This is a genomic window from Pseudomonas frigoris (assembly GCF_047758635.1).
Classification (GTDB): Bacteria; Pseudomonadota; Gammaproteobacteria; order Pseudomonadales; family Pseudomonadaceae; genus Aquipseudomonas; species Aquipseudomonas frigoris.
This window is the reverse complement of record NZ_CP180479.1, coordinates 6,283,116-6,337,182: the sequence shown is the minus strand read 5'-3', so window position 1 is coordinate 6,337,182 and position 54,067 is coordinate 6,283,116. Positions and strand designations below refer to the sequence as shown.

General features: G+C 58.1%; 62 protein-coding genes and 1 pseudogene (2 of these 63 only partly in view). 46 read left to right on the top strand and 17 right to left on the bottom strand.

Annotated features, from left to right (window positions below):
• The 35 genes from rpoC to bfr form a co-directional block, all read left to right on the top strand.
• On the top strand, window positions 1-403 hold the final stretch of the coding sequence (rpoC, locus tag ACMXYH_RS29295; protein ID WP_007896632.1) for a DNA-directed RNA polymerase subunit beta'. It extends 3,797 nt beyond the left edge of the window; the window shows 403 of its 4,200 coding nt (coding positions 3,798-4,200); the start codon falls outside the window, past its left edge; it ends in the stop codon at window positions 401-403.
• Between the two features lie 216 nt (window positions 404-619).
• Window positions 620-991: a 30S ribosomal protein S12 gene (rpsL, locus tag ACMXYH_RS29290; protein ID WP_002555494.1), complete on the top strand. Its 372-nt coding sequence runs from the start codon at window positions 620-622 to the stop codon at window positions 989-991.
• A gap of 118 nt (window positions 992-1,109) precedes the next feature.
• Window positions 1,110-1,580 (top strand): 30S ribosomal protein S7, encoded by a 471-nt coding sequence (gene rpsG, locus ACMXYH_RS29285; RefSeq protein ID WP_002555493.1) that lies wholly within the window; start codon window positions 1,110-1,112, stop codon window positions 1,578-1,580.
• A 30-nt stretch (window positions 1,581-1,610) separates the two neighbouring features.
• Window positions 1,611-3,716, top strand: a complete 2,106-nt coding sequence (gene fusA, locus ACMXYH_RS29280) for an elongation factor G (protein WP_129440758.1) — start codon at window positions 1,611-1,613, stop codon at window positions 3,714-3,716.
• A gap of 30 nt (window positions 3,717-3,746) precedes the next feature.
• Entirely contained in the window at window positions 3,747-4,940 is a 1,194-nt protein-coding gene (gene tuf / locus ACMXYH_RS29275; RefSeq protein WP_134423355.1) for an elongation factor Tu, read from the top strand.
• Window positions 4,941-5,081: 141 nt separating this feature from the next.
• A complete protein-coding gene (rpsJ, locus tag ACMXYH_RS29270) occupies window positions 5,082-5,393 on the top strand; it encodes a 30S ribosomal protein S10 (protein WP_003186070.1) in 312 nt (103 codons plus the stop codon).
• A gap of 80 nt (window positions 5,394-5,473) precedes the next feature.
• The gene (gene rplC, locus ACMXYH_RS29265) at window positions 5,474-6,109 is read left to right on the top strand and encodes a 50S ribosomal protein L3 (RefSeq protein ID WP_003186059.1); all 636 of its coding nucleotides are present in this window, start codon (window positions 5,474-5,476) and stop codon (window positions 6,107-6,109) included.
• Window positions 6,110-6,121: 12 nt separating this feature from the next.
• The gene (gene rplD / locus ACMXYH_RS29260; protein ID WP_007896707.1) at window positions 6,122-6,724 is read left to right on the top strand and encodes a 50S ribosomal protein L4; all 603 of its coding nucleotides are present in this window, start codon (window positions 6,122-6,124) and stop codon (window positions 6,722-6,724) included.
• The gene (gene rplW / locus ACMXYH_RS29255; RefSeq protein ID WP_002555488.1) at window positions 6,721-7,020 is read left to right on the top strand and encodes a 50S ribosomal protein L23; all 300 of its coding nucleotides are present in this window, start codon (window positions 6,721-6,723) and stop codon (window positions 7,018-7,020) included. The genes rplD and rplW overlap by 4 nt, the downstream gene beginning before the upstream one ends.
• A 14-nt stretch (window positions 7,021-7,034) precedes the next feature.
• Complete coding sequence (gene rplB, locus ACMXYH_RS29250; protein WP_129440762.1) at window positions 7,035-7,859, top strand: 50S ribosomal protein L2; 825 nt, start codon at window positions 7,035-7,037, stop codon at window positions 7,857-7,859.
• Between the two features lie 16 nt (window positions 7,860-7,875).
• Window positions 7,876-8,151: a 30S ribosomal protein S19 gene (rpsS, locus tag ACMXYH_RS29245; protein ID WP_002555486.1), complete on the top strand. Its 276-nt coding sequence runs from the start codon at window positions 7,876-7,878 to the stop codon at window positions 8,149-8,151.
• 13 nt (window positions 8,152-8,164) lie between these two features.
• The gene (gene rplV / locus ACMXYH_RS29240) at window positions 8,165-8,497 is read left to right on the top strand and encodes a 50S ribosomal protein L22 (RefSeq protein WP_003103908.1); all 333 of its coding nucleotides are present in this window, start codon (window positions 8,165-8,167) and stop codon (window positions 8,495-8,497) included.
• A gap of 13 nt (window positions 8,498-8,510) precedes the next feature.
• A complete protein-coding gene (gene rpsC / locus ACMXYH_RS29235) occupies window positions 8,511-9,197 on the top strand; it encodes a 30S ribosomal protein S3 (protein ID WP_003176422.1) in 687 nt (228 codons plus the stop codon).
• 12 nt (window positions 9,198-9,209) lie between these two features.
• Window positions 9,210-9,623 (top strand): 50S ribosomal protein L16, encoded by a 414-nt coding sequence (gene rplP, locus ACMXYH_RS29230; RefSeq protein ID WP_008145497.1) that lies wholly within the window; start codon window positions 9,210-9,212, stop codon window positions 9,621-9,623.
• A complete protein-coding gene (gene rpmC, locus ACMXYH_RS29225; protein WP_008030901.1) occupies window positions 9,623-9,814 on the top strand; it encodes a 50S ribosomal protein L29 in 192 nt (63 codons plus the stop codon). Before rplP ends, rpmC begins: the two co-directional genes overlap by 1 nt.
• A gap of 2 nt (window positions 9,815-9,816) precedes the next feature.
• A complete protein-coding gene (gene rpsQ, locus ACMXYH_RS29220; protein WP_003176419.1) occupies window positions 9,817-10,083 on the top strand; it encodes a 30S ribosomal protein S17 in 267 nt (88 codons plus the stop codon).
• A 23-nt stretch (window positions 10,084-10,106) separates the two neighbouring features.
• On the top strand, window positions 10,107-10,475 hold the full coding sequence (gene rplN, locus ACMXYH_RS29215) for a 50S ribosomal protein L14 (RefSeq protein WP_002555479.1): 369 nt from the start codon (window positions 10,107-10,109) through the stop codon (window positions 10,473-10,475).
• A gap of 11 nt (window positions 10,476-10,486) precedes the next feature.
• The gene (gene rplX / locus ACMXYH_RS29210) at window positions 10,487-10,801 is read left to right on the top strand and encodes a 50S ribosomal protein L24 (protein WP_008145498.1); all 315 of its coding nucleotides are present in this window, start codon (window positions 10,487-10,489) and stop codon (window positions 10,799-10,801) included.
• Between the two features lie 20 nt (window positions 10,802-10,821).
• Window positions 10,822-11,361 (top strand): 50S ribosomal protein L5, encoded by a 540-nt coding sequence (gene rplE / locus ACMXYH_RS29205; RefSeq protein WP_003176415.1) that lies wholly within the window; start codon window positions 10,822-10,824, stop codon window positions 11,359-11,361.
• Window positions 11,362-11,374: 13 nt separating this feature from the next.
• Entirely contained in the window at window positions 11,375-11,680 is a 306-nt protein-coding gene (rpsN, locus tag ACMXYH_RS29200) for a 30S ribosomal protein S14 (RefSeq protein WP_003176414.1), read from the top strand.
• Window positions 11,681-11,889: 209 nt separating this feature from the next.
• Window positions 11,890-12,282, top strand: a complete 393-nt coding sequence (gene rpsH, locus ACMXYH_RS29195) for a 30S ribosomal protein S8 (RefSeq protein WP_003186040.1) — start codon at window positions 11,890-11,892, stop codon at window positions 12,280-12,282.
• 12 nt (window positions 12,283-12,294) lie between these two features.
• Window positions 12,295-12,828: a 50S ribosomal protein L6 gene (gene rplF, locus ACMXYH_RS29190; protein ID WP_007896774.1), complete on the top strand. Its 534-nt coding sequence runs from the start codon at window positions 12,295-12,297 to the stop codon at window positions 12,826-12,828.
• 10 nt (window positions 12,829-12,838) lie between these two features.
• Window positions 12,839-13,189 (top strand): 50S ribosomal protein L18, encoded by a 351-nt coding sequence (rplR, locus tag ACMXYH_RS29185; RefSeq protein ID WP_003186037.1) that lies wholly within the window; start codon window positions 12,839-12,841, stop codon window positions 13,187-13,189.
• Between the two features lie 3 nt (window positions 13,190-13,192).
• Window positions 13,193-13,693 (top strand): 30S ribosomal protein S5, encoded by a 501-nt coding sequence (gene rpsE, locus ACMXYH_RS29180; RefSeq protein ID WP_007943782.1) that lies wholly within the window; start codon window positions 13,193-13,195, stop codon window positions 13,691-13,693.
• Window positions 13,694-13,695: 2 nt separating this feature from the next.
• Window positions 13,696-13,872 carry a 50S ribosomal protein L30 gene (gene rpmD / locus ACMXYH_RS29175; RefSeq protein WP_003186033.1) on the top strand — a complete coding sequence of 59 codons (177 nt, stop codon included), beginning with the start codon at window positions 13,696-13,698 and terminating at the stop codon, window positions 13,870-13,872.
• Between the two features lie 3 nt (window positions 13,873-13,875).
• A complete protein-coding gene (gene rplO, locus ACMXYH_RS29170; protein WP_007896782.1) occupies window positions 13,876-14,313 on the top strand; it encodes a 50S ribosomal protein L15 in 438 nt (145 codons plus the stop codon).
• A complete protein-coding gene (gene secY, locus ACMXYH_RS29165) occupies window positions 14,314-15,642 on the top strand; it encodes a preprotein translocase subunit SecY (RefSeq protein WP_003228718.1) in 1,329 nt (442 codons plus the stop codon).
• A gap of 27 nt (window positions 15,643-15,669) precedes the next feature.
• On the top strand, window positions 15,670-15,786 hold the full coding sequence (gene rpmJ, locus ACMXYH_RS29160) for a 50S ribosomal protein L36 (protein ID WP_002555468.1): 117 nt from the start codon (window positions 15,670-15,672) through the stop codon (window positions 15,784-15,786).
• A gap of 130 nt (window positions 15,787-15,916) precedes the next feature.
• The gene (gene rpsM, locus ACMXYH_RS29155; protein ID WP_003186020.1) at window positions 15,917-16,273 is read left to right on the top strand and encodes a 30S ribosomal protein S13; all 357 of its coding nucleotides are present in this window, start codon (window positions 15,917-15,919) and stop codon (window positions 16,271-16,273) included.
• A gap of 30 nt (window positions 16,274-16,303) precedes the next feature.
• Window positions 16,304-16,693 carry a 30S ribosomal protein S11 gene (gene rpsK / locus ACMXYH_RS29150; RefSeq protein ID WP_002555466.1) on the top strand — a complete coding sequence of 130 codons (390 nt, stop codon included), beginning with the start codon at window positions 16,304-16,306 and terminating at the stop codon, window positions 16,691-16,693.
• Between the two features lie 18 nt (window positions 16,694-16,711).
• Window positions 16,712-17,332 (top strand): 30S ribosomal protein S4, encoded by a 621-nt coding sequence (gene rpsD / locus ACMXYH_RS29145; protein ID WP_003210056.1) that lies wholly within the window; start codon window positions 16,712-16,714, stop codon window positions 17,330-17,332.
• Window positions 17,333-17,354: 22 nt separating this feature from the next.
• Window positions 17,355-18,356, top strand: coding sequence for a DNA-directed RNA polymerase subunit alpha (locus tag ACMXYH_RS29140; protein ID WP_003186012.1), 1,002 nt, complete (start codon window positions 17,355-17,357; stop codon window positions 18,354-18,356).
• Window positions 18,357-18,398: 42 nt separating this feature from the next.
• A complete protein-coding gene (gene rplQ / locus ACMXYH_RS29135; RefSeq protein WP_008145500.1) occupies window positions 18,399-18,785 on the top strand; it encodes a 50S ribosomal protein L17 in 387 nt (128 codons plus the stop codon).
• 217 nt (window positions 18,786-19,002) lie between these two features.
• Window positions 19,003-20,457 carry a catalase gene (locus tag ACMXYH_RS29130; protein ID WP_415765719.1) on the top strand — a complete coding sequence of 485 codons (1,455 nt, stop codon included), beginning with the start codon at window positions 19,003-19,005 and terminating at the stop codon, window positions 20,455-20,457.
• Between the two features lie 149 nt (window positions 20,458-20,606).
• A complete protein-coding gene (gene bfr / locus ACMXYH_RS29125) occupies window positions 20,607-21,071 on the top strand; it encodes a bacterioferritin (protein WP_415765718.1) in 465 nt (154 codons plus the stop codon).
• Window positions 21,072-21,136: 65 nt separating this feature from the next.
• Here the strand turns inward: bfr and uvrA are convergent, their stop codons facing one another.
• Window positions 21,137-23,971, bottom strand: coding sequence for an excinuclease ABC subunit UvrA (uvrA, locus tag ACMXYH_RS29120; RefSeq protein ID WP_123365586.1), 2,835 nt, complete (start codon window positions 23,969-23,971; stop codon window positions 21,137-21,139).
• Window positions 23,972-24,162: 191 nt separating this feature from the next.
• Between uvrA and ACMXYH_RS29115 the strand changes: the two genes are divergently transcribed.
• Complete coding sequence (locus ACMXYH_RS29115) at window positions 24,163-25,560, top strand: MFS transporter (RefSeq protein WP_129440770.1); 1,398 nt, start codon at window positions 24,163-24,165, stop codon at window positions 25,558-25,560.
• Window positions 25,561-25,569: 9 nt separating this feature from the next.
• Window positions 25,570-26,100 carry a single-stranded DNA-binding protein gene (locus ACMXYH_RS29110; protein WP_008145505.1) on the top strand — a complete coding sequence of 177 codons (531 nt, stop codon included), beginning with the start codon at window positions 25,570-25,572 and terminating at the stop codon, window positions 26,098-26,100.
• Between the two features lie 65 nt (window positions 26,101-26,165).
• Here the strand turns inward: ACMXYH_RS29110 and ACMXYH_RS29105 are convergent, their stop codons facing one another.
• Together ACMXYH_RS29105 and ACMXYH_RS29100 are read right to left on the bottom strand one after the other, a co-directional pair.
• On the bottom strand, window positions 26,166-28,370 hold the full coding sequence (locus tag ACMXYH_RS29105) for an OsmC domain/YcaO domain-containing protein (RefSeq protein ID WP_415765717.1): 2,205 nt from the start codon (window positions 28,368-28,370) through the stop codon (window positions 26,166-26,168).
• Window positions 28,371-28,524: 154 nt separating this feature from the next.
• Window positions 28,525-29,079, bottom strand: coding sequence for a cysteine hydrolase family protein (locus tag ACMXYH_RS29100; protein ID WP_415765716.1), 555 nt, complete (start codon window positions 29,077-29,079; stop codon window positions 28,525-28,527).
• Window positions 29,080-29,180: 101 nt separating this feature from the next.
• On the opposite strand from ACMXYH_RS29100, the gene ACMXYH_RS29095 reads away from it, so the two are divergent.
• The 3 genes from ACMXYH_RS29095 to ACMXYH_RS29085 all read left to right on the top strand — a co-directional run bounded on the left by ACMXYH_RS29095 (window position 29,181) and on the right by ACMXYH_RS29085 (window position 32,334).
• A complete protein-coding gene (locus tag ACMXYH_RS29095; RefSeq protein WP_415765715.1) occupies window positions 29,181-30,173 on the top strand; it encodes a GlxA family transcriptional regulator in 993 nt (330 codons plus the stop codon).
• 303 nt (window positions 30,174-30,476) lie between these two features.
• The gene (locus ACMXYH_RS29090; protein WP_134423329.1) at window positions 30,477-31,586 is read left to right on the top strand and encodes a DUF3182 family protein; all 1,110 of its coding nucleotides are present in this window, start codon (window positions 30,477-30,479) and stop codon (window positions 31,584-31,586) included.
• Window positions 31,576-32,334 carry an alpha/beta hydrolase family protein gene (locus ACMXYH_RS29085; RefSeq protein WP_415765714.1) on the top strand — a complete coding sequence of 253 codons (759 nt, stop codon included), beginning with the start codon at window positions 31,576-31,578 and terminating at the stop codon, window positions 32,332-32,334. Before ACMXYH_RS29090 ends, ACMXYH_RS29085 begins: the two co-directional genes overlap by 11 nt.
• Before the next feature lie 116 nt (window positions 32,335-32,450).
• Here ACMXYH_RS29085 and ACMXYH_RS29080 read toward each other — a convergent pair whose 3' ends face one another.
• From ACMXYH_RS29080 to ACMXYH_RS29060, 5 genes and pseudogenes are all read right to left on the bottom strand, one after another.
• Window positions 32,451-33,437 (bottom strand): lysylphosphatidylglycerol synthase domain-containing protein, encoded by a 987-nt coding sequence (locus ACMXYH_RS29080; RefSeq protein ID WP_415765713.1) that lies wholly within the window; start codon window positions 33,435-33,437, stop codon window positions 32,451-32,453.
• The gene (gene clsB, locus ACMXYH_RS29075) at window positions 33,437-34,720 is read right to left on the bottom strand and encodes a cardiolipin synthase ClsB (RefSeq protein ID WP_415765712.1); all 1,284 of its coding nucleotides are present in this window, start codon (window positions 34,718-34,720) and stop codon (window positions 33,437-33,439) included. The genes ACMXYH_RS29080 and clsB overlap by 1 nt, the downstream gene beginning before the upstream one ends.
• Window positions 34,717-35,514 (bottom strand): endonuclease/exonuclease/phosphatase family protein, encoded by a 798-nt coding sequence (locus ACMXYH_RS29070; protein WP_415765711.1) that lies wholly within the window; start codon window positions 35,512-35,514, stop codon window positions 34,717-34,719. Before ACMXYH_RS29070 ends, clsB begins: the two co-directional genes overlap by 4 nt.
• On the bottom strand, window positions 35,511-36,437 hold the full coding sequence (locus tag ACMXYH_RS29065; protein WP_415765710.1) for a DUF72 domain-containing protein: 927 nt from the start codon (window positions 36,435-36,437) through the stop codon (window positions 35,511-35,513). The genes ACMXYH_RS29070 and ACMXYH_RS29065 overlap by 4 nt, the downstream gene beginning before the upstream one ends.
• Before the next feature lie 256 nt (window positions 36,438-36,693).
• Window positions 36,694-36,927, bottom strand: a pseudogene (locus ACMXYH_RS29060) (MFS transporter); the annotation flags it as partial.
• A 381-nt stretch (window positions 36,928-37,308) separates the two neighbouring features.
• Between ACMXYH_RS29060 and ACMXYH_RS29055 the strand changes: the two are divergent.
• Complete coding sequence (locus tag ACMXYH_RS29055) at window positions 37,309-39,438, top strand: mechanosensitive ion channel family protein (protein WP_415765709.1); 2,130 nt, start codon at window positions 37,309-37,311, stop codon at window positions 39,436-39,438.
• A 106-nt stretch (window positions 39,439-39,544) separates the two neighbouring features.
• Here the strand turns inward: ACMXYH_RS29055 and ACMXYH_RS29050 are convergent, their stop codons facing one another.
• Window positions 39,545-43,861 carry a DEAD/DEAH box helicase gene (locus ACMXYH_RS29050; RefSeq protein WP_415765708.1) on the bottom strand — a complete coding sequence of 1,439 codons (4,317 nt, stop codon included), beginning with the start codon at window positions 43,859-43,861 and terminating at the stop codon, window positions 39,545-39,547.
• A 303-nt stretch (window positions 43,862-44,164) separates the two neighbouring features.
• Between ACMXYH_RS29050 and ACMXYH_RS29045 the strand changes: the two genes are divergently transcribed.
• Both ACMXYH_RS29045 and ACMXYH_RS29040 read left to right on the top strand, forming a co-directional pair.
• Window positions 44,165-45,049 (top strand): sugar nucleotide-binding protein, encoded by an 885-nt coding sequence (locus tag ACMXYH_RS29045; RefSeq protein ID WP_046053235.1) that lies wholly within the window; start codon window positions 44,165-44,167, stop codon window positions 45,047-45,049.
• Window positions 45,042-45,971 carry an NAD-dependent epimerase/dehydratase family protein gene (locus tag ACMXYH_RS29040; protein ID WP_415765707.1) on the top strand — a complete coding sequence of 310 codons (930 nt, stop codon included), beginning with the start codon at window positions 45,042-45,044 and terminating at the stop codon, window positions 45,969-45,971. The genes ACMXYH_RS29045 and ACMXYH_RS29040 overlap by 8 nt, the downstream gene beginning before the upstream one ends.
• Window positions 45,972-46,219: 248 nt before the next feature.
• On the opposite strand, the gene ACMXYH_RS29035 is transcribed toward ACMXYH_RS29040, so the two are convergent.
• The 5 genes from ACMXYH_RS29035 to ACMXYH_RS29015 form a co-directional block, all read right to left on the bottom strand.
• Complete coding sequence (locus ACMXYH_RS29035) at window positions 46,220-46,918, bottom strand: OmpW/AlkL family protein (protein ID WP_415765706.1); 699 nt, start codon at window positions 46,916-46,918, stop codon at window positions 46,220-46,222.
• A 210-nt stretch (window positions 46,919-47,128) separates the two neighbouring features.
• Window positions 47,129-47,647 (bottom strand): DUF3299 domain-containing protein, encoded by a 519-nt coding sequence (locus ACMXYH_RS29030; RefSeq protein WP_129440799.1) that lies wholly within the window; start codon window positions 47,645-47,647, stop codon window positions 47,129-47,131.
• A gap of 11 nt (window positions 47,648-47,658) precedes the next feature.
• Window positions 47,659-48,924 carry an ABC transporter permease gene (locus ACMXYH_RS29025; protein WP_129440801.1) on the bottom strand — a complete coding sequence of 422 codons (1,266 nt, stop codon included), beginning with the start codon at window positions 48,922-48,924 and terminating at the stop codon, window positions 47,659-47,661.
• Between the two features lies 1 nt (window position 48,925).
• Window positions 48,926-49,636 (bottom strand): ABC transporter ATP-binding protein, encoded by a 711-nt coding sequence (locus tag ACMXYH_RS29020; protein WP_415765705.1) that lies wholly within the window; start codon window positions 49,634-49,636, stop codon window positions 48,926-48,928.
• 137 nt (window positions 49,637-49,773) lie between these two features.
• Window positions 49,774-50,352, bottom strand: coding sequence for a DUF2796 domain-containing protein (locus ACMXYH_RS29015; RefSeq protein ID WP_415765704.1), 579 nt, complete (start codon window positions 50,350-50,352; stop codon window positions 49,774-49,776).
• A 135-nt stretch (window positions 50,353-50,487) separates the two neighbouring features.
• Between ACMXYH_RS29015 and ACMXYH_RS29010 the strand changes: the two genes are divergently transcribed.
• On the top strand, window positions 50,488-50,829 hold the full coding sequence (locus ACMXYH_RS29010; RefSeq protein WP_415765703.1) for a hypothetical protein: 342 nt from the start codon (window positions 50,488-50,490) through the stop codon (window positions 50,827-50,829).
• A gap of 102 nt (window positions 50,830-50,931) precedes the next feature.
• On the opposite strand, the gene trxA is transcribed toward ACMXYH_RS29010, so the two are convergent.
• The 3 genes from trxA to ACMXYH_RS28995 form a co-directional block, all read right to left on the bottom strand.
• The gene (gene trxA / locus ACMXYH_RS29005) at window positions 50,932-51,804 is read right to left on the bottom strand and encodes a thioredoxin (RefSeq protein ID WP_415765701.1); all 873 of its coding nucleotides are present in this window, start codon (window positions 51,802-51,804) and stop codon (window positions 50,932-50,934) included.
• 137 nt (window positions 51,805-51,941) lie between these two features.
• Window positions 51,942-52,598 carry a class I SAM-dependent methyltransferase gene (locus tag ACMXYH_RS29000; protein WP_415765700.1) on the bottom strand — a complete coding sequence of 219 codons (657 nt, stop codon included), beginning with the start codon at window positions 52,596-52,598 and terminating at the stop codon, window positions 51,942-51,944.
• Entirely contained in the window at window positions 52,595-53,059 is a 465-nt protein-coding gene (locus ACMXYH_RS28995; protein WP_129440813.1) for a YbaY family lipoprotein, read from the bottom strand. Before ACMXYH_RS28995 ends, ACMXYH_RS29000 begins: the two co-directional genes overlap by 4 nt.
• 128 nt (window positions 53,060-53,187) lie before the next feature.
• Here ACMXYH_RS28995 and nrdR point away from each other — a divergent pair, with 128 nt between their 5' ends.
• Both nrdR and ribD read left to right on the top strand, forming a co-directional pair.
• On the top strand, window positions 53,188-53,652 hold the full coding sequence (gene nrdR, locus ACMXYH_RS28990) for a transcriptional regulator NrdR (protein WP_003228656.1): 465 nt from the start codon (window positions 53,188-53,190) through the stop codon (window positions 53,650-53,652).
• Window positions 53,649-54,067: the 5' portion of a bifunctional diaminohydroxyphosphoribosylaminopyrimidine deaminase/5-amino-6-(5-phosphoribosylamino)uracil reductase RibD gene (gene ribD / locus ACMXYH_RS28985; protein ID WP_415765699.1), read on the top strand. Its footprint extends 715 nt past the window's final position; only the first 419 of its 1,134 coding nucleotides appear in the window; its start codon is at window positions 53,649-53,651; its stop codon lies off the right edge, out of view. The genes nrdR and ribD overlap by 4 nt, the downstream gene beginning before the upstream one ends.

Genomic DNA, 54,067 nt, shown 5'->3' with positions numbered 1-54,067 from the left:
CGCTGAATCCGGCGATTCCAGTTTCATCAAGGGCGACCAGATGGAATTGACTCACGTTCTGGTAGAGAACGAACGTTTGGCTGGCGACGAGAAATTCGTTTCCAAGTTCACTCGCGTGCTGTTGGGTATCACCAAGGCGTCGTTGTCCACCGAATCGTTCATCTCGGCGGCTTCCTTCCAGGAAACCACTCGCGTACTGACCGAGGCGGCGGTAACCGGCAAGCGCGATTACCTGCGCGGCCTGAAAGAAAACGTGGTCGTGGGTCGTCTGATCCCGGCTGGTACCGGTCTGGCTTATCACAGCGAGCGCAAGCGCCGCCGTGATGCTGACAAACCGTTGCGCGTAAGCGCCAGTGAAGTGGAAGCTGCACTGACCGAAGCACTGAACTCGAGCGGTAACTGAGTTCTGCAGTAAATAAGCGTGGGGCCCTGGCAGCCCCGCTCATCGAATCGAGACAATTTGTCGAGGTTGGATGAGTGGGGAGGTCGGGGCCTTGCCTTGACTGGGGACAAGATCCTCTTTAGACTCTTGTACCCCTAAATTTGGCGGGAATTCGTTCCTGCCATTTTGCTTTTCTTGCAAGACAATAGCGTCGCAAGACAACAGTGGAGCTAGTAGATGGCAACTATCAACCAGCTGGTACGTCAGCCGCGTAAGCGTATCGTCGAGAAATCCGACGTGCCTGCGCTGCAGAACTGCCCGCAACGTCGTGGCGTATGCACCCGTGTGTATACCACCACGCCGAAAAAACCTAACTCGGCACTGCGTAAAGTATGCCGTGTGCGTCTGACCAACGGTTTCGAGGTTTCCTCGTACATCGGCGGTGAAGGCCACAACCTGCAAGAGCACAGCGTGGTACTGATCCGCGGCGGTCGTGTAAAAGACTTGCCAGGTGTTCGTTACCACACCGTACGCGGTTCTTTGGATACTTCCGGCGTTAAAGGTCGTAACCAGGGTCGTTCGAAGTACGGTACCAAGAAGCCTAAGTAGTAGTGGCTTTTTGTAAAAACTGATTTTCTATTTTTCTGAGTCGATAAGAGTAAGGTCGGAGGCGTCCCGAAAGGGCACCGATTCCGAGCGAACCTGAAGACCGTTTGAGGGCTTATCCATGCCAAGAAGACGCGTAGCAGCCAAGCGCGAAGTGCTTGACGATCCAAAATACGGAAGCCAAATCCTGGCCAAGTTCATGAACCACGTTATGGAAAGCGGCAAGAAAGCCGTTGCCGAGCGTATCGTTTATGGCGCGCTGGAGAAGGTTAAAGAACGCAAGAACAGCGACCCCCTGGAAATCTTCGAGAAAGCTCTCGACGCCATCGCTCCGCTGGTCGAAGTAAAGTCGCGCCGTGTAGGCGGTGCTACTTACCAGGTTCCGGTTGAAGTTCGTCCGTCCCGTCGTAACGCTCTGGCAATGCGCTGGTTGGTAGACTTCGCCCGTAAGCGCGGCGAGAAGTCTATGGCTCTGCGTTTGGCTGGCGAACTGTTGGACGCTGCTGAAGGTAAAGGTGCTGCAGTTAAGAAGCGTGAAGACGTGCACCGTATGGCTGAAGCCAACAAGGCTTTCTCGCACTACCGCTTCTAATTTTAGCGTCACTAATTTTGCGAGGGCTTTATGGCTCGTACTACACCGATTAACCGCTACCGTAACATTGGTATCGTTGCTCACGTGGATGCTGGTAAAACCACCACCACCGAGCGCGTCCTTTTTTACACTGGCAAAAGCCACAAGATGGGCGAGGTGCATGACGGCGCCGCGACCACGGACTGGATGGTGCAGGAGCAGGAGCGTGGTATTACCATTACTTCTGCTGCTATTACCACCTTCTGGCAGGGTTCCGAGAAGCAATACGCTGACAAGTACCGCTTCAACGTCATCGATACCCCGGGCCACGTTGACTTCACTATTGAAGTTGAACGTTCCCTGCGTGTACTCGACGGCGCTGTCGTGGTGTTCTGCGGCACCTCGGGCGTTGAGCCTCAGTCGGAAACCGTATGGCGTCAAGCCAACAAGTACGGCGTTCCACGTCTTGTTTACGTAAACAAGATGGACCGTGCTGGTGCGAACTTCCTGCGCGTGATCGGTCAGATCAAGCAGCGTCTGGGTCACACCCCGGTGCCAATCCAGTTGGCAATCGGTTCCGAAGACAACTTCGAAGGTCAGATCGATCTGATCAACATGGAAGCTGTTTACTGGAACGATGCTGACAAGGGTACTGTTCCGCGTCGCGAAGCTATTCCTGCAGAACTGCTGGAATTGGCTGAAGAGTGGCGTGACAACATGGTTCAGGCTGCAGCCGAAGCCAGCGAAGAGCTGATGGACAAGTACCTGGAAGGTGAGGAAATCACCATCCCGGAAATCAAGGCCGCTCTGCGTCAGCGTACCATCGCTGGTGAGATCGTCTTGGCTGTCTGCGGTTCTTCCTTCAAGAACAAGGGTGTTCCCCTGGTTCTCGATGCTGTTATCGACTACCTGCCGGCCCCGGTCGACATTCCTGCCATCAAGGGTACTGACCCGGATGACGAGACTATCGAATTGGAGCGTCATGCAGACGACAGCGAGCCGTTCTCGGCTCTGGCGTTCAAGATCGCTACTGACCCATTCGTGGGTACCTTGACCTTCGTTCGAGTTTACTCGGGCGTGTTGAGCTCCGGCGACGGCGTGATCAACTCGGTTAAAGGCAAGAAAGAGCGTGTGGGTCGTATGGTGCAAATGCACGCAAACGCCCGCGAAGAAATCAAGGAAGTACGCGCTGGCGACATCGCGGCCTTGATCGGCATGAAGGACGTCACCACTGGTGAAACTTTGTGCACCGCTGACAAGCCAATCATCCTGGTTCGCATGGACTTCCCGGAGCCGGTTATCTCGGTAGCCGTTGAGCCTAAGACCAAGGACGACCAGGAAAAAATGGGTATCGCTCTGGGCAAACTTGCTCAGGAAGATCCATCTTTCCGCGTTAAAACTGATGAAGAGACTGGTCAAACGATCATCTCCGGCATGGGCGAGCTGCACCTGGACATCCTGGTTGACCGGATGCGCCGTGAGTTCAACGTCGAAGCCAACATCGGTAAGCCTCAGGTTTCCTATCGTGAGCGCATCACGAAGAACTGTGAAATCGAAGGTAAGTTCGTTCGTCAGTCCGGCGGTCGTGGCCAGTTCGGTCACTGCTGGATTCGTTTTGCTCCTGCTGACGAAGGTCAGGAAGGTCTGCAATTCGTGAACGAAGTAGTGGGTGGTGTGGTTCCTAAGGAATACATCCCGGCTATCCAGAAGGGTATCGAAGAGCAGATGAAGAACGGTGTTGTTGCCGGCTATCCGCTGATCGGCCTGAAGGCTACCGTTTTTGATGGTTCTTACCACGACGTCGACTCCAACGAGATGGCGTTTAAGGTGGCTGCTTCCATGGCGACCAAGCAACTGGCCCAGAAGGGCGGTGGTGAGTTGCTTGAGCCGATCATGGCGGTAGAGGTTGTTACGCCTGAAGACTATATGGGTGACGTGATGGGCGACCTTAACCGTCGTCGCGGCATGATCCTGGGTATGGAAGACACGGTTTCCGGCAAAGTGATTCGCGCCGAGGTTCCGTTGGGTGAGATGTTCGGTTACGCAACCGACGTCCGTTCCATGTCCCAAGGTCGCGCAAGCTACTCTATGGAATTCAAAAAATACAATACAGCTCCGTCGCATATCGTCGAAACTGTTACCAAAAAACAAGGCTGATTCAGCCCTTTAGGCAAGGAGTTAATTGTCGTGGCTAAAGAAAAATTTGTACGTGACCTCCCGCACGTTAACGTTGGCACTATCGGTCACGTTGACCACGGTAAAACCACGCTGACTGCTGCTCTGACTCGCGTCTGCTCCGAAGTTTTCGGTTCGGCCGCTGTTGCTTTCGACAAAATCGACAGCGCACCGGAAGAAAAGGCTCGTGGTATCACCATCAACACCGCACACGTTGAATACAACTCGCTGATCCGTCACTACGCTCACGTTGACTGCCCAGGTCACGCTGACTATGTGAAGAACATGATCACCGGTGCTGCTCAGATGGACGGCGCTATCCTGGTTTGCTCGGCCGCTGATGGTCCGATGCCTCAGACCCGCGAGCACATCCTGCTGTCCCGTCAGGTTGGCGTTCCGTACATCGTTGTCTTCCTGAACAAGGCTGACATGGTTGACGACGCTGAGCTGCTGGAACTGGTTGAGATGGAAGTGCGCGATCTGCTGAGCACTTACGACTTCCCGGGCGACGACACTCCGATCATCATCGGTTCCGCTCTGATGGCTCTGAACGGCCAAGACGACAACGAAATGGGCACCACTGCCGTTCGTAAACTGGTTGAGACTCTGGACAGCTACATTCCAGATCCAGTTCGTGTTATCGACAAGCCGTTCCTGATGCCAATCGAAGACGTATTCTCGATCTCCGGTCGCGGTACTGTTGTAACTGGCCGTATCGAGCGCGGTATCGTCAAGGTTCAGGATTCGCTGGAAATCGTTGGTCTGCGTGACACTGTTGTCACCACCTGCACCGGCGTTGAAATGTTCCGTAAGCTGCTCGACGAAGGTCGTGCTGGCGAGAACTGCGGCGTGCTGCTGCGCGGCACCAAGCGTGACGACGTTGAGCGTGGCCAGGTTCTGGTCAAGCCAGGTTCGGTTAAGCCGCACACTACCTTCGAAGCTGAAGTGTACGTGTTGAGCAAAGAAGAAGGCGGTCGCCACACTCCGTTCTTCAAAGGCTACCGTCCACAGTTCTACTTCCGGACCACTGACGTGACCGGTAACTGCGAACTGCCGGAAGGCGTTGAAATGGTAATGCCGGGCGACAACATCAAAATGGTTGTCACCCTGATCAAAACCATCGCAATGGAAGATGGTCTGCGTTTCGCTATTCGTGAAGGCGGTCGTACCGTCGGCGCTGGCGTCGTAGCCAAAATCATCGCTTAATAAGTGATGACTTGAAAAAGCCCCCGCCTAGCGGGGGCTTTTTTATTGGGTTGACACTGTAGAAACCCGTCTATAGAATTGCGCCTCCTTTTAACGGGCGTATTGCGCTCGCTGGGAATAGCAGCCGGAGTCTGAAATCCAATGCAAAATCAGCAAATCCGTATCAGGTTGAAGGCTTTTGACCATCGCCTGATCGACCAATCCACCCAGGAAATCGTGGAAACCGCGAAACGTACTGGTGCTCAAGTGCGTGGTCCAATTCCACTGCCTACCCGTAAAGAGCGGTTCACCGTTCTGGTCTCCCCGCACGTCAACAAAGACGCGCGTGACCAGTACGAGATCCGTACTCATAAGCGCGTTCTGGACATCGTCCAGCCGACGGATAAAACCGTTGATGCGCTTATGAAGCTTGATCTTGCGGCCGGTGTGGAAGTGCAGATCAGCCTCGGCTAAGACTCGGTCTTAGTCGTGTAACGCTCTGAAATGGGCGGCCATAGCGGGTGAAAGCCCCGTACACTCATGAGGTTTACAACATGACTATTGGTGTAGTCGGTCGTAAATGCGGTATGACCCGTATTTTCACCGAAGAAGGTGTCTCCATTCCGGTCACGGTCATTGAGATCGAACCGAATCGCGTCACCCAGTTCAAAACTGAAGAGACCGATGGCTATCGTGCAGTGCAAGTCACTGTAGGCGAGCGTCGTGCTTCGCGTGTTACAGCTGCTCAAGCTGGCCACTTCGCTAAAGCGAACGTTGCCGCTGGTCGTACCGTAATGGAATTCCGTCTTGAAGAAGGCGAGTACCAGGCCGGCGATCTGATCAACGCTGAAATCTTCGCCGCTGGTCAACTGGTTGATGTAACCGGTCAGTCCAAAGGTAAAGGCTTCCAGGGTACGATCAAGCGTTGGAATTTCCGCGGGCAAGATAATACCCACGGTAACTCCGTATCCCACCGCGTTCCAGGCTCTATCGGCCAGTGCCAGACTCCTGGTCGTGTATTCAAGGGCAAAAAAATGTCCGGTCATATGGGCGCTGAGCGCGTGACCGTGCAGTCCCTCGAAGTAGTGCGCGTGGACGCTGAACGCAATCTGTTGTTGGTCAAGGGCGCTGTTCCTGGCGCTACTGGCGGCAACTTGGTTGTACGTCCAGCAGCCAAGGCTCGCGGTTAAGGGGAAGCTGACATGCAATTAAATGTAAATGACGCTCAAGCGATCGAAGTTTCCGAACTGACATTTGGCGGCGAATTCAACGAGACGCTGGTTCACCAAGCAGTCGTGGCCTACATGGCCGGCGGCCGTCAAGGTAGCAAGCAGCAAAAGACCCGTTCCGACGTTCGTGGTGGCGGTAAGCGCCCATGGCGTCAGAAAGGTACTGGCCGTGCTCGTGCCGGTACTATCCGTAGCCCAATCTGGCGTGGCGGCGGTACCACTTTCGCAGCTCGTCCTCAGGATCACACCCAGAAGCTGAACAAGAAGATGTATCGCGCAGCAATGCGTTCCATCCTTGCTGAGCTGGTGCGTACTGATCGTCTGGTTGTGGTTCAGGACTTCGCTGTTGATGCACCGAAGACCAAAGATCTGCTGAACAAACTGACCGGCATGGGCCTGACTGACGTCTTGATCGTGTCTGAAGTGGTTGATCAGAACCTGTACCTGGCTGCTCGTAACCTGCCACACGTTGATGTGCGTGACGTGCAAGGTTCCGATCCAGTTAGTCTGATCGCATACGACAAGGTGTTGATCACCGTGTCGGCCGTGAAGAAATTCGAGGAGCTGCTGGGATGAACCAGGAACGCGTATTTAAAGTTCTGCTTGGCCCGCACGTTTCCGAAAAGGCTACGGTTCTGGCTGACAAGAAAGGCCAGTTCGTTTTCAAGGTTGCAACTGACGCAACCAAGCTGGAAATCAAGAAGGCCGTCGAAAGCCTGTTCAGCGTGAAAGTAGAGCGTGTTACTACCCTGAATGTTCTGGGTAAGAGCAAGCGCACTGCTCGCGGTCTGGGCAAGCGTAATGACTGGAAGAAGGCAGTTATCTCCCTTCAGCCAGGCCAAGATCTCGATTTCAGCAGCAGTGCTGAGTAAGGAAGGGGTGCATCATGGCAATCGTTAAATGCAAACCGACTTCCCCTGGCCGCCGTTTTGTGGTCAAGGTGGTCAATCAGGAGCTGCATAAAGGCGCTCCTCACGCACCGCTGCTCGAGAAAAAATCGAAGACTGGTGGTCGTAACAACAATGGTCGTATTACCACTCGTCACATCGGTGGTGGCCATAAGCAGCATTATCGTCTGGTCGATTTCCGTCGCAACGACAAAGATGGCATCTCTGCCACTGTCGAGCGTATTGAATACGATCCAAACCGTACTGCTCACATCGCTCTGCTGCTGTACGCAGATGGCGAGCGTCGCTACATCATCGCCCCTAAAGGCGTGAGTGCTGGTGACCAGCTGATCGCAGGTGCTTTGGCACCGATCAAGCCGGGCAACGCTCTGCAACTGCGTAACATTCCAGTTGGTAGCACCGTACACGGCATCGAATTGAAGCCAGGTAAAGGCGCGCAAATCGCTCGTTCCGCTGGTGCTTCGGCTCAGCTGGTCGCTCGTGAAGGTGTCTACGTGACCCTGCGTCTGCGTTCTGGTGAGATGCGTAAAGTGCTGGCTGAATGCCGCGCGACCTTGGGTGAAGTCTCGAACTCCGAGCACAGCCTGCGTTCGCTGGGTAAAGCTGGTGCCAAACGCTGGCGTGGCGTTCGCCCAACCGTTCGTGGTGTTGCCATGAACCCGGTTGACCACCCACATGGTGGTGGTGAAGGTCGTACCTCTGGTGGTCGTCATCCGGTATCGCCATGGGGCTTCCCGACTAAGGGCGCGAAGACTCGTGGTAATAAGCGTACCGACAAAATGATCGTCCGTCGTCGCAAGTAAATAGAGGGATACGACAGTGCCACGTTCTCTGAAAAAAGGTCCTTTTATTGATCTTCACCTACTGAAGAAGATCGAAGTGGCGGCGGAAAAGAACGATCGCAAACCAGTTAAGACCTGGTCGCGCCGTTCCATGATCCTGCCACAAATGGTCGGTTTGACCATTGCTGTGCATAACGGTCGTCAACATGTTCCAGTTCTCGTGAACGAAGACATGGTCGGCCACAAACTAGGCGAGTTTGCCGGTACCCGCACATATCGTGGGCACGTGGCAGACAAGAAAGCCAAGCGTTAAGGGGTAAGGAACGATGGAAGTAGCCGCTAAGTTGTCGGGCGCTCGAATCTCCGCCCAGAAAGCCCGCTTGGTCGCCGACCAGATCCGCGGGAAGAAGGTGGGCGAAGCGCTCAACCTGTTGGCTTTCAGCAGTAAGAAAGCCGCCGAGATCATGAAGAAAGTGCTGGAGTCGGCCGTAGCCAACGCCGAGCATAACGAAGGCGCAGACGTTGATGACCTTAAGGTCAGCACCGTTTTCGTCAACGAAGGGCGTTCGCTGAAGCGAATCATGCCACGTGCCAAAGGCCGTGCTGATCGCATCGTCAAGCGGTCTTGCCATATCACTGTCAAGGTTGCTGACAAGTAACGGAGTCGAAGAGATGGGTCAGAAAGTACATCCCATTGGCATTCGCCTGGGAATCGTCAAGGAGCACACCTCCGTCTGGTACGCAGACGGTCGGACTTATGCGGACTATTTGTTCGCTGATCTGAAGGTGCGTGAGTATCTCCAAGACAAACTAAAAAGCGCGTCCGTAAGCCGTATCGATATCCATCGTCCGGCTCAAACTGCACGTATCACCATCCACACTGCTCGTCCAGGTATCGTTATCGGGAAGAAAGGTGAAGATGTTGAGAAACTGCGTCAGGACCTGACCAAACAAATGGGTGTGCCTGTGCACATCAATATCGAAGAAATCCGCAAGCCGGAACTCGACGGTATGTTGGTTGCGCAGAGCGTAGCTCAGCAGCTGGAGCGTCGCGTAATGTTCCGTCGCGCTATGAAGCGCGCTGTACAGAACGCCATGCGCATTGGTGCCAAAGGCATCAAAATCCAAGTGAGCGGTCGTCTCGGCGGTGCTGAAATCGCACGTACTGAATGGTATCGCGAAGGTCGTGTGCCACTGCACACCCTGCGTGCCGACATCGACTATGCCAACTACGAAGCTCACACCACTTACGGTGTGATCGGTGTAAAGGTTTGGATCTTCAAAGGCGAAGTAATTGGTGGTCGCCAAGAAGAACTGAAACCACAAGCACCAGCGCCTCGTAAAAAAGCTGCTAAGTAAGGGGTACGCCAAATGTTGCAACCAAAGCGTACGAAGTTCCGCAAGCAGATGACAGGCCACAACCGTGGTCTGGCACAGCGCGGTAGCAAAGTCAGCTTCGGCGAGTTCGCGCTGAAGTCTGTAGCTCGTGGTCGTCTCACCGCTCGTCAGATCGAGTCAGCGCGTCGTGCTCTGACCCGTCACGTTAAACGTGGCGGCAAGATCTGGATCCGTGTATTCCCGGACAAGCCTATTTCCAAAAAGCCACTCGAAGTTCGGATGGGTAAAGGTAAGGGTAGTGTGGAGTACTGGGTTGCCCAGATTCAGCCAGGCAAAGTCCTGTATGAAATCGAGGGTGTTACTGAAGAGCTGGCGCGTGAGGCTTTTGCCTTGGCTGCTGCAAAGCTGCCGCTCGCCACTGCCTTCGTTAAACGGACGGTGATGTGATGAAAGCGAACGAACTTCGTGAAAAAGACGCGCCGCAGCTTAACGAGCAACTGCTCGGCCTGCTGCGCGACCAGTTCAATCTGCGCATGCAGAAAGCAACTGGCCAGTTGGGGCAGTCTCACCTGCTCCGGCAAGTTAAGCGTGACATCGCTCGCGTGAAGACTGTGCTCAAACAGCAGGCAGGTAAGTAATCATGGCTGAAGCCGAAAAAACCGTCCGTACGCTGACTGGCCGTGTTGTCAGCGACAAAATGGACAAGACCATCACCGTTCTGATCGAGCGTCGCGTTAAGCACCCGATCTACGGTAAATACGTTAAGCGTTCGACTAAGCTGCACGCGCACGACGAAACCAATCAGTGCCACATCGGCGACAAAGTCACTATTCGTGAAACTCGTCCGCTGGCCAAGACCAAGTCTTGGGCATTGGTTGATGTTCTCGAACGCGCTGTGGAAGTCTAAGGACTAGGGGTCGGAGAAATTATATGATTCAGACTCAATCCATGCTCGATGTGGCCGATAACAGCGGCGCTCGCCGTGTTATGTGCATCAAGGTGCTGGGTGGCTCCCATCGTCGTTACGCTGGTATCGGTGACATCATCAAAGTTACCGTGAAGGAAGCAATTCCTCGCGGTAAAGTGAAAAAAGGCCAAGTGATGACTGCTGTTGTAGTCCGCACTCGTCACGGCGTACGTCGTGCTGATGGCTCCATTATCCGCTTTGATGGCAACGCTGCTGTTCTTCTGAACAACAAGCAAGAGCCGATCGGCACCCGTATCTTTGGGCCAGTGACTCGTGAACTTCGTACTGAGAAGTTCATGAAGATCGTCTCGCTCGCCCCAGAAGTGCTGTAAGGAGATCCGACATGCAAAAGATTCGTCGTGACGACGAGATCATCGTGATCGCCGGCAAAGACAAAGGTAAGCGCGGTAAGGTGCTTAAGGTTCTCGCTAATAACCGTCTGGTTATTGGTGGTCTGAACCTGGTTAAGCGTCATACCAAGCCTAACCCGGCGTCGGGCGTGCAAGGCGGTATCGTCGAAAAAGAAGCTCCACTGGACGCTTCTAACGTCGCCATTTTCAACGGCGAAACCAACAAGGCTGACCGCGTTGGTTTCAAAGTAGAAGACGGCAAGAAAATTCGTGTCTTCAAGTCGACCCAAAAAGCGGTTGATGCTTGAACACTGCTAGGTAGAAGACCATGGCACGACTAAAAGAGATTTACTGGAAGGAAATCGCACCGAAGCTTAAGGAAGAACTTAAGCTTTCGAACGTGATGGAAGTTCCACGCGTTACCAAAATCACCCTGAACATGGGTCTGGGCGAAGCGGTCGGTGACAAAAAAGTCATCGAGCACGCTGTTGCCGACCTGGAAAAGATCACCGGTCAGAAAGTTGTTGTGACGTACGCTCGGAAATCCATCGCTGGCTTTAAAGTCCGTGAAGGTTGGCCGATCGGCGTCAAAGTGACCCTGCGCCGTGAGCGTATGTACGAGTTCCTGGATCGTCTGCTGTCGATCTCCCTGCCTCGGGTTCGCGACTTCCGCGGCCTGAATGCCAAGTCCTTCGATGGTCGTGGTAACTACAGCATGGGCGTTAAAGAGCAGATCATCTTCCCGGAAATCGACTACGACAAGATCGATGCTCTCCGCGGTCTGGACATTACCCTGACCACCACTGCCAAGAACGATGATGAAGGTCGCGCCCTGTTGCGTGCTTTCAAATTCCCGTTCCGCAACTGATTGGAGTAGGAAAATGGCCAAGATGAGCATGAAAAACCGCGAGCTGAAGCGTCAGCTCACGGTTGCCAAGTACGCCAAAAAGCGTGCAGCACTGAAAGCTATCATCGTTGATCTGAACGCAAGTCCAGAAGCGCGTTGGGAAGCTACAGTAGCTCTGCAGAAGCAGCCACGTGACGCAAGCGCTTCGCGCATGCGTAACCGCTGCCGCCTGACCGGTCGTCCACACGGCGTTTACCGCAAGTTCGGCCTCGGCCGTAACAAACTGCGTGAAGCTGCAATGCGTGGCGACGTACCTGGTCTGGTTAAAGCCAGCTGGTAAGCACTGTCAAAGTCTCGGTGTTCGGGATCGCAAGATCCTGACCGCCGGTGACCTTGAACTTGGATCAAGCCCCTTTTGGGGCTTGATTCATTTGTGGGGTGTGTCTAGAATACCCGGCTCGCCTGAGCCCGTGCTTTTTTCGCATGGATGAGCTCGGCGACAAGTAGTAGCCGCAAGGCTAATTTTTTTGTATTAGGAGCGTCTAGCCCATGAGTATGCAGGACCCGTTAGCGGACATGCTAACTCGAATCCGTAATGCCCAGATGGCTGAAAAGTCCGTCGTAAGCATGCCATCTTCTACTTTGAAGGTAGCTGTTGCCAAAGTCCTGAAGGACGAAGGTTACATTGCGGGTTATCAGATCAGCAGCGAAATCAAACCACTGCTGTCCATCGAGCTGAAGTACTTCGAAGGCCGTCCGGTCATCGAGGAAGTGAAGCGCGTTAGCCGTCCAGGCCTGCGTCAGTACAAGTCCGTCGATGATCTGCCCAAAGTTCGTGGCGGTCTCGGTGTGTCTATCGTCTCCACCAACAAAGGTGTGATGACGGATCGTGCTGCGCGCGCTGCCGGTGTCGGCGGCGAAGTTCTTTGCACTGTGTTCTAAGGGGGGATAAGCATGTCACGCGTCGCTAAGAACCCCGTTAAGCTGCCAGCCGGTGTCGAAGTAAAATTCGCAGGCCAACAGCTTTCGGTGAAGGGTGCCAAGGGCACTCTCGAACTGAACATCCATTCGTCTGTTGAGATCGTTGAAGAAGCTGGTGAGCTGCGTTTCGCTGCTCGCAATGGCGATCAACAAACTCGCGCAATGGCTGGTACCACTCGTGCGTTGGTAAACAACATGGTCCAAGGCGTAAGCCAAGGCTTCGAGCGTAAGCTCCAGCTGGTCGGTGTTGGTTATAAAGCGCAAGCAAAAGGCACAGTGCTGAACCTGGCTCTTGGCTTCTCGCACCCAGTGGATTATGAACTGCCGGAAGGCATCACCGCTGAGACTCCTAGCCAAACCGACATCCTGATTCGGGGTATCGATAAGCAGCTGGTAGGTCAAGTGGCCGCCGAGATCCGCGACTTCCGTCCACCAGAGCCATACAAAGGCAAAGGTGTGCGCTACGCGGACGAAGTCGTCCGTCGTAAAGAAGCCAAGAAGAAGTAGGGCATAGCAAATGACCGACAAAAAAGTTACTCGACTGCGTCGCGCTCGCAAAGCACGCCTGAAAATGCACGAACTCGAAGTCGTGCGTCTCTGCGTGTTCCGCTCGTCGCAGCACATCTACGCCCAGGTCATTTCGGCCGACGGCAACAAAGTCCTGGCATCTGCCTCGACTTTGGATAAAGAACTGCGTGATGGCGCCACTGGCAACATCGACGCGGCCACTAAGGTTGGCCAGCTGGTCGCTACGCGTGCTAAAGCCGCTGGCGTCTCGCAGGTGGCTTTCGACCGCTCTGGCTTCAAGTACCACGGCCGCGTCAAGGCGCTGGCTGATGCTGCTCGTGAAGCTGGGCTGGAGTTCTAAGTTATGTCAAATAACGACCAAAAGCGCGACGAAGGCTACATTGAGAAGCTGGTTCAAGTTAACCGCGTAGCCAAAACCGTAAAAGGCGGCCGTATCTTCACTTTCACCGCGTTGACCGTGGTTGGTGATGGTAAAGGGCGTGTTGGCTTCGGCCGTGGCAAGTCACGTGAAGTGCCTGCTGCGATCCAGAAGGCAATGGAAGCTGCTCGCCGCAACATGATCCAAGTTGATCTGAACGGCACCACTCTGCAGTACGCAATGAAGTCCGGTCACGGCGCTTCGAAGGTGTACATGCAGCCTGCTTCTGAAGGTACCGGTATCATCGCTGGCGGCGCTATGCGTGCTGTCCTCGAAGTTGCTGGCGTTCAGAACGTTCTGGCCAAGTGCTACGGCTCGACTAACCCGGTAAACGTGGTTCACGCCACTTTCAAAGGTTTGAAAGCTATGCAGTCTCCTGAATCCATTGCCGCCAAGCGTGGCAAAAGCGTCAAGGAGATCTTCTGATCATGGCTACCGTTAAAGTTACGCTGATCAAAAGCATGACCGGCCGTATCCCTAACCACAAACTGTGCGTTAAGGGTCTGGGTCTGCGTCGCATCGGTCACACTGTAGAAGTGCTTGATACTCCCGAGAATCGCGGGATGATCAACAAGGCTTACTACATGCTGCGTGTCGAGGGTTAATCGATGAAACTCAATGATCTGAGTCCAGCGCCGGGTTCCCGTCGCGAAAAGCATCGTCCGGGCCGTGGTATCGGTAGTGGTTTGGGCAAGACCGGTGGCCGTGGCCACAAAGGTCAGTCCTCCCGCTCCGGTGGCACCATTGCTCCAGGCTTTGAAGGCGGTCAACAGCCGCTGCATCGTCGCCTGCCAAAGTTCGGTTTCGTTTCCCTGAAAGCCATGGACCGCGCAGAAGTGCGTCTGTCCGAGCTGGCTAAAGTGGAAGGCGACATCGTCACCGTGCAGTCCCTGAAAGATGCCAACGTGATCAACGTCAACGTACAGCGTGTGAAAATCATGCTGTCCGGCGAAGTTACTCGCGCTGTTACCATCGGAAAGGGAATCGGCGCCACCAAAGGTGCGCGTGCGGCTATCGAAGCAGCTGGCGGCAAGTTCGAGGAATAAATGGCTAAGCAAGGTGCTCTCTCTGCGCTCGGCAAAGGCGGTATGTCTGAACTCTGGGCTCGTCTGCGTTTTCTGTTCCTGGCGATTATCGTCTACCGAATAGGCGCACACATCCCGGTTCCAGGTATCAACCCGGACCGACTCGCGGACCTGTTTCGACAGAATGAGGGGACCATTCTTAGCTTGTTCAACATGTTTTCCGGCGGCGCGCTGGAACGGATGAGCATCTTTGCACTGGGGATCATGCCGTACATTTCGGCATCGATCATCATGCAGCTGATGACCGCCGTCAGCCCGCAGTTGGAGCAGTTGAAGAAGGAAGGTGAAGCTGGCCGTCGCAAGATCAGCCAGTACACCCGCTACGGCACTGTCGTTCTCGCTCTCGTTCAGGCAATTGGCATGTCCATTGGTCTGGCAGGGCAGGGCGTTGCGTTCACTGGTGACTTTGGCTTCCATTTCGTCGCGGTATCCACTTTTGTGGCTGGTGCGATGTTCATGATGTGGCTGGGTGAGCAGATTACTGAGCGTGGTGTTGGCAACGGTATCTCGATGTTGATTTTTTCGGGTATCGTCGCCGGTCTTCCGAGAGCGATCGGGCAGTCTTTCGAGTCTGCACGTCAGGGTGATATCAACATCTTCGCCCTGGTTGCCATCGGTTTGCTGGCAGTAGCGATTATCGGTTTTGTGGTGTTCATTGAGCGTGGTCAGCGTCGTATTGCTGTTCACTACGCCAAGCGTCAGCAGGGCCGCAAGGTCTTCGCTGCGCAGACTAGCCACTTGCCGCTGAAGGTGAACATGGCCGGTGTTATTCCGGCCATTTTCGCGAGCAGCATTTTGCTGTTCCCGGCTTCGTTGGGTGCCTGGTTCGGCCAGTCTGAAGGTATGGGCTGGTTGCAGGACATCTCGCAGTCGATCGCTCCTGGTCAGCCGTTGAATATTCTGCTGTTTAGTGCAGGGATTATTTTCTTCTGCTTCTTCTATACGGCGTTGATGTTCAATCCGAAAGACGTAGCGGAAAACCTGAAGAAGTCCGGTGCCTTTATTCCGGGCATCCGTCCAGGCGAGCAGTCTGCGCGCTACATTGATGGCGTTCTGACTCGTTTGACCATGTTCGGTGCTCTTTACATGACGGCCGTGTGCTTGCTGCCCCAGTTCCTGGTGGTTGCAGCAAACGTACCGTTCTACCTTGGCGGGACCTCGTTGCTGATCGTCGTCGTGGTTGTGATGGACTTCATGTCCCAAGTACAATCGCACCTCGTTTCGCACCAGTACGAATCCCTGATGAAGAAAGCCAACCTGAAGGGTTACGGCAGCGGCATGTTGCGCTGAGTACCCATAAGGTTCGAGGAGTTGGTGATGAAAGTTCGTGCATCGGTGAAAAAGCTGTGCCGTAACTGCAAGATTATTCGCCGCGAAGGTGTTGTTCGAGTAATTTGCAGCGCGGAACCGCGTCACAAACAGCGCCAAGGCTGAGTGTGATTGTGCTTCAAGCCCGGCAGCTAGTGCGCTGCCGGGTTGATTATTTGTTATTACAGCGATATTATCTCGCGCCCTATTTCTTGGCTTCCGGGGCGTAGGTAGCTGTCAATTGGAGTCCCACTGAATGGCCCGTATTGCAGGCGTTAACATTCCAGATAACAAGCATACTGTTATCTCGCTGACCTACATCTATGGTGTTGGTCGCACTACTGCACAGAAGATCTGTGCAGTGACTGGGGTAAACCCAGCCGCAAAGATCAAAGATCTGAGCGACGAGCAGATTGAACAGCTGCGTGGCGAAGTGGCGAAGTTCACCACTGAAGGTGACCTGCGTCGCGAAATCAACATGAAAATCAAGCGTTTGATGGACCTCGGTTGCTATCGCGGTCTGCGTCATCGTCGTGGTCTTCCAGTGCGCGGTCAGCGTACCAAGACTAACGCGCGTACCCGTAAAGGTCCGCGTAAGCCGATCCGCAAGTAATCGCCCCAGCGAATCGACAGGAAATTAATCATGGCTAAACCTGCTGCTCGTCCTCGTAAAAAAGTTAAAAAGACAGTGGTTGATGGCATCGCCCACATCCATGCATCTTTTAACAACACAATCGTGACCATCACCGACCGTCAAGGCAACGCTCTTTCCTGGGCTACCTCCGGTGGTTCGGGTTTCCGCGGTTCCCGCAAGTCCACCCCGTTTGCTGCTCAAGTAGCTGCTGAACGTGCTGGTCAAGCTGCGCTGGAATACGGCCTGAAAAACCTCGACGTTAACGTCAAAGGTCCAGGTCCAGGTCGTGAATCTGCAGTCCGCGCTTTGAACGGCTGTGGCTACAAGATCGCCAGCATCACCGACGTGACGCCAATCCCGCACAACGGGTGCCGTCCGCCGAAGAAGCGCCGCGTGTAATCCAGGAGATTGTAAAGAATGGCTCGTTACATTGGTCCAAAATGCAAACTCGCTCGTCGCGAAGGCACCGATCTCTTCTTGAAGAGCGGCGTGCGCGCGATCGAATCGAAGTGCAACATTGAAGCAGCACCTGGTATCCACGGCCAACGCCGCGGTCGCCAGTCCGATTACGGCACCCAACTGCGTGAAAAGCAGAAGGTCCGTCGTATCTACGGCGTTCTCGAGCGTCAATTCAGCGGCTACTACAAAGAAGCTGCTGGCAAGAAAGGTGCAACTGGCGAAAACCTGTTGCAACTGCTCGAATGCCGTCTGGACAACGTTGTATACCGTATGGGTTTTGGCTCTACTCGTGCCGAATCCCGTCAGCTGGTATCGCACAAATCCGTAAGCGTTAACGGTCAGACCGTAAACGTGCCGTCGTACCAGGTTCGTGCTGGTGACGTGGTCGCGATTCGCGAGAAAGCAAAGAACCAACTTCGCATTGTCCAAGCTCTCGATCTGTGTGCCCAACGTGGCCGCGTAGAATGGGTAGAAGTAGACACTGAGAAGAAGTCGGGCGTTTTCAAGAACGTTCCTGCTCGCAGTGATCTGTCCGCCGACATCAACGAAAGCCTGATTGTCGAGCTCTACTCCAAGTAAGGGCTAGAAAATAGGTGCATCCATGCAGATTTCGGTAAATGAGTTCCTGACACCCCGCCATATTGATGTGCAGGTTGTCAGTCCAACCCGCGCCAAGATCACTCTCGAGCCTCTCGAGCGTGGTTTTGGCCACACCCTGGGCAACGCGCTGCGCCGCATCCTGTTGTCCTCAATGCCCGGCTGCGCAGTAGTCGAGGCCGAGATTGACGGTGTGCTCCATGAGTACAGCGCCATCGAAGGTGTACAGGAAGACGTAATTGAAATCCTGTTGAACCTTAAAGGTCTGGCTATCAAGCTGCACGGCCGTGACGAAGTTACGCTGACCTTGTCGAAGAAGGGTTCGGGGGTGGTTACCGCTGCCGATATTCAGCTGGATCATGATGTCGAGATCGTTAACCCCGATCACGTAATCGCTAACCTGGCGTCTAACGGCGCCCTGAACATGAAGCTCACCGTAGCTCGTGGTCGTGGTTATGAACCGGCAGACTCGCGTCAGAGCGATGAAGACGAAAGCCGCAGCATCGGTCGCTTGCAGCTTGACTCTTCGTTCAGCCCGGTTCGCCGTATCGCATACGTGGTGGAAAACGCCCGTGTCGAACAGCGTACTAACCTGGACAAGCTGGTTATTGATCTGGAAACCAACGGTACTCTGGATCCTGAAGAGGCTATTCGCCGCGCTGCAACCATTCTGCAACAGCAGTTGGCTGCGTTCGTCGACCTCAAAGGTGACAGTGAGCCAGTGGTTGTTGAGCAGGAAGACGAGATCGATCCGATCCTGCTTCGCCCGGTTGACGATCTGGAACTGACTGTACGTTCGGCTAACTGCCTTAAGGCGGAAAACATCTACTACATCGGTGACCTGATTCAGCGTACCGAAGTAGAGCTGTTGAAGACTCCGAACCTTGGCAAGAAATCCTTGACTGAAATCAAGGACGTTCTGGCCTCCCGCGGTCTGTCCCTCGGCATGCGCCTCGACAACTGGCCGCCTGCAAGTCTTAAGAAGGACGACAAGGCGACTGCCTGATCGTCGTAATCACCGAACGTTGTGTTTGGTAAGGAATGAACCATGCGTCATCGTAAAAGTGGTCGTCACCTGAGCCGCACTAGCTCGCACCGCAAGGCCATGTTTCAAAACATGGCAGTGTCGCTGTTCGAGCACGAGCTGATCAAAACTACACTGCCGAAAGCTAAAGAACTGCGTCGCGTTGCTGAGCCGCTGATCACTTTGGCCAAGACAGACAGCCTGGCTAACCGCCGTCTGGCTTTCGATCGTACTCGTTCGAAAGCTATCGTTGGTAAGCTCTTCAACGACCTGGGCAAGCGTTACGCTACCCGTGAGGGTGGCTACCTGCGCATCCTCAAGTGCGGTTTCCGCACTGGCGACAACGCGCCTATGGCGTACGTCGAGTTGGTTGATCGTCCTGCCGGTGGTGAAGCTGTATCCGCTGAGTAAGACGTCAGTCTGAAACGAAGAACCGGGCCTAGTGCCCGGTTTTTTGTGAGCGCTCGAAAAGTATCGAGAGGACTAGGTGATACAGTTTCATTAGTAATTATCTATCGATGCTCACAACTTAATGAATTTGATGGTGTCATGTTGACGGTCAATACTCCCTCTCAGCCGATTAGCCGGCAGTAGGAAAGACAGACAGACAGACAGAGGAAGACATCGCATGAGCCAAAATAGAACACTTACCACCGCCAGTGGCGCTCCTGTCGCTGACAACCAGAATTCCCGTTCCGCTGGCCCTCGTGGCCCGCTGCTGCTCGACGACTTTCACCTGATCGAGAAGCTTGCCCACTTCAACCGTGAAAACATCCCTGAGCGTCGTGTACACGCCAAAGGTTCGGGTGCTTACGGTACGTTCAGCGTAACTCGGGACATCACCGAGTACACAAGCGCCAAACTGTTTGAGTCTGTCGGCAAGCAAACCCCAACCTTCCTGCGGTTTTCCACCGTGGGTGGTGAGCGTGGTTCGGCCGACACCGAGCGCGATCCACGTGGTTTTGCTCTGAAGTTCTACACCGAAGAAGGCAACTGGGACATCGTCGGCAACAACACGCCAGTGTTCTTCATCCGCGATCCTTTGAAATTCCCGGACTTTATTCACACCCAGAAACGTCTTCCACAAAGCAATCTGAAAAGCGCACAAATGATGTGGGACTTCTGGTCGCACTCACCTGAGGCGTTGCATCAGGTCACTATTCTGTTCTCGGACCGCGGCATCCCCGATGGCTACCGTCACATGCACGGCTTCGGCAGCCACACCTACAGCCTGATCAACGCCAATGGCGAACGTCACTGGGTGAAATGGCACTACAAGACCAAGCAAGGGATCAAAAACCTGGCGCCAGCAGAAGCGGCGCGCCTGGCTGGTACCGATCCAGATTACGCACAGCGTGATCTGTTCGGCGCGATCGAGCGCGGTGATTTTCCGAAATGGCGCGTGTGCATCCAGATCATGACCGAGGCTCAGGCCGCAGCGCACTACGAGAACCCGTTTGACGTGACCAAAACCTGGTCGCAGAAAGAGTTTCCGCTGATCGAAGTGGGTGAGCTGGAACTTAACCGCAACCCACAGAACTACTTTGCTGAAGTCGAGCAAGCGGCGTTCGGTCCGAGCAACATGGTCCCGGGTGTCGGTTTATCGCCTGACCGCATGTTGCAGGGGCGAGTGTTCGCTTACGCCGATGCTCACCGCTACCGCATTGGCACCAACCACCAGCAATTGCCGGTGAACGCGCCTCGCAGCCCGGTGAACAGCTATCAGCGCGACGGTTCGATGGCGTTTGGCAGCAATGGCGGTGCGACACCTAACTACGAGCCGAACAGCTACATCGAATCGCCGAAACAAGCACCTCGCTATGCAGAGCCAGCGCTGGCGCTGAGTGGTGCAGCTGATCGTTACGATCATCGCGAAGATACTGACTACTACAGCCACGCCGGTGCACTGTTCCGCCTGATGAATGATGAGCAGAAAACCCTGCTGGTCAACAACATTGCCGGCGCCATGGCGGGAGTTTCCGGTGACGTGGTTGATCGTCAACTGCAGCACTTCTTCAGGGCCGACCCGGCGTACGGAGAAGCGATCGCAACGGCGTTGGGCGTACAGCTTAACGAAGTCTAAACGAGAAGCAGAACCGCCCTCATTTGGGCGGTTTTTGCGTTATTTAAACCAATTTTCTCAGAATATCTTCGCTTTTATCGCGCAAGCAGAGTGACCAAACAGTCTGCTTGGTTCAAACTACAGACTTTCAAGCAGGGAGATGTAGGGCGATGCAAGGCCACCCAGACGTAATCGATTACCTCAACACGTTGCTGACCGGCGAACTGGCGGCTCGTGATCAATATTTCATCCATTCGCGGATGTACGAGGACTGGGGTTTTACCGAGCTCTACGAACGTATCAACCACGAAATGGACGAAGAGGCGCAGCACGCTGACGCCCTGATGCGCCGGATTCTAATGCTCGAAGGCACTCCGCGCATGCGTCCGGACGACCTGGACGTCGGCACCACAGTGCCTGACATGCTCGCCGCGGACCTGCGTCTGGAATACAAAGTCCGCGCCGCACTCTGCAAGGGCATCGAGCTCTGCGAGCTGCACAAGGACTACGCCAGCCGCGAGATGCTGCGTATTCAGCTGAACGACACCGAAGAGGATCACACCTACTGGCTCGAGAAGCAGTTGGGTCTGATCAAGTTGATCGGTCTGGAGAATTACCTGCAATCGCAGTTCTGATTCCGCCGGCTACAAAAAAGCCCCTGTCACCGATGAAGTGACAGGGGCTTTTTCGTAGGCCTGATTCAGGCTTTGTCGCGAGCCAGTAGCGGCTTGAGGTAGAAGCCCGTGTGAGATTGCTTCATCTCGGACACTTCTTCCGGCGTACCGACTGCAATGATCTGGCCGCCCTTGGAACCGCCTTCCGGCCCCAAGTCCACCAGCCAGTCGGCCGTCTTGATCACATCCAGATTGTGCTCGATCACCACCACGGTGTTGCCGTGGTCGCGCAATCGATGCAGTACGTCGAGCAGCTGCTGAATATCCGCGAAGTGCAGGCCAGTTGTCGGCTCATCGAGGATATACAGCGTCTTGCCGGTGTCGCGCTTGGACAGTTCGCGGGACAGCTTGACCCGTTGGGCTTCACCACCCGACAGCGTGGTCGCTGACTGCCCGAGCTTGATGTACGACAGGCCGACATCCATCAGCGTCTGAAGCTTGCGCGCCAAGGCCGGAACCGCGTCGAAGAACACCCGCGCTTCCTCGATCGTCATCTCGAGGGTTTCGTGGATGCTCTTGCCCTTGTACTTGATCTCCAGAGTCTCGCGGTTGTAGCGCTTGCTCTTGCAGACGTCGCACGGAACATAGATGTCCGGCAGGAAGTGCATTTCCACCTTGATCAGGCCATCACCCTGGCAGGCCTCGCAACGCCCGCCCTTCACGTTGAAGGAGAAGCGTCCAGGACCATAACCGCGAGAGCGGGACTCCGGCACACCGGCGAACAGTTCGCGAATCGGTGTAAACAATCCGGTGTAGGTCGCCGGGTTGGAGCGTGGCGTTCGACCGATCGGGCTCTGATCGATGTCGACAACCTTATCCAGATGCTCCAGGCCTTTGATGCTGTCGTGAGCGGCCGCTTCGAGCGTTGTTGCACCGTTCAATGCCGTAGCGCTAAGCGGGAACAGGGTGTTGTTGATCAGCGTCGACTTGCCCGAGCCGGACACGCCGGTCACGCAGGTCAGCAGGCCGATCGGAATGTCCAGATCGACATCGCGCAAGTTGTTGCCGCGAGCACCCTTGAGGGACAGCGACAACTTCTTGTTGCGCGGTGTGCGTTTGGCCGGAACGGCAATCTTCACCCGACCCGACAGGTATTTGCCGGTCAACGAATCAGGATGAGCCATGACTTCGGCCGGCGTACCTTCGGCGACAATGTGCCCACCGTGTACACCCGCACCCGGGCCGATATCCACCACGTAGTCGGCCAGACGAATCGCATCTTCGTCGTGCTCGACCACAATCACCGTATTACCGATGTCCCGCAGGTGCTTGAGCGTACCGAGCAGCCGATCGTTGTCCCGTTGGTGCAAGCCAATCGACGGCTCGTCGAGGATGTACAGAACCCCTACCAGGCCCGCGCCGATCTGACTGGCCAGACGAATCCGCTGAGCTTCACCGCCAGACAATGTGTCCGCACTGCGATCGAGCGACAGATAATCGAGGCCAACGTTGACCAGGAACTGCAGTCGCTCGCGAATTTCCTTGAGAATCTTGTCAGCAATTTCGCCACGGCGGCCGGTGAGTTTCAGCACGCCGAAATATTCACAGGCATCGCCAATCGGCAGATTGGTCACCGCCGGCAGCGTCTTCTCGCCAACCCACACATGCCGCGCCTCACGACGCAGGCGAGTACCGCGGCAATCCGGGCAAGGCTGGGTGCTGAGGAACTTGGCCAGCTCTTCACGCACCGAGGCGGACTCGGTTTCACGGTAGCGACGTTCCAGATTCGGCACGATGCCTTCGAACGGGTGCGAACGTTTGACGATGTCGCCACGGTCGTTCAGGTATTTGAAGTCGACGTTCTGCGAACCGCTGCCGTGCAAGATGAATTTCTGCTGATCGGCCGGCAGTTCGTTGAACGGCACCTCCAGACTGAACTTGTAGTGCGAGGCCAGCGACCCGAGCATCTGGAAGTAATAGACGTTGCGCCGGTCCCAGCCACGAATCGCGCCTTCCGCGAGCGTCAGTTCGCCATTGACCAATCGCTTGATGTCGAAGAACTGCTTCACCCCCAGGCCATCGCACGTCGGGCAGGCGCCAGCCGGGTTGTTGAAGGAGAACAGCTTGGGTTCCAGCTCGCTGATGGCGTGGCCGCAAATCGGGCAGGCGAAGCGCGCGGAGAAGATGATTTCTTCGCCGGGCTCGTCGTCCATCGGCGCGACCAGGGCGATGCCGTCCGCGAGCTTTAAAGCGGTCTCGAACGACTCGGCCAGGCGCTGCTGTAGGTCGGCGCGCACCTTGAAACGGTCGACCACCACATCGATCGAGTGCTTCTTCTGCTTATCCAGCTTCGGCAATTCGTCCAGCTCGCAGAGCCGGCCGTTGACCCGGGCCCGCACAAAGCCTTGGGCGCGCAGTTCTTCGAAAACCGAAAGGTGTTCGCCTTTACGCTCGCGGATCACCGGCGCTAACAGCATAAGCTTGCTGCCCTCCGGTTGGGCGAGGACCAGGTCGACCATCTGGCTGACGGTCTGGGCTTCCAGCGGAATGTCGTGATCCGGGCATCGCGGAATACCCACGCGAGCGTAAAGCAGGCGCAGATAATCGTAGATTTCGGTGATGGTGCCGACCGTCGAACGCGGGTTGTGCGAGGTCGATTTCTGCTCGATGGAAATGGCTGGCGACAAACCTTCGATGGTGTCGACGTCAGGTTTTTCCATCATCGACAAAAATTGCCGAGCGTAGGCCGACAGCGATTCGACGTAGCGGCGCTGGCCTTCGGCGTACAGCGTGTCGAATGCCAGAGATGATTTTCCGGAGCCGGACAGGCCGGTGATGACGATCAGTTTGTCCCTGGGCAGGGTCAGGTCGATGTTCTTCAGGTTGTGGGTTCGGGCCCCACGAATCAGGATCTTGTCCAAAGTGGCCTCGCTCGGCGGGCGTCGAAAACGTAGGAGTATACGGCCAAATACTGGATGGATGCACACTATCGAATGAGCGGGTTGCAGCCTTACATGAAGAGTCTGTCAGCAGAGCGCGTCAAAGCGTCGCGATATACCCCGTCAATCGATGGGACTGGTAGAATCGCCGCCGGTTCACATGAGGTTTTTCCATGCACGATCCCCACAGCGAACGCATGAGTGGCAGTGAGACCCGAGCAGCAAGCGGTCTGGCCCTGGTGTTCGCCTTCCGTATGCTTGGCATGTTCATGGTGTTGCCGGTATTGGCGACCTATGGGATGGACCTGGCAGGAGCGACCCCGGCCCTCATCGGGCTGGCGATTGGCGCTTACGGCCTGACCCAGGCGATCTTTCAAATTCCTTTCGGCTTTATTTCCGACCGTATCGGCCGTCGCCCGGTGATTTACCTGGGGCTGGTCGTCTTCGCCCTCGGTAGCGTACTGGCGGCTAATGCCGACTCGATCTGGGGCGTGATCGCCGGACGAATCCTGCAAGGCGCCGGGGCGATTTCTGCGGCGGTAATGGCGTTGCTGTCAGACCTGACCCGCGAACAGCATCGGACCAAAGCCATGGCCATGATCGGCATGACGATCGGTCTGTCGTTCGCTGTCGCGATGGTTGTAGGACCGTTGCTGACCCGCGCCTTTGGCCTGTCCGGGTTGTTCCTCGCCACGGGTGGCATGGCGCTGTTCGGCATCGTGATCGTGATGTTCATGGTGCCGCGCTCAACCGGGCCGTTGCAGCACCGCGAGTCCGGCGTTGCGCGCCAGGCACTGATACCGACGCTCAAGCATCCAGACTTGCTGCGTCTGGACCTGGGCATTTTTGTGTTACACGCGATGTTGATGTCGAGCTTCGTTGCGTTGCCTTTGGCGCTGGTCGAAAAAGCCGGGCTGCCCAAAGAGCAGCACTGGTGGGTGTACCTGACCGCGCTGCTGATTTCCTTCTTCGCCATGATCCCGTTCATCATCTACGGCGAGAAGAAACGCAAAATGAAACGAGTTTTACTCGGCGCCGTCGCGACGCTGATGCTCACTGAGCTATTCTTCTGGCAGTTCGGCGATAGCTTGCGGGCTCTGGTGATCGGGACGGTGGTGTTCTTTACCGCGTTCAACTTGCTGGAAGCTTCGTTGCCATCGCTGATCAGCAAGGTTTCACCGGCGGGCGGCAAGGGCACGGCGATGGGGGTTTATTCCACCAGCCAGTTCCTCGGTTCGGCACTGGGCGGCATCCTCGGCGGCTGGTTGTTCCAGCATGGCGGTCTGTCGGTTGTGTTCCTTGGATGCGCCGGTCTGGCTGCCCTCTGGCTGGCCTTTGCTGTTACCATGCGCGAACCTCCCTACGTGACGAGCCTGCGCTTGCCGTTGTCGCCTGAGGCGATCCGCGAAGCGGGTCTGGTCGAGCGCCTGAAGGCCGTCGTAGGGGTAACAGATGCAGTGATCGTCGAAGATGAAGCGGCGATTTACATCAAATTGGACACAGAACTATTGGATCGCACCACCCTTGAGCGCCTGGTGAACAACCCGGCCGGGGCAGCGTGCGTAGCCTAGGAGAACGTTATGGCCCGTGGGGTTAACAAAGTCATATTGGTCGGCACTTGCGGCCAGGATCCCGAAGTTCGCTACTTGCCTAACGGTAACGCCGTGACCAACCTGAGTCTGGCGACCAGCGAACAGTGGACTGACAAGCAAACCGGTCAGAAGGTCGAGAAGACCGAATGGCACCGTGTGTCGATGTTCGGCAAAGTTGCCGAGATCGCCGGCGAGTACCTGCGTAAAGGTTCGCAGGTCTACATCGAAGGCAAGCTGCAGACCCGCGAGTGGGAAAAAGACGGTATCAAGCGTTACACCACTGAAATCGTGGTCGACATGCAAGGCACCATGCAACTGTTGGGCGGCCGTCCACAGCAGGGCGACCAACAAGGCGGGGGCAATAACTACCAGCAGTCCGCCCCAGCCCCACGCCAACAGGCTCCGCGTCCGCAGCAGTCGGCAGCACCGCAACAGTCGCGTCAGGCTCCGGCTCCACAGCAGGCTGCTCCGCAACCGGCTCCGGATTTCGACAGCTTTGATGACGATATCCCGTTCTAAAAAGCAGCTATCCAGTCAGTAACAAAAAAGCGAAGCCATCTGGCTTCGCTTTTTTGTTGGCGCTATTAACTGGATAACGCGGTCACATTGGCCCGTGCCGAGTGCAGTTTCTTGTAGCTATCGATCAACCGCAGGTGCCTGTCGAGCCCCTCCAGTTTCAAGCTGGTCGGCGTCAAGCCATGGAAACGCACGCTGCCGTCCACCGATCCGATCGCTGCATCCGTGCGCTCGTTGCCAAACATCCGGCGGAAATTGGCCTCGTAGTCTTCCAGTTCCAGGTCTTCGTCCAGCTTCATCTCCAGCACCACATTGACGGCCTGGTAGAACAAACCACGCTCAACCGTGTTGTCGTTGTACTGCAGGAACATTTCTACCGCCTCTTTCGCCTCTTCAAATTGCTGCAAGGCGAGATAAATCAGCAGCTTCAACTCCAGGATCGTCAGCTGACCCCAGGCCGTATTGTCGTCAAATTCGATGCCGATCAGGGAGGTGATGTCGGTGTAGTCATCCAGCTCACTTTCCACCAGGCGCTCAACCAGCGCTTGCAGTTCGTCGTCGTCCAGGCGATGCAGGTTCAGGATGTCGGCACGGAAGAAAAGCGCTTTGTTGGTATTATCCCAGATCAGGTCGTCCACGGGATAGATTTCCGAATAGTCCGGCACCAGGATGCGGCATGCCGTCGCGCCGATATGCTCGTAGACCGCCATGTACACTTCCTTGCCCATGCCTTCGAGAATGCCGAACAAGGTCGCGGCTTCTTCGGCATTCGAGTTTTCACCCTGGCCGGAGAAGTCCCACTCCACGAATTCGTAATCGGACTTGGAGCTGAAGAAGCGCCACGACACCACGCCGCTGGAATCGATGAAGTGCTCGACGAAGTTATTTGGCTCGGTCACCGCATGGCCTTCAAACGTCGGCTGGGGCAGGTCGTTGAGGCCTTCGAAGCTGCGGCCCTGCAACAATTCGGTCAGGCTGCGTTCCAGCGCCACTTCCAGGCTCGGGTGCGCGCCGAACGAGGCGAACACACCGCCGGTACGCGGGTTCATCAACGTGACGCACATCACCGGGAATTCACCGCCCAGGGATGCATCCTTCACCAATACGGGGAACCCTTGCTCTTCCAGCGCCTGAATACCGGCCTGTATCCCGGGGTACTTCGCCAGCACATCGGCGGGCACATCCGGCAGTGCAAATTCACCTTCGATGATTTCGCGTTTTACCGCACGCTCGAAGATCTCCGACAGGCATTGCACCTGGGCTTCGGCCAGCGTGTTGCCGGCACTCATGCCATTGCTCAGGAACAAGTTTTCAATCAGGTTGGACGGGAAATACACCACTTCGCCGTCCGACTGGCGCACGTATGGCAGCGAGCAGATGCCGCGCTCTTCATTGCCCGAGTTGGTGTCGATCAGGTGGGAACCACGCAACTCGCCGTCGCGGTTGTAAATCTTCAGGCAGTACGCGTCGAGGATTTCGGCCGGCAGTTCATCTTTACGGCCAGGCTTGAACCAGCGTTCGTCCGGGTAATGCACAAACGGCGCGTTGGCGATCTCTTCGCCCCAGAACTGATCGTTGTAGAAGAAGTTGCAGTTGAGTCGCTCGATAAACTCGCCCAACGCCGACGCCAGCGCGCCTTCCTTGGTTGCGCCCTTGCCGTTGGTAAAACACATCGGCGAGTGCGCATCGCGGATATGCAGCGACCACACGTTGGGAACGATATTGCGCCACGAGGCGATTTCAATCTTCATGCCCAGGTCCGCCAGAATGGCCGACATATTGGCGATGGTCTGCTCCAGCGGCAGATCCTTGCCCGCAATATACGTGCTCGCCTCTGAGGTAGAAGCAGGCATCAGCAACGCTTGGGCATCGGCGTCGAGGTTTTCCACCTCTTCGATCACAAACTCAGGCCCGGCCTGGACCACTTTTTTCACGGTACACCGGTCGATGGAACGCAGGATGCCCTGGCGGTCCTTGTCGGAAATATCCGCCGGCAACTCGACCTGGATCTTGAAAATCTGGTTGTAGCGGTTTTCCGGATCAACAATGTTGTTCTGCGACAGGCGGATGTTTTCGGTGGGAATACTGCGAGTGTCGCAGTACAGCTTCACGAAATAAGCCGCACACAACGCCGACGAAGCCAGGAAGTAGTCGAACGGACCCGGTGCCGAGCCATCGCCCTTGTAGCGGATAGGTTGATCGGCCACCACCGTGAAGTCGTCGAACTTGGCTTCAAGTCGAAGGTTGTCGAGAAAGTTGACCTTGATTTCCATGGGGGATTACCAGAATAACGGGCTAGACGATTTGGTCGCCATTATCCGGCTTTTCGGCCGTAAGTCTCAGAAAAAAGGCCAGTCACGTGCGCACGCGACTGGCCTTCTTTGTTTCGGGAGCGTCGGATTGCAGCACCTGACGCAGAAGCGTTGATCAGAGATGCGCCGCCAGGAACTCGTCAGTGGACACTACGCTTGCATAGGCGAAGCCCAGGGCCGACATGAAGGCGGCGTGCACTTGGGCTGCCGGGACCGTGACACCGTTGAACTCCAGATCACGGGTAGCGCAGGCGTCGTGAATCACCGTGACGGTATAGCCCATATCGGCAGCCGCGCGGGTGATGCCGTCGACACACATGTGGCTCATGCTGCCGACGACGACCAGTTCCTTGATGCCTTGCTCGTCGAGGATTGACCGTAGTTCGGTTTCTCGGAACGAGTTGACGAAGTGTTTGAGCACGACCGGTTCGTCGGCGCGGTTGAGGACTTTGGGGTGCAGCTTCGCGCCCTCGGAGCCCGGCGTGAAAAAGGGCGCTTCGTCGGAGGTGAATTCGTGGCGGATGTGCACCACCGAATCACCCGCATCGCGGAAGGCTTTGAGCAGACGAACGGTATTGTCCGCCGCGGCATCGGCGCCGACCAGCGGCCACTTGCCTTGAGGGAAGTAGTCGTTTTGGATATCAACTACGATGAGTGCTTGCTTGGCCATGACTGTTTCCTCGAAGTGCTTGTTGGTGTGGAATGAAGTATTGGGTCTGGCAGGCCGTCCGAGGATTGGCCGCACCGACAATAGAAGGGGGAAAACTGACAATGGACGCAGAAAGACCAATCGCCGAGTTGGGCGTACTGATCTATCCCGGTGCGCAGATGGCGGCGGTGCATGGATTGACAGACTTGTTCGGGGTGGCGAACCGGATTGCCGCCGAGCATCAGGCGGCGCAGTTGCCGTTGCTGCGGGTCAGCCATTGGCAGGTTGATGGCGATCAGGCGCCCGAGCGGGTCTACGACAGTCATCCTGCTCCAGGCGGCACGTTGGTGGCGGTGTTGATCCCGCCGTCGATTGCCGGTTTTTCCGAAGGCCAGGCACCGCAGGGGCTGACTCGCTGGCTGCGTCAGCAACACGCCAATGGCGCGACACTCGGCGGGGTTTGTGTGGGGTCGATTCTGTTGGCCGAAAGCGGCCTGCTTGACGGTCGCAGCGCCACCACCCACTGGACCTCGGCCAAAACCTTCGCCGAGCGTTACCCGGCGATCAAGCTCAAGGCCGAAACCCCCATCGTTGACGACGGCGACCTGATCACCACAGCCGGGCTGATGGCCTGGTCCGAACTGGGCTTGCGCCTGGTCAACCGCCTGCTGGGGCCAAGCATCGCCACCAGCACCGCGCGGTTTCTGGTGGTGGAGCACAGCGACAGCGCGAGCGAGTGCGGCAGCAATTTTTCACCCATTCTCAGCCATGGCGACGCCTCGATTCTCAAGGTCCAGCATTGGTTGCAAAGCACTGGAGCGACCGATGTGTCGCTGGCGGCGATGGCCGAGCGGGCAGGGCTGGAAGAGCGCACGTTCCTGCGTCGATTTCGTGCGGCAACCGGAATCAAACCCACTGAGTACTGCCAGCACCTGCGGGTCGGCAAGGCCCGGGAAATGCTCGAGTTTACCAACGGCACCATCGATCACATTGCCTGGACGGTGGGTTATCAGGATCCGAGTGCCTTTCGGGCGACGTTCAAGAAAATTACCGGGTTGGCGCCGCGTGATTACCGGACACGGTTTGGGGTGACACCCTCAGCCGTGGCTCGGTAGCCAGATCACAACAGATCAAAATGTGGGAGCGGGCTTGCTCGCGAATGCAATCTGTCAGTCGATATTAATGCTGAATGACACACCGCTTTCGCGAGCAAGCCCGCTCCCACATTGGATCTGTGTAAGCCTTCGGTCGTGCAAAATGCCGGAATCTTGAAGGCTGTCGTGCAGAATCAAACAGGCACGGTGCCATCATGTTTTTCGTAACTGGCTGATTTGAAAAACGTTTGTCTTTGGCCCCCCTTGGCCTGATCTCTGCACCCCTTCAACTACATTCATCAAGCGCAGACTGAAGGGGGACGCATGACCCCAGCAAGCCGCAAGAAACTGGTGGTCGCCCACTCCGTGCGCCCCGAGGCTCCGTTGCACGAAGTGGAAACCAATCGTGCGCTGGCCCGTTGGCTGGCACAGATTCTGGGGCTTAAATACGGCGGCAGTTACGACCCCGAACTGCACAACGGTCGAGACCTTTATCTGTTGCCGACCCAGACGCTTGTTGGCGTCGCTGCCGCCCGGCAATTGGGCGTCAAGGGGCCGGAGGATTTATGGGGCGGTTACGTCGACCATGATTTCATCTGTACCAAAGCCATCAGTCACGGGCTGCGCAACAAAGATGCTCACGCACCGGAAGGCTGGTCACCGTTGTTTTCCGAACGGGTGCGCAGCGTGGTGCTCGACGGCCTCAGTGTTTTTTCCATGGCCGATGCGCGTCCTGCGGCGGAGCATCTGCTCTACAGCGGCCCGATCCGCATCAAGCCGATTCATGCCTGCGCCGGACGCGGTCAGGAAGTGATCAAAAGCCTCGACCAGTTCGATGCCATCCTCGCCAGACCCGAGGCCAATGCGCTGTTCACCGAAGGCGTGGTGCTGGAGCAGGACCTGGACCACGTGATCACCCACAGCGTCGGTCAGAGCTTTATCGGCGACACGGTGCTGAGTTATTGCGGTGATCAATACTTGACCGAAGACGGTCAGGGCGAGCAGGTTTATGGAGGGTCCAACCTGCTGGTGGTGCGGGGTCACTACGATGATCTGCTCGAACTGGAACTACCGGACGATGTGCGGCTGGCGATCCGGCAGGCGCAAGTGTTTGACCGTGCTGCGGATGAGGCTTATCCCGGTTTCTACGCCTCGCGGCGCAACTACGACATCGCCCAAGGTGTCGACAGTAATGGCAAGCAGCGCAGCGGTGTGCTCGAGCAGTCCTGGCGGATGGGCGGTGCCAGCAGCGCCGAAGTTGCCGCCTTGCAAAGCTTCGTCAACGACTCCGGGATGCGCGCGATTCGCGTGTCGTCGGTCGAGACCTACATCGACCAGCCGCTGCCGGCGGACGCCATCGAGGTGTATCGCGGGCCGGCGCAAAACAGTGACTTTCTTCTCAAGTACGTAACGGTTAAATCCTATGACGGCTAGAAGCGAAACCATTCAGATCGACATCGACGATGAACAGATGGTCGGGACTTTTCTCAGTCCCAAATCGAAAGTCCCCGGCGTGCTCTTTGTGCACGGTTGGGGCGGCAGTCAGGAGCGGGACCTGGAGCGGGCCAAAGGCATCGCCGGTCTGGGTTGCGTGTGCCTGACGTTCGACTTGCGCGGGCACACCGGCGGGGCCGGAATTGCGCTGAGTCGAGTCACGCGGGAAGACAACCTGCGCGACCTGCTGGCGGCGTATGACCGCCTGCTCGCGCACCCGGCGCTCGATACATCGGCGATTGCCGTGGTCGGCACCAGTTATGGCGGTTACCTGGCCTCGATCCTGACGTCATTACGTCCGGTGCGCTGGCTGGCGCTGCGGGTGCCGGCGCTGTATCGCGATGATCAATGGCACACGCCCAAACGTGACCTGGACAAGCTCGATTTACGTGATTACCGCAGCACGTTAGTCCGCGCCGAGAGCAATCGTGCGCTGCATGCCTGTTCGCAATTTACCGGGGATGTGCTGCTGGTGGAGTCCGAGACCGACGACCATGTGCCCCACTCAACCATCATGAGTTACCGCGCTGCGTGTCAGCAGACCCACTCGCTGACCCACCGGATTATCGACGGAGCCGATCACGCCTTGAGTGAGCCTGTTTCGCAACAGGCATACACCTCGATCCTGGTGGGCTGGATCACCGAGATGGTAGTGGGCGAGCGGTTGAGCATTATCCAATCAACCTGAGACCTGTGGTGTTCTTGCGATCAATCGCGAGCAAGCTCGCTCCCACACTCGACCTGTGTTCGCAGGACTAATGTGGGAGCGAGCTTGCTCGCGATGACGTCCTCACAAACACCAGATCACTTGGGCTTTTTCGCGATCCGCAACGACTTGGCCTTGGCTTCCACGATCAGGTACATCACCAGGGTAATCAGTAGCGGCAAGATGAAATAGATCGCCCGATAGGCCAGCAATCCGGCCACCAGGCTCCCTCGGGACACTTCATGTTGCAGCAGCGCCACGAACACCGCTTCCAGCACGCCAAGCCCGGCCGGAATGTGCGTGATGACCCCGGCAATCGCGCTGATCAGCAACACCCCGAGCACCAGCGGGTAATCCAGCTTGCTCGGCAGCAAGGTGAAAATCACCGCCGCCATCAGCGACCAGTTCAGCGCCCCGAGGGCCAGTTGCAGCACTGCCATGCGCAGGGACGGCAGGTCGATTTCCACCCCGCGTATCGCCCATTCCCGACGCTTGGAAAACTGACACGCTGCCAGATACCCCGCACTCACCAGCAGCAACAACACACCCACACCTTGCAAGGCGCCGCTGCTCAGCTTCCAGCCTGGCGGCATTCGCACCAATCCGCTGCTGAACACTGCACCGGCAATCACCATGTAACCGAACCAGTTTGTCGCCAGGCTCAACCCGAGAATTTTCGCGATGTTGCCCTTGCTCACCCCGAGTCGCGAATACAGCCGATAACGCATGGCAATACCGCCGACCCATGCACTCAGGTTGAGGTTGAAGGCATAGCTGATAATCCCCACCGGCAGGATCTGCTTCCACGTCAGGTCCTGGCGAATGTAGGTACGGCCGATCAGATCGAAGCAGGCGTAGACCAGAAAACTCAGCAAGGTCAGACCGGACGCGATGATCAGCGTGCGCACCTTGAAATCTGCGAGGTTGTTGAACACTTCATCCCATTCGATGCGCTGGGCCAGCATCGTGAACAGCACGATCAGGGCCAGGAAAAACAGCATTGTCAGCGGCCGTTTCCAGCGACTCCAGAGGGATTTGGTCGGGTTGTCGGCGTGGGTCGCCGGTTGTGTATCAGAGTGGCTCATCAGGTGTCACTCCCGGCGGAATGGGTAAAAGGTTTCAGGCGCGGTTTATGCGCCGGCAACCAACCGGCCCAGGCCGGGAATTGCGCCAAGAAGTGAAACACCAGAAAGCCGACGGTCATGTGCCAGACCCGTCCACGCGGGGTTTTGTCGACGGACATGACCTTGCAATGGTTGTCACTCAGGTCTTCGAGGCGCTCGAACAGGTCGCGGTTGAAGGCGCGATCGCGGATCAACACATTGGCTTCCAGGTTCAAGGACAGGCTCAACGGGTCGAGGTTGCTCGAACCGACCGTGCTCCAATCCTCATCCACCAGCGCGACTTTGCCGTGCAGCGGACGGTCGCAATATTCGTAAATCTGCACGCCGGATTTGAGCAGGTAGTCATAGGTCATGCGTGCGGCGAGTTTGGCCGCCAGCATATCGGGTTGACCTTGCAGGATCAGTCGCACATCGACGCCACGGTGCGCCGCGTTGCGGATCTCGCGCAGCAGGCGATAGCCCGGAAAGAAGTAGGCATTAGCGATCACCACTCGGCGCTGGGCACTGCGCAGCACCTGTCGGTAAACCTCTTCGATGTCAGTCGGATGCTCGCCGTTGTCGCGGTACACCAGGCGAACCTGGCCGTCATGATCGGTGAACGCCAGTTCCGAGCGCCGTTGCCTGCGTCGTTGCCACCAGTATTTGGCGCGAGCCGGGCGACCGCATTGCAGCAAGGCGAAGTGATGGATGTCGGCCACCGCCGGGCCTTGCACTTCAACGGAATAATCCTGCTTGGCCTCAGGGCCGAAGTCAGCCAGATGGTCGGCAGAAAAGTTGATGCCGCCGATGAACGCAATCGTGCCGTCGACCACCACGATCTTGCGGTGCAGGCGGCGGAACCAGTTGGTGCGGATGCCGAGATGTTTGGGCGCGGGGTCGAAAATCTGGATGCGCACGCCGGCCTCACTCAGGGCGGTGAGGTATCCCGTGCTCAGTTCACCGCAGCCAAAGCCATCGAGACTGGCGGTAATTCGCACGCCGCGTTGAGCGGCGGCGATCAGTACTTCCTGCAGCTCTTCACCGACCTTATCCTCAAACACAATGAAGGTTTCCAGCAGGATTTCAGTCTTCGCCTGACGTATGGCCTCGAACACCCGAGGGAAATACGCTTCGCCGTTTTCCAGCAGCTCTACGCGGTTGTTGCCTTGCCAGCCATATTCGACGTCGACCACCCCCGGCTCACGAATCGCCGGGGTCGTGGATAAGTGCTCCACATGGGTTTTATCCATCGATGGGCTGCTCATAGCTCGATCTCCACCGATAGTGGTGCATGGTCGGAAAGGTGTGACCAGGGTCGCGCGGCCAGCACTTGCGGCTGGCTGGCCTTGAGGTTGCGCACGTAGATGCGGTCGAGGCGCAGCGCTGGCAAGCGCGCTGGAAAACTGCGCGCTGGTTTGCCGTGGAGTTCGGCGAAAACCTCCCGCAGGCCGCTGGGTTTGAGCAGTGCGTCGGCGCGCTGGCGCCAGTCGTTGAAGTCACCGGCAACGATCACCGGGGCATCGCTGGGCAGTTCTTCGAGGCACTGGGCCAACAACTTGAGTTGTTCGGTCCGGTGGGTTTCGCGAAGACCCAGATGCACACAAATGGCATGCACTTCCTGGCCGTCACCGGGCAGGCGCAGCACGCAATGCAGGATGCCGCGGTTCTCGTGACCGCTGATGGAAACGTCGAGGTTGTCGTGGCGAATGATCTGGAATTTCGACAGCAGTGCATTGCCGTGATCGCCTGCTGGATAGACCGCATTGCGTCCATAGGCGAACTGCGGCCACAGGGTGTCGGCGAGGAATTCGTATTGCGGTATCGCCGGCCAATTGCTGTAGCGCTGGGGATGATGCTCGTGGGTGCCGTGGACTTCCTGCAAAAACACCACGTCGGCGGACACGCTGCGCACCGCTTCGCGCAATTCGGGCAGGATGAAGCGCCGGTTGAGCGCGGTGAAACCCTTGTGCGTGTTGACCGTCAGCACGGTGAAGCGGCGCACGGCGGTGATGATAGTTTGCTGTTCGTCGGTGGTGCCGACCGGTTCGGAAATGCTCATGACAGCACCCCCTCGGCGGCCAGTTCACCGGGACGGGTGGCGAGGTCTTTATCCAGATGAAAGCGCTCCAGCAAGCGGCGGGCATCGAAGGGCGCGCGGACTTTGATGTCGTTGTCGAAGTAGCAAAACACCTCACGGGATTTGCGCGCCTTGGGCTTCTGCCGGGGCGCGATCAATTGCGGGTCGCTCGGTTGCTGGCCGTGGTACCAGGCTTCGATCCGGTCACCCCAGCGTTTCAGCGCCTCGGGGGTGTAACCGCTGGCATAGAGTTCTTCGGCACCGTGCAGGCGCAGGTAAACGAAGTCGCTGGTGAGGTCTTCGCGGTACGGCCATTTACCGGCGGTGTCGGCGATGACGAGGGCCGCGTTATAGCGTTTGAGCAGGCGGATGAAGGCCGGGTCGACGAAGCTCTCGTTTCTGATTTCTACGGCATGGCGCAAAGGCTTTTTCCCGTAGGCCTTCAGGCTGGCGTGACCGTTTACGTGCGAATCATGCTGGCGGGCGAGGGTGGCGGCCTCTTCGGTGTTGTGCGGCAACTGCTCCAGAAAGGTTTCGAACAGCTCGGCATCGAATTTGAAGTTGGGCGGAAATTGCCAGAGGATCGGGCCGAGTTTTTCTTTGAGTTCCAGCACCCCGGACGCAAAGAAATTCGCCAAGGGTTTATGGACGTCCCGCAGTCGCCTGATGTGGGTGATGAAACGCGGGGCTTTGACGCTGAAAACGAAGCCCCTCGGGGTTTCGGCGTACCACTGGGCATAACGTTCGGGCCGTTGCAGGGCGTAAAACGATCCATTGATTTCGATGCTGTTGACCGCCCGTGAGGCGAATTGCAATTCGCGCTTGTGGGTCAGCCCCTTCGGGTAGAAATCCCCCCGCCAGGGCGTGTAGCGCCAGCCTGAAATACCGATGTGGATCGCCGCCATGTCGCCTCCCGTCTAATGGTTCTCGGACTGCCTCTGTCTTTTGATGACTGCGGGGCGGGCGAGAAAGTTTCGACGGGACTACGGACGGTTAATGCTCAACAGACCCACACAAATCAAATGTGGGAGCGAGCTTGCTCGCGATAGCGGTGTGTCAGTCACATCGATGCTGGATGTGCTGCCGTCATCGCGAGCAAGCTCGCTCCCACAGGGTTTAGTGACCGGCGACGATCCGTTGTGAGCCTTCAGCGGGTTCGGCATACAGCACCATCAACGACAACAGCAGCATTTTGCGCGGGACTTTGCCGGTGAGGGCGGTCAGCACCGGGGCGCCAATGGCAACGCCCAATGCGTAGAGGCTGACCAGCAGGCCGGCGGACGGCAGGCTGACGCCGAGGTCGGCGCCAATGGTGGGTAACAGGCCAACGATGACGAACTCGGTCGTCCCGATGGCGAAGGCGCTGAGGGTCAGCGCGAGCAAGGCAATGGACATGGCTGCAACTCCGGAGGATTGATTGATGGAGCGCAGTGTCCGGGTTTGGGTTATGCGGAAAAATACAGGGATGGGCATTTGATATTTGCGTGTAGATCAAATATCGAAAGGGTTAAAGGTTTTTCAGCTGCAACGCAGACCCTGTAGCCGCTGGCGAAGCCTGCGTCCGGCTGCGCAGCAGTCGTAAAGTCAGACACTGCGGTGTGCCAGATTCACCGTGCACTCAGGGTTCACGACTGCTTCGCAGCCGAACGCAGGCTTCGCCAGCTGCTACACGGATTGCGTTATGGCCGCATCAGCTGGTTATCTCCCGGCCAAAACCGAACTTGCCTACAATTCCCCGATCAGTTCCTTACAGACCCTTTCGCAGGAGCGCCGCGTTTGTTCAAGTTCAAGACCGCGATACTACTGGGGGCGTTGCTGATTCTGGGCAGCAACGAGCTGGAGGCTGCCGCACTACCGGGTGTGCCGGCGGCGACCACCGCCACGACACCACTGGCCCACCCCGAACCGCTGGTACAGGGTGGTTTGCTGGGTGCCATCAGTTCGAGCATTGAGGAAGTCCAGGGCAAACTCGATCTCAACGAGGACCTGCTGGACGCCTGGCGTCTGCGTGCAGACCGGGCGGCGGTTGAGGTGGATCAACTGGTCAATCGTCCTTCGGCCCGTTCGAGCTGGAGCGTGGCGGGGGACTTCCTGCTGTTGTCCGGTGTGTGGATGGGCGTCTTTGTGCTGCTCTGGCTGCTGGGAGGACTGCTCTCCAAACGTCTGTGCCAGAACCGCCTGCTGCTCACTCGCGAGCGCGGTCAGGCTTTACTGGGTTATGTGTTGCCTTACACGGTTCCGGCGCTGATCAGCCTGCCCCTGACGCTGTATGTCAGCCACTTCTTGCAAGTGTCCGCCGGCCGGGCGCTGGCATTGTGTTTCGCCTATGCCACCAGCAGCGGCATTTTTGCCGCGTCGTTGCTGTTGTCGCTGGTGGTGTTGTTCGACGCCGGCCACAAGCGCCGGGCGGTGCAGATTATTCGTCAGTACAGCCCACGACCGCTGTTTTTGATGGGCTTCCTCGTGGCCTTGAGCGACGCCTTGACCAGTCCGCAGATCGCCCGCCTGCTCGGCGGCAATCTCACCAGCAGTGTCGCGGTGTTCACCGGGGTGGCGGCCTCGGTCACCTTTGGCATTTTGGTGATCAAGATGCGCCGTCCGGTCGCCCATCTGATCCGCATTTTGCCGTTGTCCCAGCGCCTCAGTCAGCCGGCCGTGCGTGAAATGTTGCGGGTCTTTTCCGGGCTCTGGTACTGGCCGATTCTGTTGATGGTGCTGGTGTCGGTGATCAACCTGATCGGCATTGGCGATGACAACCAGAAAGTACTGCGCTGTGCGTTGTTTACTACGGTGCTACTGATTGCGATGGTGTTTCTCAGCACGTCGCTCCATCACCTGTTCAAGTCGCGCAGTGAGTTGGCCGTACGCCGCAGCAGTGCCTACAAAGAACGCTTTCTCAGCCTTTCGCACGCGTTGCTGCGGATCGCCCTGGCGATTGTTTTTATCGATGTCCTGGGGCGCATCTGGGGTGTGTCGCTGTTCGAGTTTGCGGTGAGCAATTCGGTCGGCCGGGCGATCAGCGATTCCCTGAGCCGTATCGGTTTGATTTTCCTGGTGACCTGGATGGGCTGGGTGGTGTTGGACACGGCGATTCAGGAAGCCCTGAAACCACCCGTTAACAAACGCTCGGCGCGCCAACCCAGTACCCGAACCAAAACCATCCTGCCGCTGCTGCGCAACGCGATCAAAATCATCCTGGTGGTGATCTGCGCCATCACCACCATGGCTAACCTGGGAATCAACGTTGCACCCTTTCTGGCCGGTGCCGGTGTCGTGGGGCTGGCCATCGGTTTCGGTTCCCAGCAACTGGTGCAGGACGTGATCACCGGGTTGTTCATCATCATCGAAGACACGTTGTCGATTGGCGATTGGGTGGTGCTCGACTCCGGCCACGCCGGCACTGTCGAAGGCCTGACCATCCGCACCTTGCGCCTGCGCGACGGCAAGGGGTTTGTACACTCGGTGCCGTTCGGTCAGATCAAGGCCGTGACCAATCAATCACGGCAATTCGCCTATGCGTTCTTTTCGGTGCAATTCACTTACGACACCGATGTCGACAAGGCTATCGAGTTGATCCGCGAGGCCGGGGACTCCATTCGCGACGATGCGTTCCTCAAGTACAACCTGCAAGGGCCGCTGGATGTGTTTGGTGTCGACAAGATGGACCTCAACGGCGTGGTGCTGACGGCACAGTTCCGCACTGTGTCGGGTGGGCAGTACGCGGTGAGTCGGGCGTTCAACCAGCGTTTGAAAAAGCTTGTGGATAACAGCCCGTGGGTGCATTTCGCGCAGACTTATCCACAGCAGGTGTTGATGCCTAGACAGGCTGTTGAGTCGCCGCAAAGCGATGGGCTTGCATCGGAGCATTCATCAGTGTTCCTGCCGGATCAGCCGCGTACTCAATGATTTTGTTGGCAGTGACGGCCCCTTCGCGAGCAAGCCCGCTCCCACAGGGGGAATGCGATCAAATGTGGGAGCGGGCTTGCTCGCGAAGGGGCCAGGCCAGGCAACGTCAATGTTGGATCAGTTTGCTACGGACCTCAGCACTGGTCTGCTGATCCAACTCTAGCCAGAAAATCTGCTTGCCGGCGATCTCGGCAGCGGCGGGCAATCCATCGCGATACATCAATCGATTACTCGCCAATGCCGGCACTTTTACTCCCGGTAGAAGCGTACCGGCGAGGTTCAGCGGATCAACCCCGCACACGGCAATCAAACTCCCGTCATGCGGCCGTCGTCGCACCTCGCGCAGTAATGGAATGGCTTCGGGCAACGCAAATTGTTCACCGGCCAAGCCACTGACAAACCGCCCACCGCGAATCTCGCCTCGAGCTTCCAGCCGATGGAAAGTGCGCAGCAATTCCCGCCAGCTCGGCAACCAATCCGCTTCACGCTCCAGCAAGCGCCAGAACACCACGCCGTAGCGCCGGAGCAAGGTCATCGCGATATGTTCAAGGGTGTCGGTCGGCGTCGGTGCCGGACGTTTGTTATCCACAACCGGAGCTTGCACGCCGCGTCGCAGCAAGGCCCAGCGCCCGGCATCGTCCATCCCGCCGACAAACGCTCCGCGCCCGCGTCGGCTGCTGCGATTCTGGCGTTTGCTGGCCGGAGTAATCAGCGCTCGCAGGCCGGCGAAGCTGTCGGCATTCACCAGCCCGGCGCCTACCAATTCCTGCAAGGCGATTTCCAGTTCCGAGCGCAGCAGGTGGGCCTCGTGAGTCAGCTCATCAAAAAACAGCGCGCCGTGTTGGCTCAGGGCTTCGTAGACTTTTTGCGTCTTGGGCGAGAGTTCGCTGACCGGCGTTTGCTCGGTCAACCCGCTCCACAACCCGACCTGACTGCGCGGCAATAGCAGAATCGGTGTGCTGCGCAATGCCGTGCTGGCGCTCTTGTTGCGCGCGGTCAGGCGAGTCCAGACCAGTTTGCCGCTGCGACACAGGTCATCCAGCCAATTCGCTGAATAGTCTTTTATTCGCGCCGGCAAAATATCGCTGTCCCAGGCTGAAGCGGCGGCGGGGTAGCCTTCGAACTGACCGACTATCGCGGGCAATACTGCGCTGCCCTGGCCTTGGGTCGTGGCGGACAGATGCTGCCAGTCGAACAGGAAACGCATGAAATCCTGCAACGCCACGGGTTCGATTTCCCGCCGTAGACGCTTGACGGTGTAGCGGTGAATCCGCGCCAGCAGATGCCGCTCGCACCATTCTTCCTCCGCCGTGCCGGGCGTGAATTGGCCACGCAGCACATAGCCTTCGCGTTCCAGTTGCGCCAACGCCTGGGTGACTTGAGTCGCCGCCAATCCGAGCGGTTCGGCAATCGCGTTCAGCGGCAGCGGACCGAACGCGCTGAGCCGCGCACGAATCACTTCCAGCACCGCTTCGTCGGGCGCCCAGACTTCATCGAACCCGGGCAACGCCTCCAACGGTGGCTGCAAAATCGCTTGTGGATAAATCGCCTGCAAGCAAGTCAACCGCTCCAGTGCCAACCATAGCGCTTGCCCAGCATTGACTTGCAAGCGGCTGGCGCGACCGCTGTCGGCCAGGGCGTTCAGCCAATCGAGCCAGTCTGGATGGGCCTTGGCCTCGACGTCGCTGATGCACGCGAGGCTCATCAACGCCTCATGCATTTCATCGACGCCAGTCGGCGTTGGCCAGGCTTCCTCGCGCACGGCTTGAATCGCGTCCGCATCCAGCGCGCCGAGGTCGTCGGTGGACTGCGGATCGCTCCAGCGGCGGTTGAGTACTGCTTGAGTGCGGCGTTCTTCCAGCGGCGCATCGTCGAGAAAGGTGTAGGGTCGGGCACTGAGAATTTCCGCGGCCAGCGGTGAGGGTGCCGGCAGGTCGCGGCTGATCAAGCGGATGTCGCCACGCTCCATGCGCCGCAACAACGCCAGCCAGCCTTCGCTGTCCATGGCTTCGTGCAGGCAATCGTCGAGGGTTTGTTCCACCAGTGGATGGTCGGGAATTTCCCGTTCGCCGGCGAGGTTTTCCACGCAGGCCATCTGGTCGGGAAATACGCTGGCGATCAGGTCTTCGCTTTTCATCCGCTGGATCTGCGGCGGGACTTTGCGTCCGCCACTGTAGCGCGGCAGCGCCAGAGCGACCCCGGCATTCCAGCGCCAGCGCACACCGAACAGCGGCGCATCGAGCACGGCTTGAATCAGGGTGTGCTCGGCGCTGTTGCTGTGCAAATAGCGCCAGACATCATCGAGTTCAAAACTGTGGCTGGCCGACAGCGACAGGACGATGGCGTCTTCGCTGGCGGCGGCCTGCAATTCGAAGTTGAAGGTGCGGCAGAAACGCTTGCGCAGGGCCAGGCCCCAGGCACGGTTGATGCGGCTGCCGAACGGCGTGTGAATGATCAATTGCGTGCCGCCGGACTCGTCGAAAAATCGCTCCATCAGCAGCGTGTCTTGTGACGGCAGGGCGCCGAGGGTCAGGCGCGCACGGGCCAGGTAATCGACCAGTTGTTCGGCACTGGCCAGGTTCAGACCGAGGGTGTCGGTCAGCCAGTCGATCGCGGGTTGCAAGTGACCGGGTGTGGCGCCGAGCAGCTCATCGAGTTGCGCTTGCAGGCGGGCCACGGCGAATGACAGTTCAGCGCTGCGCCCCGGCGCTTCGCCGAGCCAGAAGGGAATGGTCGGCGGTTGGCCCTGAGCATCTTCGACCCGGACCTTGCCGGTTTCGACCCGCAGAATTCGGTAGGAGGTGTTGCCCAATTGGAAGACATCCCCGGCGATGCTTTCCACCGCAAAGTCTTCGTTGACGCTGCCGATGTTCAGCCCTTGGGGTTCGAGTAAAACGCTGTAATCGGCGTTGTCCGGGATCGTCCCGCCGCTGGTCACGGCGGTCAGTTTGGCGCCCCGGCGACCGCGCAGGGTGCGGGTCACGGCGTCGCGGTGCAGGTAAGCGCTGCGGATGCCCAGGCGGCCGTTGTAACCTTCGGCGAGCATCTGCAGCAGCGATTGATAATGTTTTTCGTCGAGCTCGCTGTAGGGCGAGGCGTTGCGGAACATCTCCAGCAGCGCTTGCTCCTGCCATTCCTGGCAACTGACCTCGGCGATGATTTGTTGCGCGAGTACGTCCAGCGGTGCCTTGGGAATCAGCAAAGTGTCGAGTTCGCCACGCCGCACGCAGTCGAGCAGGGCGGCGCATTCGATCAGGTCGTCGCGGGTGGTGGCGAACAAACGGCCCTTGGGTGTGCCGCCGACCTGGTGCCCGGAGCGGCCGACCCGTTGTAGAAACCCGGCGATCGAGCGTGGCGAGGCAATCTGGCAGACCAGGTCGACATCGCCGATATCGATCCCCAGTTCCAGGGACGCCGTGGCAATCAGCACTTGCAGTTCGCCGCGCTTGAGCCGTTGCTCGGCGTCGAGACGAAATTCCTTGGCCAGACTGCCGTGGTGGGCGGCCACCGCCTCCTTGCCGAGACGCTCGCTCAAGTGACGGCTCAGGCGTTCGGCGAGGCGTCGGGTGTTGACGAAAATTAGCGTGGTGCGGTGTTCGCGGGCGAGGGCGGCGAGGCGGTCGTAGACCAGCTCCCAGATGTCGTTGGCCATCACCGCCGACAACGGCACGGGCGGCACTTCGATGTCCAGATCCCGTGGGCGGGCGTGGCCGATGTCGATGATTTCGCACGCGCGATCACGGCCCACCAGAAATTGCGAGACGGCTTCGATGGGTTTTTGCGTGGCAGACAGGCCGATTCGCATCAGCGGTTGCGCGCACAACGCTTGCAGTCGCTCAAGGCTCAGGGCCAGGTGACTGCCGCGTTTGCTGGCGGCGATCGCGTGAATTTCGTCGACGATCACCGTGCGGGCGGTACTGAGCATTTGCCGACCGGAGTCGGAGCCGAGCAGCACGTAAAGGGATTCCGGGGTGGTCACCAGGATATGCGGCGCGGTCTTGCGCATCGCCGAGCGGTCTTTTTGCGGCGTATCGCCGGTGCGCACGGCGGTGTTGATCTGCAATTGCGGCAGGCCCATCGCGCGTAACTGCTCGGTGATGCCGGCCAGCGGGTCTTGCAGGTTGATCTGGATGTCGTTGGACAGGGCTTTTAGCGGCGAAACGTAGACCACCAGGGTTTCATCCGGCAGATGGCCGCCGTTGGCCATTGCGCGGTGGACCAGGTCGTCGATGACCGCGAGGAACGCGGTGAGGGTCTTGCCGGAGCCCGTGGGTGCGGCGACCAGGGTCGAACGGTGCTGGCGGATCAACGGCCACGCCCGGGCCTGGGCGGCGGTGACCGTCGGGAAGGTGCTGCTGAACCAGGCGCTGACGGCGGGGTGGAAGCCTGCCAGGGCGCTGTCCGTCGGGATTGGCAGATTCATGCAGCAATTTATGCGGGCGGGGGGCTGAAGTTGCAAGTACCGCTGGAGATCTCTATTGATCCTTATGGCCCCTTCGCGGGCAAGCCCGCATTGGATTTGTGTACGCCGCAGATCCCTTGTGGGAGCGGGCTTGCTCGCGAAGGGGCCGGAACAGGCAGCACAGATCCAAGGTATCTACACTTTACGGATGACGGTTGCGCACTAAACCCGCAAAATGCAACGATTCCGGCAACTATCGACGGCATCGCCCGCGAGCGGTGTCGATAAAGCCATTGTTTCAATCAGACTGGGCCTGCTGACTCTATGCGAATGCGCCTTATGTTACTGGGCGGCGGAAATGCCCTTGGGCAGGCGCTGATTCGCCTCGGTGCGGAGGAAGACATCGGCTTCCTCGCCCCCCGCCCACCGCAAGACGGCTGGGACGCCGCGACCCTGACGCAACTGCTCGACGACACCCGTCCAGACGCGTTGATCAACCTCGCCTATTACTTCGACTGGTTTCAGGCGGAGACGGTCAGTGAACAACGTCTGGCCGGGCAGGAGCGGGCGATCGAGCGTCTGGCCGAACTGTGCCAGCATCACAACATCGTGCTGCTGCAACCGTCGAGCTATCGCGTGTTCGATGGCTCCCGGGCGACGGCCTACAGCGAAAAAGACGAACCGGTGCCCTTGGGCCTGCGCGGTCAGGCCTTGTGGCGAATCGAACAAAGCGTCCGCGCCACCTGCCCGCAACACGTATTGCTACGATTCGGCTGGCTGCTGGATGACAGCCCCGACGGCACCCTCGGGCGATTCCTCGGCCGCGCCGAACTGCCTGAAGAATTGCTGATGGCCGATGACCGTCGGGGCAATCCGACGCCGGTGGATGACGCCGCGCGGGTGATCATCTCGGTCCTCAAGCAACTCGATTGCTCGGCGCCGCTGTGGGGCACTTACCATTACGCCGGGCATGAGGCGACCACGCCGCTGGCACTTGGGCAGGCGATCCTCACCGAAGCACGCGCGCTGCACCCGCTGGCCATCGAAGCGCCGACCGCCCAGGCTCACGCCGCCCGGCCCGACGCCGCCGAAGAGCCGCAACACGCGGTGCTGGCCTGCAAGAAAATTCTGCACACTTTCGGGATCAAGCCCCGCGCCTGGCGTGCGGCACTCCCGGGCTTACTGGATAGGTTTTATCGCCATGGCTGACGGCCCTGTTTTAATCACCGGCGGCGCCGGTTTCATCGGCTCGCACCTCACCGATGCCTTGCTTGCCAAGGGCCATTCGGTGCGCATTCTCGATGACCTCTCCACCGGCAAACGCAGCAACTTGCCGCTGGACAATCCTGGCGTCGAACTGATCGTGGGTGATGTCGCCGATGCCGCGCTGGTCGCGCAGGCGATGGTCGGTTGCAGCGCTGTGGCGCACCTGGCCGCAGTGGCGTCGGTGCAGGCGTCGGTGGATGATCCGGTGAAGACTCACCAGAGCAATTTCATTGGCTCGCTGAATGTCTGCGAAGCCATGCGCCAGACCGGCGTCCAGCGGGTGCTGTACGCGTCCAGCGCAGCGGTCTACGGCAACAATGGCGAAGGCGAGTCGATCGACGAAGACACGCCCAAGGCACCGTTGACGCCCTATGCTTCGGACAAATTGGCGAGCGAACATTACTTCGATTTTTACCGTCGCCAGCATGGTCTGGAGCCGGTGATTTTCCGCTTCTTCAACATCTTCGGCCCACGCCAGGATCCGTCCTCGCCGTATTCCGGGGTGATCAGCATTTTCAGCGAGCGCGCGCAGAAAGGCCTGCCGATCACTGTGTTCGGTGACGGTGAGCAGACTCGCGACTTCGTCTACGTCGAAGACCTGGTCGACTTGTTGGTGCAAGCGATCGAGAAACCGCAGGTCGAAGTCGGCGCGGTTAACGTCGGCTGGAACCAGGCCACGACCCTCAAGCAAATGCTTGAAGCCCTTGAAGCGGTGGTCGGTCAATTGCCGCCGGTGAGCTATGGCCCGGCGCGCGCCGGTGACATCCGCCACTCGCGAGCGAACAATCAGCGTTTGCTGGAGCGCTTTACCTACCCGGAGCAGACACCGATGCGTGTCGGCCTGGCGCGGTTGTTGGGACGATAAAAAAGGCGCCTTTCGAGGCTAATGCCAGTCAGTTAAGCCGTAACGCGGTCCTTGTAGCAGCTGGCGAAGCCTGCGTTCGGCTGCGCAGCAGTCGTAAAACCTGAGTTTGCGGTCTTCCTGAAACACCGCATCGTCTGATTTCACGACTGCTTCGCAGCCGAACGCAGGCTTCGCCAGCTGCTACGGGTCGCGTTTTGGCTTAACTGATCGGCATTACCTTTCGAGGCGCCTTTTTTTGTGCGGAAATTTTAGAACTTGTAACCCAGGCCAACCATGTAGATGAACGGATCCACGTCCACATCGACCTTGGCGCGAGTGCCCTGCGCCACTGCGTTATTTTGCACTGTCGCGGTGGTGTCGATGTCGATGTAGCGCACTTGGGCGTTGATCATGATGTTGTCGGTCAGCATGTAGTCGGCGCCGACCTGGAACGCCATGCCCCAGGAGTTATCCGCCTTGAAGTTGCTGAAGCCGTTGGCGCTGGCTTCGCTGCCAACGTGCTCGTCGTAGATCCAGGTGTAGTTGATACCGGCGCCGACATACGGCTGGAACGCGGACTTCGCGTCCAGTGGGTAGTACACAACGCTCAGTGTCGGTGGCAGGTGTTTCAGCGTACCGAGTTTGCCGTTGGCTGCGCCCAGGGCGGTGCCTTTGATCTTCACGTCATGCTCGAACGGCGAGGCCGCCAGCAGCTCGATCCCCCAGTGGCTGTTGAGCATGTAAGCGAAGTTCAGACCCAGTTGCGTGTCGCTGCTCATGGTGGCCTTGCCACCCAGATCGGCACCCTTCAGCGGACCTTGATCAACCTTGACGCTGGAGCTGTCGGCTTTCGGGTTGACGGTGATTGCACCGGCACGAACGATGATATCGCCGGCGTCGTGGGCGTAGGCTAGCGGTGCTGCAAGCGCGAGGGCAAACAGCGAAGCGCTGAGCAATGACTTGTGCATGGAGAGCTCCAAAGGACGTTAAAAATTTCGATGTCCAATGGTACGGAGCCGTCTGATACGGTCTTTTGACTCAGCTCAATGAAACAGTGATGGCCCCAAAAGATCGCAACCTTCGGCAGCTCCTACATTGACCGCGTGCAAACCCGATCCTGTAGGAGCTGCCGAAGGCTGCGATCTTGGCGATATCAACGGTAAGAAAAATGACCGGGTTCACTCTGGCAATTCATACACATAAATCTTGTCCGCCTCCATCTGATACCCGGCATCCGCCAACTCGCTGGTCGACGCTTTAACCTGCAATGCCCCTTCGATCCAGTACGGCTGATACAACTCGTCGAGCTTCACGCCCACCTCGCTTTTGACGTGCACGATCTGGTTCGACGGCGGTGGCGGCACGTGGATGCAGGCGCCGAAATAAGGCACCAGCAGAAACTCGGTGGTGCGACCTTCTTCACTCACTTCCAGCGGCACGATGTAACCCGGTAAACGAATGTTCTGACCGTCGAGGCTTTTCACCACCGGTGCATTAGGCATGTCTTGCTTGGCCGCTGGCGCCGATTCGGCGGCCAACGCGCTGCCCATCTGTGACAGGTCGTGCAGCGGCGTCATGTTCGGCACTTCCGGTGCGGCGTCCGGCGGGATCATTTCCGACCAGGTCAGGTCTTTCGGCTCGGCCGCCCACAGGGGCAAGGCGACCAGCATCAACAGCGCAAGCACAGCGCGGGGCATGTTTAACGTCCTCATAAACGGATCGACAGGCCATCGGCCAGGGATTGGCGATACGCGCGCCAGGCCGGCACGCTGCCCATCAGCAACGCGGCGATCAGGATGCCACCGAGCAGCGTCCATTCATATTCGCTCGGCCAGGCCAGTGGCAGGTACAAGCCGTAATTCGCTTGCACATAACCCTGAGCCGCCGCGATGCCCACATACAGCAGCGCCACACCGGCAATCACGCCCGACAGTGCCAGGGCAAACGCCTCCAGCACCAACAACGTCGCGATGTGCCACGGTCGGGCACCCACCGAACGCAGAATCGCCATCTCCCGGCGTCGTTCGTTGAGGCTGGTGAGGATCGCCGTGAGCATGCCGATCAGTCCGGTCAGCACCACGAACAGCGAGACCACGAACAAGGCTTTTTCCGCCGTGCTCATCAAACTCCACAGTTCTTGTAGCGCCACGCCCGGCAGGATCGCCAGCATCGGTTCATCCCGAAATTCATTGATCTCACGCTGTAGTGCGAAGGTCGAAATCTTGCTGTTGAGGCCGAGCATGAACGCGGTGATCGCTTGCGGCGTCAGGTCCATGTTACGTGCCTGATCGGCACTGATCCGACCGTTGCCGCGCGCCGGCACGCCGTTGTGCCAGTCGATGTGAATCGCTTCCATGCCACCGAGGCTGATGTGTAACGTGCGGTCCACCGGGGTGCCGGTGCGTTTGAGAATGCCGACCACGGTGAACGGCTTGTCGTCGTGCTTGACCAGGCTGATCACTGCCACACCGTGGGCCAGCACCAGTTTGTCACCGAGTTTGTAGTGCAGCGCATCGGCCACTTCGGCACCGAGTACCACTTCAAACGGATCGGTGGCGAAGGCGCGGCCGTCGGCCAGTTCCAGGTGTTGCTGATGACCGTATTGGTAATGCTCGAAGTACGCCTCGGTGGTGCCCATCACCCGGTAACCCCGATGGGAATCGCCCAGGGACATGGGGATCGCCCACTTCACTTTCGGGTTGTTGGCAAAGTGCTCGAAGCTGTCCCAACGGATGTTGTTGGTGGCGTTGCCGATGCGAAACACCGAGTACAGCAACAGGTTTACCGAGCCGGAACGTGCGCCGACGATCAGGTCGGTGCCGCTGATGGTGCTGGCGAAACTGGCCTTGGCTTCGGTGCGCACCCGTTCCACCGCGAGCAGCAGGCAGACCGACAGAGCAATGGCGAACGCGGTGAGGATCGCGGTGAAGCGGCGGTTAGCCAGGCTGGCCATGGCTAGACGAAACAAATACATCTCAGACCTCGGACGGGGTGGCGGCGCGATTGAGATCGGCCAGCGACAGGTGGCGATCGAACAGCGGCGCCAGGCTTTGGTCATGGCTGACGAATAATAGGCTCGATCCGGCTTCGCGGCATTCGGCGAACAGCAAGCGAATGAAGTTCTCGCGGGCGTCGTAATCCAGGGCCGAGGTCGGTTCGTCGGCGATCACCAATTCAGGCTGACCGATCAATGCGCGCGCAGCGGCAACCCGTTGTTGCTGGCCGATGGACAGTGAATCGGCGCGGCGGCTGAGCAGGTTTTGATCCTTCAAACCCAAGTGGGCGAGGAGGGTGGCCGCCGCCTGATCGACACTGCCGTGACGCAGGATCGCCCGTTCAGCGCGCAGCTTGGAGAAGTGGCAGGGCAACTCAACGTTCTCGCGCACCGAGAGAAACGGCAGCAAGTTGAACTGCTGGAAGATGTAGCCGGTGTGATCGACCCGAAAGCGGTCGCGAGCACCGGCCGAGAGTTCGGTCAGCTCCTGGCCCAGCAATCGGATGCTGCCGCGATTGGGCTTCTGCACACCGCCGAGCAAGCCGAGCAGGGTGGTCTTGCCACTGCCGCTGGGGCCTTTGAGGAACAGGGTTTCGCCAGGTTCCAGGCGAAACGCCGGGATATCCAGCAGCGGCGGATGACCGGGCCAACTGAAGCCCAGGTCGGACAGTTCGATGAGTGCTTGGGTCATAGCGCCGATTTCATTGTTTTGATGACCTGTAGGAGCTGTCGAGTGCAACGAGGCTGCGATCTTTTGATCTTGATCTTTAACGTCAAAAGATCGCAGCCTCGTTGCACTCGACAGCTCCAACAGGGGATCGGGTGAATTTAGAATTTCAGGGCGGCAGCCTTGGCCGTCACTTCAACCCCTTGCTGGCCGCTCGGGCTGATCAGTTGTACCTGAATCTTCTGGGTCGCCGGGAAGGTGTTGAAGATGTTCGCCAGGTCCAGGGTTTTCAGTGCGCCCGGTGCCGAGCAACTGAACTGGTAATGGGCGTGGATTTCGCTGTGGTCGTGGTGATGCTCGCCCTTGGCCTCTTCGTCGTGATCATCATCGGCATCCGGCTTGTCGCCGAACAACGGGCTCTCCAGTTCCTGAGTCGCAACCACGCAACCAGCGGCTTTCGGCAGGTTGAACAGCACCAGCGGTTTCTCAAGCTGCGCACGAACGGCGGCGACTTTGGCCTTGTCGGCGTCGGTGGTGGCGGCGTGTTCGAAACCCACCAGGTTCATCGCCGGGCTTTCCAGTTCCAGCTCCAGGGTCTGACCGTCCAGTGCTGCGTTCAGGCGACCGACACCATGTTCGTGGGCGCCGAGGCTGCCGTGCTCATGATCATGTTCATCGCCAGCGTGGGTGACAGCGAGCGGCAACAGGGCAAACGGCAGAGCGAGAAGCAGACGGCGCATGGCGGGTCTCCGAAAAGTAAAATGAAGAATTTGTTATGTAATCTTATAACGTAAGTGGCGAGAGTTTGACCGCCTGCTTGGCGTTGCACAAGTCCCATGGGAGCATGCAAGTCAGAAATGTGCAGGAGCAGACTTATGTTGCGTATACGCGGAAGCATCGGCGACTGGCCGGTGGATTTGACGCTGGAGCTGGATGACGGCGACTGGGCGCGGCTCGGTGCGCAGTTGCAAGTGGTGAAACCGGAGGCCAGTGCAGCGCCGGCAAAATCGATCAATCAGGATGATGCGCTGTGGCAAATCGCCAAGGATTTGCTGCGCAAGGCCGGGCAATTGAGCGGGCCGGATTTGCTGGATCAGTTGGAAGGACTGACCGGCAGTGCGGCGTCGGCCAAGCGGTTGCTGGTGCGTTTGCGCCATTGCTCGGATGTGAAGGTGACGAGCGGCGGAGATACGCCGCTCTACAGATGGATCGAGTAAAACGCAAAGATCGCAGCCTCGCTTCGCTCGACAGCTCCTACAGGGAAACAAGATCCCATGTAGGAGCTGTCGAGTGAAACGAGGCTGCGATCTTTTGATCTTTCAATAAAGAGCAGCAAACAACTTGCGGCGGTACGTGGTCACCAGCGGGTGATCATTGCCCAGCAGTTCGAACACCTGCAGCAAGGTCTTGTGCGGCAAGCCTTCGCTGTAGCTGCGATTGCGCACGAACAGCTTGAGCAACGCATCCAGCGCCGCATCGTACTGCTGACGGGCCAGTTGCTGGATCGCCAGCTGATAAACCGCTTCATCGTCCTGCGGATTTTTCGCCAGGCGTGCTTTCAGGTCTGCCGCATCCGGCAAATCCTTGGCCTGGCCGAGGAACTGGATCTGCGCCTTGGCGCCGGCGAGGGCGGCCTTGTGCTCATCGCTCTTGACCGCGTCGAGCACGGTTTGCGCTTCGCTCAACTCGCCACGTTCGGTGAGGCAGCGGGCGTAGAGAATCAGCGCCTTGGCATTGGTGTTGTCTTCGCCCAGCAGCACTTTCAGTGTGGCTTCGGCGTCGGCGAAGCGGTTGTCATCAAACAGCGCCTGAGCCTGTTCGAACGGGTCGGCAGCCGCCGGTGGCGGCATTTGCACGTGAGGTTCGAGCATCGCGCGCACGGCGGATTCCGGCTGTGCACCGGCAAAACCATCCACCGGCTGACCGTCCTTGAACAGCACCACCGTCGGCAGGCTGCGAATGCCAAAGCGCGAAACGATGTCCGGCTCGACGTCGCAGTTGACCTTGGCCAGCAGCAACTCGCCCTGATAGCTCTCGGCGATGGTTTGCAGCATCGGCATCAACGCCTTGCACGGCGCACACCATTCGGCCCAGAAATCCACCAGCACCGGTTTGTGGAAAGAGTTCTCGATCACCGACTGCTCGAAATCGGCAGTCGTGGCGTCGAAGATGTACGGCGTTTCCTGACTCATGGGGGATCTCTTGGAAGCGTGAATCTGCTCACTATAAGGGCTGGCGCAAAAGATCGCAGCCTTCGGCAGCTCCTACAGGATCGGGTTCGCACTCGGTCAATGTAGGAGCTGCCGCAGGCTGCGATCTTTTAGCGGCTTCAAACGCGCCGCGCGTGGTAGAGGCTCACATGCCGAAACTCTTCGGGCTCGGCCAGATCGGGCAAGGTCATCGCTTCCAGCATCTCGATGCGCTGATACAACGGGTGGCGAAAATCCCTTACGCGCGAATCGGCCACCAAGGCTTCCTGGCCGCGACTCAAGAATTCATCGAGCAACGGCAGATTCGCCCGGTCGTACAGAACGTCGGCCACCAGAATCAGATCAAACCGATCCGCTTCGGCGAAAAAATCCGTCGAGTAGTTGAGGTGTACGTCATTGAGTTCGGCATTCGCCCGGCACGCCGCAATCGCCAGCGGGTCGAGGTCACAGGCCACCACTTCCAGCGCTCCGGCCTTCACCGCCGCAATCCCCGCCACCCCGGAACCGGCGCCGAAATCCAGCACCCGTTTGCCCTCGACCCAGTGTGGGTTCTGGGCGAGATAACAGGCGACCGCCAGCCCACTGGCCCAGCAAAAACTCCAATAAGGCGGCTCATGGAGAATCCGCCGGGTTTCTTCCGGGCTGAACGCGCGGTCCATGTTGTCGCCGTCGATCAGCCAAAGCTTCAGGTCGGTATCGGGTAATTCACAGGCAACCAGCTGCGCATCACCGAGCAGTTCCCCTAACGCCTGTTGGAGGTCAAACGGTGCAATCATGGCGCTTTGACGAATTGCAGCTGACCCAGCACTTGCGTCGTTGGCTGGCTGATGACTTGCGACGGCAGATGCAAAATCAGCTGGCCGGACTGGCTGACGCGGCCCCGCAGTTCAACGCGGGCACCGACCGGGAAGGATTCCGGGTTGAAACGCAGGTGAAACGGCAGAATCTGATTGGTGCCGATCAGGCTGGAACTGGCCAGCAATTGTTGCGGGCGGCCCTTTTCGTCGATCACCAGCAGCGCCAGTTCGACTTCGGCGCCGGCCGGCACGCCTTGCAGGGTGCCGCTCAATTCACGCTGATACGCGGGCAGCGGGCCGAGGTTGGCCGATTCCTTGGCTTTCTTCTGAGCCTGTTGTGGCGCGGGGCCTGGCGTCGGCGGCTGGGGCTTGGGCGCATCGCTGCTGCAGGCCACCAGCAGGCTGAAAAGACTGAGCAAAACGAGCGGTCTTAAGGACATTTTCGGCTCCAGCAAGGTGAAATCCATGGATCTAGCTCTATAGCCCGTCTGTATACCGCAAACCCTATGGCTTGTCTTGCCACGGGGATGCGCTACCATGGCCCTCCCTTTTTTTGTTGCCTGCCACCATGCACTGTCCCTTCTGCGGTGCCAACGACACCAAGGTCATCGACTCGCGTCTGGTCGCCGAGGGCGAACAGGTGCGCCGCCGGCGCGAATGCCTGGCCTGCGGCGAGCGTTTCACGACGTTCGAGACTGCCGAACTGGTGTTGCCGCGCCTGATCAAAACCGACGGCAGCCGCCAGCCGTTCGACGAAGAAAAACTCCGCGCCGGCATGCAGCGTGCGCTGGAGAAGCGCCCGGTGAGTGTCGAGCGCCTGGAGTCGTCGCTGGTGCACATCAAACACAAACTGCGCGCCACCGGTGAGCGAGAGGTTAAATCCCTTGTCGTCGGTGAACTGGTGATGGCCGAGCTGCAAAAGCTCGACGAAGTCGCCTACATTCGTTTCGCCTCCGTGTATCGGCGCTTCCAGGATCTCAACGAGTTCCGCGAAGAGATCGATCGCCTGGCCAGAGAGCCGGTGAAAGAATGACCACCTCTTCCGAACAAGCCATCCTCGACGCCCATTACATGGCCCGAGCCCTGGAGCTGGCGCGCAAAGGTCATTACACGACACACCCCAACCCTCGGGTTGGCTGCGTGATCGTGCGTGACGGGCAGATTGTCGGCGAAGGCTGGCATGTGCGCACCGGCGAACCCCACGCCGAAGTCCACGCCCTGCGCGCCGCCGGCGACAAGGCTCGAGGCGCCACCGCTTACGTGACCCTCGAACCTTGCAGCCACCACGGACGTACGCCGCCTTGTGCGGATGCGCTGGTACATGCCGGTGTGGCTCGGGTCGTCGCGGCGATGCAAGACCCGAACCCGTCGGTTGCCGGTCGTGGCATGCAGCGCCTCGCCCAGGCCGGTATCGCTACCGAAAGCGGCGTGCTGGAAGGCGAAGCGCG

Excerpts from the sequence above, each read along its gene's own strand:
- rpsL (WP_002555494.1), top strand. The coding sequence starts at position 620 with ATGGCAACTATCAACCAGCTGGTACGTCAGCCGCGTAAGCGTATCGTC.
- rpsG (WP_002555493.1), top strand. The coding sequence starts at position 1,110 with ATGCCAAGAAGACGCGTAGCAGCCAAGCGCGAAGTGCTTGACGATCCA.
- fusA (WP_129440758.1), top strand. The coding sequence starts at position 1,611 with ATGGCTCGTACTACACCGATTAACCGCTACCGTAACATTGGTATCGTT.
- rpsJ (WP_003186070.1), top strand. The coding sequence starts at position 5,082 with ATGCAAAATCAGCAAATCCGTATCAGGTTGAAGGCTTTTGACCATCGC.
- rplC (WP_003186059.1), top strand. The coding sequence starts at position 5,474 with ATGACTATTGGTGTAGTCGGTCGTAAATGCGGTATGACCCGTATTTTC.
- rplD (WP_007896707.1), top strand. The coding sequence starts at position 6,122 with ATGCAATTAAATGTAAATGACGCTCAAGCGATCGAAGTTTCCGAACTG.
- rplW (WP_002555488.1), top strand. The coding sequence starts at position 6,721 with ATGAACCAGGAACGCGTATTTAAAGTTCTGCTTGGCCCGCACGTTTCC.
- rplB (WP_129440762.1), top strand. The coding sequence starts at position 7,035 with ATGGCAATCGTTAAATGCAAACCGACTTCCCCTGGCCGCCGTTTTGTG.
- rplV (WP_003103908.1), top strand. The coding sequence starts at position 8,165 with ATGGAAGTAGCCGCTAAGTTGTCGGGCGCTCGAATCTCCGCCCAGAAA.
- rpsC (WP_003176422.1), top strand. The coding sequence starts at position 8,511 with ATGGGTCAGAAAGTACATCCCATTGGCATTCGCCTGGGAATCGTCAAG.
- rplP (WP_008145497.1), top strand. The coding sequence starts at position 9,210 with ATGTTGCAACCAAAGCGTACGAAGTTCCGCAAGCAGATGACAGGCCAC.
- rpmC (WP_008030901.1), top strand. The coding sequence starts at position 9,623 with ATGAAAGCGAACGAACTTCGTGAAAAAGACGCGCCGCAGCTTAACGAG.
- rpsQ (WP_003176419.1), top strand. The coding sequence starts at position 9,817 with ATGGCTGAAGCCGAAAAAACCGTCCGTACGCTGACTGGCCGTGTTGTC.
- rplN (WP_002555479.1), top strand. The coding sequence starts at position 10,107 with ATGATTCAGACTCAATCCATGCTCGATGTGGCCGATAACAGCGGCGCT.
- rplX (WP_008145498.1), top strand. The coding sequence starts at position 10,487 with ATGCAAAAGATTCGTCGTGACGACGAGATCATCGTGATCGCCGGCAAA.
- rplE (WP_003176415.1), top strand. The coding sequence starts at position 10,822 with ATGGCACGACTAAAAGAGATTTACTGGAAGGAAATCGCACCGAAGCTT.
- rpsN (WP_003176414.1), top strand. The coding sequence starts at position 11,375 with ATGGCCAAGATGAGCATGAAAAACCGCGAGCTGAAGCGTCAGCTCACG.
- rpsH (WP_003186040.1), top strand. The coding sequence starts at position 11,890 with ATGAGTATGCAGGACCCGTTAGCGGACATGCTAACTCGAATCCGTAAT.
- rplF (WP_007896774.1), top strand. The coding sequence starts at position 12,295 with ATGTCACGCGTCGCTAAGAACCCCGTTAAGCTGCCAGCCGGTGTCGAA.
- rplR (WP_003186037.1), top strand. The coding sequence starts at position 12,839 with ATGACCGACAAAAAAGTTACTCGACTGCGTCGCGCTCGCAAAGCACGC.
- rpsE (WP_007943782.1), top strand. The coding sequence starts at position 13,193 with ATGTCAAATAACGACCAAAAGCGCGACGAAGGCTACATTGAGAAGCTG.
- rpmD (WP_003186033.1), top strand. The coding sequence starts at position 13,696 with ATGGCTACCGTTAAAGTTACGCTGATCAAAAGCATGACCGGCCGTATC.
- rplO (WP_007896782.1), top strand. The coding sequence starts at position 13,876 with ATGAAACTCAATGATCTGAGTCCAGCGCCGGGTTCCCGTCGCGAAAAG.
- secY (WP_003228718.1), top strand. The coding sequence starts at position 14,314 with ATGGCTAAGCAAGGTGCTCTCTCTGCGCTCGGCAAAGGCGGTATGTCT.
- rpmJ (WP_002555468.1), top strand. The coding sequence starts at position 15,670 with ATGAAAGTTCGTGCATCGGTGAAAAAGCTGTGCCGTAACTGCAAGATT.
- rpsM (WP_003186020.1), top strand. The coding sequence starts at position 15,917 with ATGGCCCGTATTGCAGGCGTTAACATTCCAGATAACAAGCATACTGTT.
- rpsK (WP_002555466.1), top strand. The coding sequence starts at position 16,304 with ATGGCTAAACCTGCTGCTCGTCCTCGTAAAAAAGTTAAAAAGACAGTG.
- rpsD (WP_003210056.1), top strand. The coding sequence starts at position 16,712 with ATGGCTCGTTACATTGGTCCAAAATGCAAACTCGCTCGTCGCGAAGGC.
- ACMXYH_RS29140 (WP_003186012.1), top strand. The coding sequence starts at position 17,355 with ATGCAGATTTCGGTAAATGAGTTCCTGACACCCCGCCATATTGATGTG.
- rplQ (WP_008145500.1), top strand. The coding sequence starts at position 18,399 with ATGCGTCATCGTAAAAGTGGTCGTCACCTGAGCCGCACTAGCTCGCAC.
- ACMXYH_RS29130 (WP_415765719.1), top strand. The coding sequence starts at position 19,003 with ATGAGCCAAAATAGAACACTTACCACCGCCAGTGGCGCTCCTGTCGCT.
- bfr (WP_415765718.1), top strand. The coding sequence starts at position 20,607 with ATGCAAGGCCACCCAGACGTAATCGATTACCTCAACACGTTGCTGACC.
- ACMXYH_RS29115 (WP_129440770.1), top strand. The coding sequence starts at position 24,163 with ATGCACGATCCCCACAGCGAACGCATGAGTGGCAGTGAGACCCGAGCA.
- ACMXYH_RS29110 (WP_008145505.1), top strand. The coding sequence starts at position 25,570 with ATGGCCCGTGGGGTTAACAAAGTCATATTGGTCGGCACTTGCGGCCAG.
- ACMXYH_RS29105 (WP_415765717.1), bottom strand. The coding sequence starts at position 28,370 with ATGGAAATCAAGGTCAACTTTCTCGACAACCTTCGACTTGAAGCCAAG.
- ACMXYH_RS29100 (WP_415765716.1), bottom strand. The coding sequence starts at position 29,079 with ATGGCCAAGCAAGCACTCATCGTAGTTGATATCCAAAACGACTACTTC.
- ACMXYH_RS29095 (WP_415765715.1), top strand. The coding sequence starts at position 29,181 with ATGGACGCAGAAAGACCAATCGCCGAGTTGGGCGTACTGATCTATCCC.
- ACMXYH_RS29090 (WP_134423329.1), top strand. The coding sequence starts at position 30,477 with ATGACCCCAGCAAGCCGCAAGAAACTGGTGGTCGCCCACTCCGTGCGC.
- ACMXYH_RS29085 (WP_415765714.1), top strand. The coding sequence starts at position 31,576 with ATGACGGCTAGAAGCGAAACCATTCAGATCGACATCGACGATGAACAG.
- ACMXYH_RS29080 (WP_415765713.1), bottom strand. The coding sequence starts at position 33,437 with ATGAGCCACTCTGATACACAACCGGCGACCCACGCCGACAACCCGACC.
- clsB (WP_415765712.1), bottom strand. The coding sequence starts at position 34,720 with ATGAGCAGCCCATCGATGGATAAAACCCATGTGGAGCACTTATCCACG.
- ACMXYH_RS29070 (WP_415765711.1), bottom strand. The coding sequence starts at position 35,514 with ATGAGCATTTCCGAACCGGTCGGCACCACCGACGAACAGCAAACTATC.
- ACMXYH_RS29065 (WP_415765710.1), bottom strand. The coding sequence starts at position 36,437 with ATGGCGGCGATCCACATCGGTATTTCAGGCTGGCGCTACACGCCCTGG.
- ACMXYH_RS29050 (WP_415765708.1), bottom strand. The coding sequence starts at position 43,861 with ATGAATCTGCCAATCCCGACGGACAGCGCCCTGGCAGGCTTCCACCCC.
- ACMXYH_RS29045 (WP_046053235.1), top strand. The coding sequence starts at position 44,165 with ATGCGAATGCGCCTTATGTTACTGGGCGGCGGAAATGCCCTTGGGCAG.
- ACMXYH_RS29040 (WP_415765707.1), top strand. The coding sequence starts at position 45,042 with ATGGCTGACGGCCCTGTTTTAATCACCGGCGGCGCCGGTTTCATCGGC.
- ACMXYH_RS29035 (WP_415765706.1), bottom strand. The coding sequence starts at position 46,918 with ATGCACAAGTCATTGCTCAGCGCTTCGCTGTTTGCCCTCGCGCTTGCA.
- ACMXYH_RS29030 (WP_129440799.1), bottom strand. The coding sequence starts at position 47,647 with ATGCCCCGCGCTGTGCTTGCGCTGTTGATGCTGGTCGCCTTGCCCCTG.
- ACMXYH_RS29025 (WP_129440801.1), bottom strand. The coding sequence starts at position 48,924 with ATGTATTTGTTTCGTCTAGCCATGGCCAGCCTGGCTAACCGCCGCTTC.
- ACMXYH_RS29020 (WP_415765705.1), bottom strand. The coding sequence starts at position 49,636 with ATGACCCAAGCACTCATCGAACTGTCCGACCTGGGCTTCAGTTGGCCC.
- ACMXYH_RS29015 (WP_415765704.1), bottom strand. The coding sequence starts at position 50,352 with ATGCGCCGTCTGCTTCTCGCTCTGCCGTTTGCCCTGTTGCCGCTCGCT.
- ACMXYH_RS29010 (WP_415765703.1), top strand. The coding sequence starts at position 50,488 with ATGTTGCGTATACGCGGAAGCATCGGCGACTGGCCGGTGGATTTGACG.
- trxA (WP_415765701.1), bottom strand. The coding sequence starts at position 51,804 with ATGAGTCAGGAAACGCCGTACATCTTCGACGCCACGACTGCCGATTTC.
- ACMXYH_RS29000 (WP_415765700.1), bottom strand. The coding sequence starts at position 52,598 with ATGATTGCACCGTTTGACCTCCAACAGGCGTTAGGGGAACTGCTCGGT.
- ACMXYH_RS28995 (WP_129440813.1), bottom strand. The coding sequence starts at position 53,059 with ATGTCCTTAAGACCGCTCGTTTTGCTCAGTCTTTTCAGCCTGCTGGTG.
- nrdR (WP_003228656.1), top strand. The coding sequence starts at position 53,188 with ATGCACTGTCCCTTCTGCGGTGCCAACGACACCAAGGTCATCGACTCG.